The organism is Micromonospora yongxingensis (genome assembly GCF_052601155.1).
In genome coordinates, this window is the sequence record NZ_JBQXEO010000036.1 from 1 (window position 1) to 57,671 (window position 57,671).

Consider the following 57,671-nt stretch of genomic DNA (forward strand, 5'->3'; position numbering starts at 1 on the left):
TCGAACGCCACCGTCACGGGCTGGCCGTCCACGCTGCCGGTGGCCTTCACCGTCGCGACCCCGGCCGGCACCGACTCGGCGCGCGTGGTGAACGCCTGGTACGCGGACTTGCCGGGGGCGACGCTGGACACCGTGCGCGACCCGTACGGCGTGATCAGCTCGATGCTGAGCGGCACGTCGTCGGCGTTGCGCGCGTTGACCGAGACGTAGGCGCGGGTGCCGACACACTGCGTGCGCGCCTGCACCTCGACGTCCCACGTCGGGGTCTCCGGCGGGTCACCCACGATGAGAGTCAGCGTGGTCCGCGTGGCACCGGCCTGGCTGACGTAGTCGGGCAGGATCAGATTGCCGATGATGGTGTAGCGACCGGGGGTGTCGACGATGTCCTCGTCGAACTCCCAGTCGACGCCGATGGCCTGGTTGTCCCGGGACCCGTCGTTGTAGGAGACCTCCACCTTGTCCGGCAGGTGCGGCAGCTCCCCCACGTCGACCGACCGCTCGAACGTCTCGGCGCCCTGGATCGAGATGCCGCCCGGCGCCGTTTCGGGGCGCACGTAGACACGGGCCTCGGCGATGAGGCCGTACGCGTCGTTCGTGCCGTAGACCACGAACGGCTCGACGTTGGTCTCCGCGACCATCGCCGGCGTGATCTCCTGCCAATTGAACGCGACGCCGCCGCGGGCGCCGCTGGCGTAGACCGCGTCGAGCGTGCCCGGCAGGGCGGGCACCTCGCCCACGGTGGTCCGGATGAGCACGGGCGAGCGCACCGAGTCGACGGTCTCGCCGTTGGCACGCCAGCGCAGCACGCCGGTGCCCGCGCCGCTGCCCATGAGGCCCCAGATGCGGATGCGCAGATAGCTGGTCGTGACCGGTTGGAAGTCGAAGTGGTTGTAGGTGTTGGTGGCGAGCCCGTTCGCGTACGTCGAGTCCCCGGTGAGGGTGACCGGCGTCCAGGTGGTGCCGTCCGCGGAGCTCTCGATCGCGTACGTCGTGCCCGTGGGCCGGCGGGTGCCGCCGTTGTCGTCGTACCAGTAGATGTCGGTCGAGGACAGGCGTACCGGCGCCGTCCACCGGTACTGGATCCACGCCGCCCGCTCCGGGCTGGTGCCGTTCTGCGGCTGGCCCCAGTTGCCCCAGCCGTTTCCGGCCCCCGGGTTCGAGCTGGTCGGGGTGGTGCTCTCCTTGACCCGCTGGTGGTTCTCCCACGACGCGGTGCCGCTGGTGCTGATCGTCGCCGAGGAGCCGAACTCCGCGACCACCTCCCGTTTGGCGAGCGTCACCGCCACGGTCGCCTCGGACCGCTTCTCGCCGTCGCTGGCGAAGAGCCGGAACACGTAGTCACCCTCGACCGTGCCGGTCACCCGCGTGGTCAGTGCCTTCGGGTCGGAGAAGATGACGCCGGCTCCGGACGGGGCCGAGACGGTCTCCCAGCCGTACGTCAGCTCGCTGTCGTAGGGGATGCCGTCGTCGGATGCCGTGCCGACGAGTCGGGTGGACAGGTTGCCGTCCGCCGCGCCGTCGCGCGCGGCGGTGACCACGGGCGCCTGGTTGGACACGTCCGGTACGTCACGCCCAGAGTCGAACACCTGGATCTCTGAGATCGCCGTGTAGAAGGTCGGGTTGTTCGTGAACGCGATGCGCAGCTTGTTCGAGGTGACGGTGTGGAACAGCGCCTCGTTGAACTTCGCCGTCGGGACGGTCGGGTTCTTGAACTGGCCCGGTACCTCCTTCCAGCCGCCGTTACCGTCGGGCACCTGCACCCACCAGCGCGCGGGTTCGCGGTAGCCACCGGCCTGGCGGTCGCTGACCGCGTACACCTTCACGTTGTCGAAGGATCTGGCCGACCCGAGGTCGAGCTCGATGTAGCCGTTCTTGTCGGTGGTCCCGTAGTTGCCCCAGTACGGCTCGTTGGCGGTGACGCCGTCGGTCACGGCCGCGAGCGACACCGGCCGCTCGGTCTCCTTGATGGCGCCGGGTGTGTGGTTCATCGAGGTGGTGCTCCAGCCGGGCGTGTGGAACTGCCGCCACGGCGTCGGCCGCACGCCCTGCTGGGTGTACGACGAGCTGAGGTTGGCGCCTGCCGCCAGGTTCGGCGCATCCTCGGTGAGGTCGATGCCGGCCGTCTTCAGGTACTCGACGACGCGGGTGTCCTCGATCGGGGTGTCGACCGCGCTCGGCATGTTGGCACCGGTCGTCGCGGTGAACGTGACGGTCAGGCCGTCCTCGGCCTGGACCTGGTTGGTACGCGGGTCGTAGGTGAGCTTGCCGAGCTTGTCGGTGCTCACCTTCTTCTCACCGTTGAGGAACAGGCTGTAGCCGGCGCCCAGGCCGTAGTTGCTGCCGTCGGGGTCCCAGACGATGGTGACGTCCTGACCGTGGTAGCGCAGGTTGTTGGCCATGAAGTGGTCGTAGCCGAACTGGATCGGCGACAGCTCGATCTTGTCGTCGGAGCGCGGCTGGAGGCCGGCCATGTCCTCGACGAAGATGTAGTTCATGTTGCCGAGCATCACGTGGTTCGGGTTGTTGCGGTTGTAGGTCTTCGCGGTCGGGTCCCAGTTGGAGTAGTACTCCGCCTGGTTCGGGGCGCGCAGGTCCGCGTTCGGGTAGATGCTCCAGGCCATCCAGTCCAGCAGCCGCTTGGCGTACGCCGGGGTGATGTACTTCTGCTCCGGGTCGTAGTGGCGCAACGCCGAGCGGACACCGCGGTACTGCACGGTGAAGTTGATGTTGGAGAAGTTGTTGGAGCCGCCGATCCCGTAGGCCGTCCGGTCGTACTGGTTGGCGGTGTAGAACGGGAAGATCGGGAAGTTGTCGCCGTAGGTCAGGAACCGGAACCCGTCGACGTAGTTCTGCCACTGGTCGAACGGGATGAGGTTCTCGGCGTAGACGTCGTAGAGATTGGACTCCCGGGCCGGGATCAGGTCGCGGGCCGACGCGGGCAGCGGGTTGGGCCGGCCGTTGGCGGTGGCCGCGCTGGTGGCGCCGTGCGACGTGCCGGCGAGGAACATCCGCATGTCGGGGCTCCACAGCCGATCGAGGATCGCCGCGCGGATGTCGTTGGCGCCGCCGGCCATCTCGTCGACCTTGCCCTGGTCGGCGCCGGCGATCTGGTAGAGCTGGCGGGCGGCGTCGAACGCGCCCCACACGTACGCCGACTCGGGGCGCTCGATGGTGCGCGCGCCGGGTGCGCCGGCGTTGGCCTTCGGGTAGCCGAAGGTGATCGCGTCGGCGTCGTTGCCCGGCATGTAGTTGGTGTCGTAGGCGATGAGCTTGTCGTCGTTGCCGTCGTAGTGCTCCAGCTGGCCGACGCCGTCGCCCTCGAAGTAGCGGGCGAACTTCCGGGCGATCTCCCTGCCGCCGCCGTGCACGTTGTAGGCCTCGAGCCCGGCGGTGCCGAGGTACTGCGAGTAGTGGTTGTTCCAGCTCGTGTGCCCAGGGCTGTCCAGAAACGCCGAGGAGCCCGACAGCTCGCCGATGTTGAGGACCTGGCCGTACGGCAGGTAGGGCGTGCGCAGCCACTTGGTGTCCTGCAGGTGCATCGGCTGGGTCAGCGCGACGGCGTTCTGGTAGAGGTTCACCCCCTCGATCGTCGTGGGGTACTGGTAGACGTGACCGGGTGCGTTGGCGTCGAGCGTGTTGTACCGCTCGCCCCACCAGCGGTAGACGATGGCCTTCTCCAAGGCGGGGTCGGGCACGTCGATGTAGGGCACGTCCTGCGCCCAACGGCGGTTGAACGCGGTGATGCCGGTCCGCACGGCCGTGGCCGGCGACATCGCGGCGTACTCCTGGTAGCTCTGCACCGTCTTCGGCAGCGTCGCCGAGGAGACGGCGCCGACCACCGACAGCGACACCGTGCCGCCGGCCGGCACGGTGATCTCGCGGTCGAGGTTGGCTCCGGTACGACTGAAGCCGGCACCGGTGAGGTCGACCCTGACCGAGTCCCACGCGGTGTCGACGAGCCCGTTGTTGGAGCCGCTGGTGATGGTGCGCGTGCCGGTCAGCGTGGCCGCGCCCGGCCCGGCCTGGGTCGCCAGCGGTGAGGCGGCGCGGACGGTGAAGGTGGCCGGCGCGTCGCCGGGGTTGCCGAAGTCGATGGCGGTGACGGCGACGTTGTCCTCGGTGATGAACTTGGTCTGGTCGGCGGTGACGCCGGTGGTCCCGATCGTGTACCGGGTCTTCGCGTGGCTCGGCGCGTTGAAGCGGTTGGCGTTGACCTCGGTGACGGTCTGCCCGGGCACCGTGACGGTGTACAGGTTGCCGAGGTTGTTGGGGCCACCGACGTACGCGCTGCCGGCGAAGCCCATGCTGGTGAAGTTGTTGTTGCTCGCGCCGCGCATGTAGAGGGAGCGGCCCCGGGTCATCAGCACCGCCGACCCGAGCGTTCCCGGGACCCCCAGCACCCGGTCGAGGTAGTAGTCCGTGCCGCCGGCGGCCAGATCCTTTTCGAAGATCGACTGGTGCATGTTCCCCGCGGTGAACGGCACACCGGGCTTGAGCTGGTTGGCGACGTCGCCGACGTTGCTGTACGCCGGGTCGCCGATCTCCATGGCATGGTTCTGCCCGTTGGTGTAGACGCCGACGTCACCCTCGTTGCCCGGCAGGATCGGGCTGGCGGCGTTGGCCGGGGACGGTACGCCGACCGCCCCTCCCACCACCAGCGCAGCCAGGGCGGCCCAGAGGGGCACCCTCCTCACTCGTCTATGGATCATGTCGTTCCTCCTTGTCGTCGGTGCGGCTGAACGGGTGAGGCGGGTGTAGAAGTTAGCGCTAACATCAGAGAGCCTCTCGGCCTGTGACATGTGGTCAGCGCACTGTCGGGAGCCAGACGCGCATGGTCGAGGGCCCTCGGTTGGCCCAGTCGTGGTACGCCACCAGCGCCACCTCGTCGAGGCCCTCGCCGACCGTCGGCGCCGACTCGACCGCGTCGGTCCGGTAGGGCCAGTCGTGGTCTCGCGGGTGGACGCGCCGGCAGCGCACGGTGACCCGGCCATTCACGAGGCGGGGCGGTCGGCTGGTGTCGACGCGGAGCTCGTCGACCGTCTCGACGCCGGGCACGTCCACCGACTCCAGGGCGAGCACGACGGGGCCGCGCTCCACCGCGACGCAGCCACGGACCGCGTCGATGCGCGCGTCCGGGTGGGTGAACCGCGGCGCCATCGGCAGGGACAGGACGACCTCGTCGCCGCGGCGCCACGTCCGGCGCTCGGTGACGAAACCCGGCCCGACCGGCCGGGTGTCTCCGGCGATGGTCAACGTCGCACCCTCGGCCGCCCAGCCGGGCACCCGCACCGTCAGCGACCAGGGCTGGTCGTCGTCGCTCTCGATCCGTACCCGGATCTGCCCGCCGTGCGGGTAGTCGGTCGCCACGCTCACACGAAGGTCACGCCCGTCTGCGAGCCGGTGCTCGATGGTCCCCGGCAGGTACTGGTGCAGCTGGACACCCTCGTCGTCGGACGTCGCGACGTACGCCGTCAGGCTGGCCAGGGTGCGGGCGACGTTCGTCGGGCAGCAGGAGACCTCGAACCACGGCGCCCGCAGGGAGGCCGCCGCGCGCAGGCTGGGCCGGTCGGCGTCGGGGAGGGTGCCCAGCTCGCGGCGGTGCAGAGTGTTCGTGTAGAAGAAACTCCGCCCGTCGGCCGACGGCGAGGTCGACACCACGTTGAACAGCGTCCGCTCGATGAGGTCGGCGTAGCGGGCGTCACCGTCGGCGAGCAGCAGCCGCCACGCGAGCATCACCGAGCCGACCCCGGCGCAGGTCTCCGAGTACGCGCGGTCGGGCGGCAGCACCCAGTCCTCGCCGAACGCCTCGTCCTGGTGCCGGGAGCCCTGCCCGCCGGTGACGTACGTGCGCCGGGCCACCCCGTTGCTCCACTGGTTGCGCACCGCGTCCAGCAGGCTGGTGTCCTTCAGGTCGACGGCGACGTCGGCGGCGCCGGCGGCGAGGTAGTTCGCCCGTACCGCGTGCCCCCGCAGGACCGTCGCCTCCCGGACGGGAAGCTCGTCCTGGAAGTACTCCCGGCCGAACTCCACATCGCTGAGCCGGCCGTGGCCCCGGCGGTCGACGAAGAGAGCCGCCTGGCTCAGGTAGCGGTCATCACCGGTGACCCGGGCGAACTCCACCAGCGCGGTCTCGATCCCCGGGTGTCCACAGAGGCCGTCGATACCGTCCGGGCCGAACGTCTCGCACACGTTGTCGGCGGCACGGCGGGCGACCTCGAACAGGCCGTCGTCCGCGCCCGGACGGGTTCGGGCGCGGGCGACCGCGGCCTGGAGGAGATGACCGACGCAGTAGAGCTCGTGACCCCATTCGAGGTCGGACCAGCGGGGGGCCTGCCCCGGGCGGCCGAATCTCGTGTTGAGGTAGCCGTCGGCCTCCTGCGCCGCAGCCACCCGCCGCACGACGGTGCGGAACCTCGACTCGAGTTCCGCATCACCGGTCCGGCCGATCTCCCACGCCATCGCCTCGAGGAACTTGTAGATCTCCGAGTCGGAGAACTCGCGACCACGGCGATCGCGCAACAGGTCGCCCCGCACAGCGAGGTCGAAGTTGCCGATCCAGCCTTCGCGCTCGATCCAGTGCTCGATGTGCGGGAGAGTCGCGACGCCGTTGATCGATTGACGCTCGGCCCAGAATCCCCCCGTGATCCGGACCTGGTCCAGCCCGAGCGGCCGGAGCCGGCCACGGATCGGCAGGACGGGGGCGGCCGCAGGTACGGTGCCGCTCATGGTCATCCTTTCATCGCGCCGGACATGAAGCCGCGCACGTAGTGTCGTTGGAGCAGCAGGAACAGAACGATGCACGGAAGGGCGAGCACGACGACGCCCGCTTCGGTCGCCCCGTAGTCGACGACACCCTGGACCTGGCCCCGCAGATTGGACACAGCGAGCGGGAGGGTCATGCGCTCGGTGTCGTTGATGAGGATCAGCGGCGCCATGAAGTCGTTCCACGCGGTGAGGAACGCGAACAGCCCCACGGTGATGAGGCCCGGCTTCACCGCGGGCAACAGCACCCGCCACAACGCGCTGAACGTCGAGCAGCCGTCGACCATCGCGGCCTCGTCCAACTCGCGTGGCACCGCCTCGAAGGAGATGCGCATCAGGAAGGTCGAGAAGGGGAGCTGGAACATCGTCAGCACCAGCGCGACGCCGACGAGGGAGTTCTGCAGCCCCACCTGGTTGAGCAGCACGTAGAGCGGGATCAGCAGCGTCGCGTACGGGACCATCAGGATGGCGAGCGTGACCAGGAACAGGATGTTCTTGCCGGGGAAGCGGAACCGGGCGAACGCGTAACCACCGAGGAGGGAGATCAGCAGCGTCAGCGCGACCGCGAGCAGGGCGACGAACGCCGTGTTGGCGAGGTAGCGCCAGATGCCGGCCTGGTAGTTCGCCAGCGTCTCGTAGTTGCCGAAGCCCCAGCCGTCCACCTGGTTCGTGCCGGCCCGCGGGCCGACCGAGGCGACCGCCGTCCAGAGCAGCGGAGCCAGGAAGATCAGCCCGACCGATCCGGAGAACACCCAGTACGGTGTGCGCAGCGCGATGCCGCCGATGGTGACGCCCCTGGGTCTGTTGCGGCGCGTTGGCCCCTCGACGGATGGCGGGGCCCCGCCGTCAGCGATGTGGGAACGGGATACGGCGACCATCGGCGTCAGCTCTCCTCGGACCGGAAGGCGCGCAGTTGCAGCGCGTTGATGAGGACCAGGGCCAGCAGCACGATGAGGGAGAGCGCCGCCGCCACACCGAGGTCGTTCTGACCCTGGAACGCCACCATGTAGATGAGCTGGACGACGGTGATCGTGCTGTTGTCCGGACCGCCCTTCGTCAGGATGTAGAACTGCTCGAAGGCGAGCAGCGAACCGGTCACGCAGAGCACGGTCGTCAGCGCCAGGGTCGGACGCAGCAGCGGCAGAGTGATCTTCCGGAAGGTCTGCCACCGGCTGGCGCCGTCCGCGCGGGCGGCCTCGTACACGTCCGCCGGTATGCCCTGGAGGCCGACCAGCATGAGCACCATGTAGAAGCCGGCGTAGCGCCACACGATGAGGAACGTCGTCGAGATGAGCGCCGCGGTCGGTGAACCGAGGAAGGTGATGCCGAGCCGATCCAGCACGGGCGCCAGGGGGCTCGCGTACGGCGAGTAGAGCACGTAGAACAGCAGGGACGCCGACGCCAGACCGAGGGCACTGGGAATCAGGAACGACGCGCGGAGCAGGTTGTTCCACCGGCTCGACTCCTGCACGAGCAGGGCGAGCCCCAGGCCGAGGGCCAGGAGCAGCACGGTCGCGAGCACGGTGTACTTGACGGTGAACACCACCGAGTCGGTGAAGAACCGGTGGTTGACCGCCTTCACGAAGTTGTCGGGAGCGTTGATCCCCTGGTTGCCGGTGAGCAGCGGCCATCTCGACACCGACATCCTGATGACGAGCAGCAGCGGTACGGCGAAGAGCGCCACGACGAACACCGCGGTCGGTGTCGCGTAGAGCCAGCCCAGCAGGGCCTGACGGCCGCGTGGCCGGGCACGGCCCCGCGTCGCCGCGCTGGGCGGGCGAGACGGTGCGGTGACTCTCATGGGAACCCTCTCGATCGGTCGGCGACGGGCGGTCGTTGACGTCTGCGGGTCGTTCCGCCGGGGTGTGTGCCGGGAAGCCGTGGGTCGGCACACACCCGCGGTGGGCCCTACTGCTTGAGCACTGCGGTGATCTCGCCGTTGTCCTTCTGCAGGTCGCCGCTGCCGTTCAGCACGCGGTTGCGAACGAGGGTCAACCACGGGCTGTTCGGCGCGTTGAACGCCTGCTGGAAGTTCAGCGCGACGGGGGTGTCGCCCTTGCCGGCCGCCTCGTTGATGGTGACCAGCCGCGGGTCCTCGGCGGCGTACTTGTTGTTCGCGAGGTCGGCGCGGGACACCACGTCCTTGTTCTTCGCCAGCACCCCGACCTGGGCGTCCTCGGACATCATCCAGCTCAGGAAGTTCCAGGCCTGAGCCGCCTTCTTCGAGTCCTTCGACACGCCGAGGCCGTCCCCGCCGACGAAGGTGGACCCACCGCCGGTGGGGCCGGGGATCGGGGCCACGCCGACGTCGAACGGGGTCGAGGAGAGCAGCGTCGCCGGGTAGAGCATCAGACCGACCTTGCCCTCGGTGAACGGGGCGGTCCAGGTCGGGCCCGTCTCACCGGCCGAGGCCGGCAGCACGGCTCCGGACTTCCACAGGTCGTTCCAGGTGCTGTAGACCTTCTGGGCGGTGTCGTCGGCGAGCTTGGACTCCTTGCCGTCCTCGCTCAGCACCTCTCCGCCAGCGGCCCAGATGGAGGGGAACCAGGTGAAGACCAGACACCCGCCGCAGTTCAGGCCGGCCGCCGTGCCGTAGACGCCGTCCTTCTTCGACGCCTGGACCGCCTTGGCGGCGGCGGCGTACTCCTCGAGCGTCGCCGGGGCCTTCTCCGGGTCCAGCCCGGCCTCCTTGAACAACTGCTTGTTCCAGAACAGCATCGACAGGTCCAGCACGAAGGGCAGGACGTGCTTCTTGCCGTCCACGGTGCCGGCCGAGAGGTGCCCCTTGTTGATGGAGTCCTTGAAGCTGAGGCCGTCGATGTTGGCGCTGAGGTCCTGGAAGAGACCCTGCTGCACCCAGTTCGGCACGTAGACGATGTCGGCGGCGAAAAGATCAGGAAGACCGTCCGAGCCCGCTGCCGCGCCGACCTTCGCCACGTAGTCGTCGTTGGGAACGACGGTCAGCTTGACCTTGTTCTTGTGGCCGGCGTTGTACGCGTCGACGAGGAGCTTCGCCTGCTTCTCTAGCGGCGCGCGGGTCCACAGGGTGAGTTCGCTGCCGTCGTCCACGCCGTTGGGGCCGGCCTCGGCCGCACTGGTGCCGCCGTCGTCGCTGCTGCACGCGGCCGCGCCCACGGTCAGCGCGGCCACGAGAACTCCGGCTAACGAACGGAGGGCAGTCCGCCTGCCCAGGGTCTTCCTCATGATTCCTCCCACGGGGTTCATCGTTCGGAGGGAACCGCTGGGCGGCCCCCGCAAGACGAGATGTGATCTCCGGATTGCTGCTGCATGCGGACGGCTGGGGTGGCGACGTCGCCGCCAACCGCGTGCCGGGTCGAATCCGCCCGTGACGTGGGTGCTGCTCGCGCCGCCGCGACGGGCGATGCCTGCCATGTCGTCATCGCCTCTCCGCCTCTCGCCGGTCTCGGCATGCGGCTCGTGCGGCACATCGTCACCGTCGTGGCCGAGGTGGTGCGCATCACGTTCCGCCGCTAGGGTGTCCCACGAAAACGGTTTCGGCAAGATGTCGCGCGGGTAAAAACCCGAACCTGCTTCGGCCGCCTCGCGCTCTTTCGCCTGAACCTGTCTGCGCACTACGCTGGCCGAAACCGCAGGGATGGCGGGCGATTGCCGTTGCCCTGAAATGTTGCGAAAGGCTTTCGGGTGGGACGGCGACGATCGCAGTCAGTGACGCTGAGTGATGTGGCGGGCCACGCCGGCGTCTCCGTGGCCACGGCGTCCAAAGCGCTCAACGGTCGGGCCGAAGTCGCGCCGTCCACCAGGGAACGGGTGCTGCGCGCCGCCGCCGAACTCTCCTTCCAGCCCAACGCCCTGGCCGCCGGGCTGATCTCGGGACGCACCCGCACGGTGGGACTGCTGACCGACGAACTCGGCGGCAGGTTCGCCATGTCCATCCTGCTCGGTGCGGAGAACGCCCTGGGCAACGGGCAGATGTCTGTGTTGCTCTGCGACGCCCGGGGCGACGCCATCCGCCGTCAGCACTACATCCGCACCCTGCTGGCACGCCAGGTCGACGGATTCATCGTGGTTGGAGACAGCAACGAGGTGAGCCCCTCGTTGACCCAGCAGATCCCGGTTCCGGTGGTCTACGCCTACGCCGAGTCGACGGACCCGCGCGACCTGTCGATCGTCGCCGACGACGAGGGCGGTGCCCGACTCGCCGCCGAACACCTGGTGTCGCACGGCCGACGCCGAATCGGACACATCACCGGGCCGGACAGCTACCGTGCTGCCCGGGACCGGGCCGCCGGTCTGCGAACGGTGCTCGCCGAGGCGGGCCTGTCTCCGGCCGGCGATCCGCTGTTCGGCGAGTGGTCCCAGCGGTGGGGCCGGCACGCGGCACGGCTGCTGCTGGCGGCCAGGCCGGACGTGGACGCGATCTTCTGTGGCAACGACCAGGTGGCCGCCGGGGTCGCCGACACGCTGCGCGACCTCGGCCGCCGGATCCCGGACGACGTGGCGATCGTCGGCTACGACAACTGGGAGTTCTTCGCCGAGGACTGCCGGCCGCCGCTGACCACAGTGGATCTCAATCTCGAGCAGCTCGGCGCAACCGCGGTGCAGCACCTCATCGCGGCGCTGGACGGCAACGCCGGCGTTGGTGTCATCCGCCAACAGGGCCGCCTGGTGGTACGCGAGTCCACCGGACCGGCACTGCCCGGCCGCTGAAACGGCCGGGACCGCCGGGCCGGCGATGCGGAGATCCGTCGGGTCAGGCGCTGTGTCTCAGACCGGATCGCGTCAGTTCCGCAGCCGGCCGGTCACGATCGCGCGGTGCCACCGCACTGCGCCGGATGACCAACTCGGGCACGAGCACGTCCCGCCGGCGCAGCGGCCCGTGCGCGGGCCGGTCGAGCTGCGCCAACAACAGCCGTAGGCTGCGCCGGCCCAGCTCGGCGAAGTCCTGCCGCACCGACGTCAGTGGCGGCAGGAAATGGGCACCGTCGGAGGTGCCGTCGAAGCCCACCACGCTGACGTCGTCCGGCACCCGGCGGCCCGCCTCGTGCAGCGCCCGCAGCACGCCGAGGGCGAGTTGATCGCTCGCGCAGAAGATGGCGGTGACGGACGGATCGCGGGCCAGGCACGCACCCTGCTCGTATCCCGTGGCGGCACTCCAGTCACCGGGCAGCACCGCAGGCACCGGCGCACCGGCGGCCCGGAGCGCGTCGCGCCAGCCGTCGACCCGCTCAGCCGCCTCCGGCCAGTCATCCGGGCCGGCGACGTGGTGAACGGTGGTGTGCCCCAATTCGAGCAGGTGGCGGGTGGCGAGCCGCGCGCCTTCGACGTTGTCGATCTGGGCGCTCGGAACCGCCGGACTGCAGCCGCCGCCCGCGGTCACCGAGGCCAGGCCGGAGGACGCCTCGGCGAACGCGTTGGCCATCGTGGGCTTGGGCGCGATGGCGATGATTCCTTCGACCGAATGCCGGCGCAGCCAGTCGACCGCGTCGAGCACCGACCGGTGGTCCAGGTCGCGCACGCTGGCGACGCTGACGAAGTAGCCCGCGGCGCGGGCCGCGCCCTCGATCGCGTACAGCATCGAGGTCGGCCCGTAGAGCGGGCTCTCGTAGCCGATGACGCCGAGCGTGCCGGATCGGCGGGTGACCAGCGCCCGGGCCGCCGGATTTCGTTGGTAGTTCAGCCTGCTCATCGCGTCCAGGACCCGTTGCCGGGTCCGGTCAGCGACGTGCGGGTGCCCGTTGATGACGCGGGAAACCGTCTGCGAGGACACTTTTGCCAACTCCGCGACGTCGCGCATGATCGATCGGTCGGGATGTCTGGTCGCCCCTTCGGCTTCGTCGCGCCGTGCCGGGGTGGACGGGGGTGTTCGCCCGTCACGTCCGTCGTCTTCGATCACCCTGCATCCCCTCGTCAGGAGGTCGCGACGTGTGCCGCCGGCGACAGGTGGTCCTTTCGTGCACCTCGACCAGGCCCGGCCGCTTGGTCTCTGACAATGATTGCCGAAAACGGTTTCGGCAATGGCTGTCAGGAGATTTGCAGCAAATGGTCGGTACGGCACGCACCCGGTTTCGGCACCGGCACTACCATGGACACACCGTCTCCGTGATCGACAGCGCAGTACGGGATTGACGTCCCGGCAGCGGCCGGCGGGCCTGTCGCTGCCGGGACGCGGATCCTCAGCCGGTGACGACACGGGCTTCGGCCGCGTGATCGGCCACGTTCCAGTCCCGGCCGAAGCGTTGAATCTGGCGGAGCGGGACACTGGGCCTCCCCGGATCGGTGGGTCAACCACGGGGTTGCCGGGGAGGACTATGCGGACTTCATGTTGACGAGGCGAGCCCAGCACCGGCCCTGACCATCACCGCCTTCATGCTCTGGATCCAACGGACAATGACGCTTCGGTGTGAAGGAACCACGCTGTCGGCAGACGTCGGCCACGGTCGCTGACCTGCGCGCCGCGTCGGGCGGCGTCCGTCTTCGTAGTACGTCGTCGGCCGCTTGGCTGTACGGGTGGCTGTACAGCCAGGCTCAAGTGTCCAGATGCGCTCGCATCAACGTCTCGAAGCCCGGCGGCACCTGGAGCCGCTACGCCGTCCCCGGCGGGTAGCTGATCTCGGCGAGATCTTCAACGAGGTCCTCCATCGTCACGTGAGGATTCAGGCGCCGTACCAGGTCCTCGGTGAGCGGGCGCAGCGCGAGGACTTCACTGACAGCCTCGATGTTCACGCTGGTCTCGTAGTAGTCCTCGGCGAAGCGTTGGTACCCCATAGGCGTGGGGTCGACCAGCACCTCGAACAGTCCGTCCGCACCGTCGGGGTCGTCGCCACCGGGAAAGTCGATGTCGCCAGCCTGCCACCGGTCGTCGTCGACCTGGCGCCACAGGCACACCGTCGCGGACAACATGCCCTTGTAGCCGAACGCCGGCTCGTTCACATGCGCGGAGAACACCTCCGGCACGGTGTCGACCAACCCCGGCCACAGCTCGTCGTTGCGAGCCGGGCTCATCGGCGACTCGTGGTCGAGCCCTCTGATGAACGCGCCGGGTGGCGAGAACACGATCGAGTAGGCGTCACCCGAGCCGTTCCGCATGGACGCCATCTCCTCGCCGGGCCCCCCATCGCGAGTCGAAGGAGTAGTAGCGGAACTCCCAATCCGGGCTCATGATCGCGTCCAACATCGCCAACGCCCGGCATCGGTCGCGAAGCGTTGCGATGTCCGGCAGGGCTTGAGCTACAGCATGAGCGGTCACGGCCACATCCAACCCAACGCGCGTATGGCGGCCTGAAACGGACTAGACAAGGGGACTGCCAGTTTGGAAGAACTGCTCAACTGGTCGTGCTGCCCGAAACTCGTACACCCGGGGGGCCTACCTGTTTGCCTCTCGCGCCCGCTCGTGCCCGATGGGTGCCATGTCACTACTCGCCACGATGGCCCGTAAGTCCAGGCGTCACCTGGCTTGGAACCGGCCAGTCAGGCGATACGCGGTGTGCATTTCCAGGACAACTCGGGTCTGTGCTTGCAGCGGGCCGGGTGGCGTTGCGGGGTCAGCGAAAACCACTTCGAGCACCTCGGTGCTTTCCGGCTCGATCACGCCCGACCATCGTCGCGCTTGGAAGCACATGGCGAAGCAGTGCATCCGGTCCCCGTTGGGATAGGTGATGACGTGAGCATCCGGCTCAGACAGGCAACCGAAGGCGACGAGATCGGAGCTGTCGACTATGAGTCCGGTCTCCTCTCGAACCTCGTCGATCGCGGTACCGACGAAGCTTCCTCCTGGCTCGGCGGCCCCTGCCGGTATCTCCCACAAACCAGAATCACGACGTCGCTGGAACAAGACGTGCCCAGCCGCGTCGAGGAGAACGACCTGCGCTCCGGGCATGAGCAGCAGTCGAGACCCGACCAACTGTCGAAGTTGCCAGGTGTAGGAACCGACATAACCCATCCGGTGATCAAACCAGAAGCGTGGCGTTGCCGCGCTAACCACGGAGCGGCGGATTGACCCCCGGCAACCAACACTGCCCGCTGACCTGCCGCTACATGCCCGCCGATCGGGCAGACGGTCCACTGACGTCTATGAACGTCCCCCGCCATGCAGCCCGAGAGTCACCCACGGCCCGGCGGCCACCTGCTGGATGCTGCGCAGCCGCTACAGTCGGCTTCCATGGCCGAACGCGTGTCTGTCGACGACCTGGGAATCTGGGTCGTGCACCGACGGGACTACGGGACTTCCCTGGGTGGAAGTAGCCAGCGTCGCCGTGTACGCCTCACTGCTACCTCCTGACGATCAGCACATCGTATGGATGGATGCCACGCATGTCTCGGGTGAGTTCGTGGAGATCAATAACATGACCGAGGGGTTCAACGAAGCCGTGGCCGCTGTCATCTCCCGGTCGGGTCGTGACCCCCTGGACCTGTCCCGCTTGCAGGCGTCGGAGCCCCCTGTCGAGATCTACTGCGCGGAGCTATAGGAAAATCGCGATGCGGACCGCCAGTTGGTGCCGAGCATCCGCCTGGAAATCGGATTGATACATCCTTGGTAGCCGCACTGCCTAGCAGAAGCGCGCGGTGCGTTCACCGTGCGGCCTTCAGGGATGCCGTTATAGGCCGGTGTTGACCGCTGGATCGGGTGCGTGCCGGGCACGCCAACCCCTGATCCCCGCTGACGGCCCAGGAGATCTACGATCGCGGTTCCCGGCACTGTTGGAGAGGTGGCGGCTATGGGCTTCTGGGATGTCGGTCCGTCCGGCAACGACGACGGCTGACTTCGCCGGTGACCTGGATGAGGCGACGGTGGAAGCACGCATCGAGCTGGCCGGCAGCGTGCTAGAACGGGTCGCCGGCGCCACTGACCTCGACATCTTCGACGCCCCTCGGGCCGTCGCCGCTGCCGCCCTGGCCGCTGCCCAATGCCCTGGCGGCGAGCCGATCGACTCCAGCTCCAGGTCCGCGCACGCCGATGCCGCCGCGCCCAGGCCGGCTGCCGGCCCAGTTCCCCACTCATCGGCCTGTCGTTCTGCGGCGACCCCCGGGCTCCCCGCTCTCCGCGCCAGCCGCCGGGCGTTCGGCGTGACGGCCGCAGAGCGACAGCGGCAGCGGCCGGCGCGCGCCCAGGCGGCGGCGCGTGCGGCCCGTCTCGGGCCGCCTTGATAGACGTACAGAAAGTTCTCACCACTCGGGCCGGCAGCCGGCTCACGGTGGGGTCCGCGCCGACTGCGGTTCGAGGCCGGACGTCGAGGTGTGACTCCGCCGCCAGCCCGGGCGACCGTTTATCGGATCCTGCGCCGCAACAACCTCGTCCCTGCGGTGCCGCGCAAGCGCCGGCGGGAGGACTACCGGCGGTGGGAACGCCCAGAACCGATGGAGCTGTGGCAGATGGACATCGTCGGTGGTGCCATGCTGGCCGACGGCACGGAGGCGAAGGTCGTCACCGGCTTGGACGACCACTCCCGCTACTGCGTGATCGCCGCCGTGGTCCGTCGGGCCACCGGCCGGGCCGTGTGCGTCGCATTCGCCGCTGCCCTGACCCGGTTCGGGATGCCCGGGGAGGTGCTGACAGACAACGGCAAGCAGTTCACCGGCCGGTTCACCAAGCCCCGACCGGGTGAGGTGTTGTTCGAGCGGATCTGCCGGGAGAACGGCATCGTGGCCCGCAACACCAAACCCCGCTCGCCGACTACCACCGGGAAGGTGGAACGCTTCCACCAGAGCTTGCAGGGCGAATGTCTGGACGGGCAGGTGTTCGCCACCGTCGAGCAGGCCCAAGCCGCGGTGGACGTGTTCGTCGCCGAATACAACTACGACCGGCCGCATCAGGGCATCGACGATGCCTTCCCCGCCGACCGGTTCCACCGACTGACCCCAGGGCGGGACCGGTCCGGAGCAGAGGCACTGCCGCTGCGCCTGCCATCCGGGTTGCTGCCCACCGCACCACCGGCTCCGAGAACGCCACCCGTCGTCGAAGTCGACGTCGCTTCGCTGACCGTGTCAACCAGCCGTTCCCAGCCGGTGCAACTCGTCCGCGTCGTGCCACCCTCAGGCAACCTGACGGTCGCCCAGCAGCAGGTGTGGCTCGGCCCCGCCCTCGCCGGCACCCCGGTCACGATCTGGGTCGACACCGACCGGCTGCACGTCCTGACCGCCGACGGCGCCCGCATCAAGTCCAGCGCATCCAGGCTGTCCCAACGCGACCTGGCCCGGCTCCTGGCCGACGGCGGCACTCCCGCCGGCCCGCCCCCACTGCCGCAGCCCGAGCCGCAGAGCACCGCCGTCGAGGTCGACCGGGTCGTCAACGCCTGCGGCGGCATCAGCATCGCCGGGAGGCAGATCAGCGTCGGCATGCCCCTCGCAGGCCAGCGGGTCCGGATCCGCCTCGACGGCATCCTCCTGCAGGTCATCGACGAGGCCGGGCAGCTGCGCCGCACCCTGCGCTGCCCACTACCGCCCACCGCCTGCGGCCGCATCCGCGACGCCCGACCCGCCTCCCCGATCCCACCCCCAGCCGCCGCGCCCGCCGTCGAACGGGTCGTGTCGGTCACCGGCAGCATCCAAGTCGCCGGGCAGCGCATCCAAGTCGGCGTCGTGCACGCCCGCAAACTCGTCACGGTCGCCCTCGACGAGCACGTCGTCACGGTCTACGACGCCGACACCCCAATCAAGGCGGTGCCCCGCCGCAGCACCACCGACCTAAACCGCACCAAGGCCAAACACCAGATCACCATTCCGGGTCAGGCTCAGGGACGTCATCAACAGTCCTGACCCGGCAGTTGTCCTTGCCCATCAGGTTGACCGCAGGCCGAGCGCGCTGTGTTCAATGAGGCCGGCTGGAAGATCTGTGCGTCCGGACGCCTGCGATGTCAGAGCAACCAGCTCGGCGCGCAGGTCCACGGCCGGCTCACCAAGCACGATCCCGCTGAGCACAAGCTCGAGCATCACCCGGTCGTATTGATCCGAGCTGCGCCGGTAACGCGACGGATCGGACTCCACCGCCGCCGCTGAGATGCGCCAGCCACCGCCGACCACGGGCGAGAATGACGCTTCGAAGATTCCATGGCCGGTCCAGCTGCGATGCAGGAACGCGACCTCGTCCTCAACGAACACGTTCCACTTCTCATCCATGCCGCGAGCCTCGTAACCGAGCTTGATCCGTTCCCACTGCTCGTCGGACCAGATTCGGGTCGGGAGCACCGCCACGGACATCGGCGCCACTATCGGCGAGACACGGTTCATGGACGACCGGGTCACCGGCGAAGGTTCGATCATCAGCAGATCCTACGAGCGCCCCCGCCGATCACGACCAAGACAACCGGCTCCCAGCACTCGACACCCGTACCATCGGCCCTGAACACCAGGACACAACCAGCAATCGATCTCGGCCTGGTGTCAAGCGTCCTGCGACGCCGTTCCGTCAACCATCATGCGAGACCAGGCACGGGCCGGCTGTCGGTGTCGTACTCCGCTTGACGCGCTACTTCAGTTGATGGGTTACACGGGCCTTGAGCGTGCCGGGTACAGACCGTGACGCTGGTTGTCCACGACGGCCGGTGTGCCAGTCATCCGCTTCTGCCGAAGAGCGGATGCCCAGGCCTCTACTGACAGCGTTCGAAAGTCGCTGCGATAACCTCCGCAGCTTCGCGGGTCTGTGTCGAGTGCGCCAAGAGCGCCTGAGCCGTCAAGACCAAGACATGGTCCGAGTCGTACGGGATCGTCCAGTGCCCCTGCCACCACGGCTCTTCGTTGTGTTCATAGCCCAACTCGATCAATCTGGAGCCGTCGTCGGCCACGCGCTGATCCAGAACTCTCTGCCCAGCGGCGACAAGGGCGCGGGGATCTACTAGTCGTTCCTTCGCTATCGGGCCTTGAGGGAAGATGACCGCCTCGCCCCGTCCGTGCAGGTAGAACGGTGTGCCATCGCCTTGATCCTGGGGTGACTCAACGGTGAACTGAGTGGGCCAGCGCAGACGGAAGGTAGACGTCTCGACGAACCAGCAGGGATGGTTCGGCCCAACTGCGACGTCCACGACGTCTCCACCGCCGGTGAGTTGATGGGGCTTGATTACCACCTGCGCGGGACCGGAGGGAGTCCAGCGAGTGACCCGTACGGCGTCCGAGTCGGCCTGGTGTCGCTCGAACATGTACGGCCAGTGCGGTGTCAGCGCTATTCCGTAGCCGGCCAGCCGGGCGAGGACATGTCCCACGGTCTCGCAGCGTAGCTGATCATCGTGCGAGCGCTGCCCGCCGCCATCAGGTGCACGCTTCTGCCGCTGACCGCGCGCGTTCGGCGCCGCCCTGTCGTGCTGATGCCCGGATGTCGATCGGCTGCCGTGCCGCGGTCCCTTTCCGGCGAAGGAAGAAGCTGTCCCAACCGCATACGCGAGGTGACGTCCGGCCCAGATAGATGCCAGCCGACGGGCTGACCGGCGGCAGCGGTGCCGTCAAGCCATTGCGGGGAGGATGACCCGTTCCAGCACCGTGAGCGGGGTCCGCCACTGGTCGGGGTCGTCGTAGTTGCCGGCGGTGACGGCTACGGTGAGGTCCAGGTCGGGCAGGACGAACAGGCGCTGGCCGCCGTTGCCCATGCCGGCCACCAGCCGATGGCCCTCGATGGATTCGATGTACCACTGGTAGCCGTACTGCGCGCCCCAGCTGGTCTGCAGGCGTGGCTGGAGCATCGTGCGGATCCAGTCGGTGGGGACGATTCGCTGACCGTTCCAGGTTCCCTCGGCCAGCAGCAGCTCGCCGATCCCGGCCAGGTCGCGGGGCGCGAGTCGCAGCCCGGACGCGGCGGAGGCCACTCCGTCCGCGCCGGTCATCCACTCGAAGCTGCGGATGCCCAGTGGCGCGAACAGCACGGACTGCGCGTACTGCGGCAGCGACTGCCCGGTGCCGTCGGCGATCAGTCGGGCGAGCAGAGCCGTGGCACCGCCGCAGTAGGTCCATCGGGTGCCGGGCGGCTCGAGGATCGGCCGCTCCAGGATGTACCGGTACCGGTCCGGCGCCAGCTCCATCGCGATCTCGGCGTTGGCCGCGCTGTTGTACGGGAGATCCTCGCGCCATTCCACACCCAACGACATTGTCAGCGCGTGCTCGACGGTGAGCCGGGCACGCTGAGGGTCGACCGCCAGGTCGGGGTACTGCGGGAACAGCCGCAGGAGCGGCTCCGCCGGCGGCGGGACCAGTCCTTCGCCGAGCGCAATGCCGTACAACAGCACGGTCACGCTCTTGGTGACGGACCGGATGTCGTGCAGCGTCTCGGGCCCGAACTCGACGACGCCCAGCGAGTCGCCCCAGGCGAAGTCCTCGCCGGCTCTGTAGTACTCCAGCAAGGTTTGACCACCGCGAACCGCCGCGACGGCGTGCAGACCGCCGACCTGGCCAGCTTGGAGTATTTCGTCGAGACGGTCACGCAACTGCGTCGTCATTGGCACTCCAAGGGGGCGATGTCGGCCGACGGAACAGCATGCTCGTTATACCGGGATTTCTCTGTTGGAGCGGCCCGGGTGGGCGGGCCCAGCCCCGCCCGCCGCAGCCAGAATTCGTTGTGAGAGACGGCCACCTCCTGGCGCAGAGCCTCGACGTTGACGTCCAGAACCCGTGCCGGCCCATTTTGCGTACCAGACCTTTAATGAGGTCGCTGTAGATGGGTGCGCGGGGTGGCGCCGAGCACAAGCAGCACAACCCGCCACGCCCAGCGCGAGCTGCCGGCGCGGATCCGCATCTGCCGCTAACCGCGCGTCTTGACCCGCGTCGGGGATCGCATGCTCCAGCGATAGGCGGCACCCCAGTTACGCGCTGTGACAGCCCGACCCGGGGAGAGCCGGCCGACTGTCACGCTCCAAGTGAAGCCGATGTGTGACGGATCAAGTGGAAGCCCGACACAGGCCGGCTGTCGGGCTGCTGCGGGCCTCGACCCGCGCGACTGGGCTCCCCGCGAACTGCGGCACAGCTTCGTGTCCAAGACGACCCGCGAGGCCCTGCGGAGGCTCGGCGAAAGCCTCGATCAATGAGCCGTTGCTGTACTTCACTGCCGTACAAGATCAGAAATGGCCATCCGGGAGATCCCGAATGGCCTCTGACCTGCGTCGGGACGGCCGGATTCGAACCGACGACCCCTTGACCCCCAGGACGCTTCGCCACACGTCCACGCACGTCACGCACGCCATCTTCAAAATCAGGCCGTGCGGTCGACGTCGGGCCGCGCGCCATCGCGCAGGCCGTGTGGTCCCTACTTGGTCCCCGGGACGCTGACACGCTCGATGACCGCAGCGCGCGGTTTAGGAAGTGTGGTTACGGGCGGAGATCGCTCGGCAATGATCTGGCCTGACCTGCGCCGTCATGCTGGCAGCCACCTCCAGAAGCTGACCGCCGTTGACCCTCGACGCCCATCCGATCGGGCACGCAAGGGGCACGGGCCAGTTGGGGCGCCGGTAGGTTGCCGTTGGCGAAAATCTATCCGCCCTAGCCGTCGGGTTGGTAGCCGGGCGGTGCGATCCGCCCACCAGTTCTTCAGAGGAGTGCACTCATGATGGACTTGGTCGAGACACTGTTGCGTCTGGCGAAGTCAGATGACTTCGCGGAGCGGGCGCGGGCCGGCACCGAGCTGAGCCGGTTCGCTGGATCCGACAACATCGACGAGGTGCTCCAAGAGCTCCTGCTAGATGACGACAACACCTCTCCCGTTCAGGAAACAGCGGAAGCCTTGATCAAGCGTGGTGACAGAGCAGCGCTCCGTCCATTCGCCGCAGCCTGGCAACGAGCTAACTCAGCGCAGGACAACACCCACCTAACAGAGGTCGCTGACTACCTCTACGGCGCCACCAGCTACGGCCTTTGGCTTGACTCGACTGAACCTCAGCGCACCGGCCTCCAAACGGTGCTTGCGACACTGCTCGATGACCAAGACGAGTCGGTCCGCAAGGGTGCCGGCAGCCTGCTCAGCACGCTCCCCGGTGCTTGCTAGGGCTCGATGCAGCGGATCTGCGGGACTGGCCGCCGGGTGCGGCGGAGCCCCGAGGTCTTCATGGTCCGGGTCGCCTACCAACGTGGCCGGCCAGCCCGGCCGATGCCGGCCGGAGGTCGCCAGCAGGCCGGGGTAGGCCAGCGCGGCCCGCTTCGCGGGCCGCCTTGATCCAGAGAACGAACAATTCGGCAAATGACCCGGGTAGCCACTGAAACTTGACCAACGGTCAAGCAGCGCCAAACCAGCTCCAACTTGACTGATCTTGGTCCCCAAAACGGCGAAAGGGCCGACCCGATTTCCGGACCAGCCCTCTGACCTGCGTCGGGACGGCCGGATTCGAACCGACGACCCCTTGACCCCCAGTCAAGTGCGCTACCAAGCTGCGCCACGTCCCGCCCTCGCGTGGTCTCCCCCGCGACAGCCGGTACAGCTTAGCGCAGCAGCCCCCCGTCGTCCGCACAGGCCCCACCCGGGTCGCTCCACGGCCGAACCACCGCACAACCCATAAGGCGTCCTAGGAGGATAGGGAGAAGATTGGGTGCGAAAATGCCGGATGGGCGGGTGCCCATCCGGCATTTCCGAGCAGACAGATCAGCCGTGTGCCTTGCCTCGGCCGCCGGGGCCGAGCTTCTTGCGGGGGCGGACCGAGATCTCGATCGGGCTGCCCTCGTACCCGAACTCCTCACGGAGCTTGCGCTCGACGAAGCGCTGGTAGCCGGCGTCGAGCGGGCCGGTGGTGAAGAGCACGAACCGCGGCGGCGCCACTCCGGCCTGGGTGGCGAACAGGATCCGCGGCGCGCGTCCACCGCGCACGGGGTGCGGGGTGGCCTGCACCAGCGCGGTGAGCCACTGGTTGAGGTGCGCGGTCGGCACCCGCGTCTCCCAGCTGGCCAACGCCTTGTTCAGGGCCGGGGCCAGCTTGTCCACCGCGCGGCCGGTCATCGCCGACAGGTTCAGCCGGATGGCCCAGGGGATGCGGCGCAGTTCGCGCTCGATCTCCTTGTCCAGGTAGTACCGGCGGTCGGCGTCGACCAGGTCCCACTTGTTGAACGCGATGACCAGCGCCCGGCCGGTCTCGGTCACCATCGACAGGATCCGCTGGTCCTGCTCGCTGATGGGTTCGCTGGAGTCCAGCAGCACCACGGCCACCTCGGCGGCCTCGATGGCCGCCGCCGTGCGGAGGCTGGCGTAGTACTCGGTGCCGCTGGCCTGACCAACCCGCTTGCGCAGCCCGGCCGTGTCCACCAGTTGCCAGGTCTGACCGCCGATCTCGACCAGGCTGTCCACCGGGTCGACGGTGGTGCCGGCGACCGCGTCGACGACGGCGCGCTCCTCGCCGGAGAACCGGTTGAGCAGGCTGGACTTGCCGACGTTCGGCCGGCCGACCAGCGCGACCCGGCGCGGCCCGCGCGGCCGGTTCTCGACGATCGCCGGCGCCTCCGGCAGCGCGGCGAGGATGGCGTCCAGCAGGTCGCCGGAGCCTCGCCCGTGCAGCGCGGAGACGGGGAACGGCTCGCCGAGGCCGAGCGACCAGAGCGAGGTGGCCTCCATCTCGATGGAGGTGTTGTCGGCCTTGTTCGCCACCAGGATCACCGGCTTGGCGCTGCGCCGCAGCATCTTCACGGCGGCCTCGTCCACGTCGGTGGAGCCCACCATCGCGTCGACGACGAAGAGCACCACGTCGGCGGTGACGACCGCGGTCTCGGCCTGCGCCGCGATGGCGGCGGCGCGGTCCTTCGCGTCCGGTTCCCACCCGCCGGTGTCCACCACGGTGAACGCCCGGCCGTTCCACTGCGCGTCGTACGGCACCCGGTCCCGGGTCACGCCGGGGATGTCCTCGACGACCGCCTGCCGGCGGCCGATGATCCGGTTGACCAGCGTGGACTTACCCACATTGGGGCGGCCGACCACGGCCACCACCGGCTGCGGGCCGGACGGATCCTCGGAGTCGATGTCGGGCTCGCGCAGCTCGACCCATCCGTCACTGTCGGTCATGCCACTCCCAGATCGGATCAGCAGTTCGCGAAGCGGACGGCGACACGTCGCCGTTCCCGCTCCGGAGCTGAGAAGCACGACCGCGTCCGTCGCCGCCGTGCCGGTACACTTGATCCGTCAATGCTACTGTCCGCATTCGCGAACGCCCGAGGTCCCTGCCAAGCTCACGTCGGCGACGCCACGTAGGCTTTTCAACGGGTGACCTCTACTCATCTTCCCACCGGCCGGTGGGAGACCGGACGGATGGCAATGAACGGGATTCTGGCGGTAGTCGGGCTGGCGGGCACCGGGAAGTCGACGGTCGTCGCCATGGTGCAGAAGGCGACCGGTGCTCCCGTCGTCTACTTCGGCGGCGTGATCGTGGGTGAGGTGCGACGCCGTGGTCTCCCCGTCAACGAACAGACCGAACGCACCGTCCGGGAAGAAGTGCGCCGCCTGCACGGTATGAGCGCTGTCGCCCAGCTCGCCGCCGACGACATCGGCAAGCAGCTGACCGAGCAGCCGCTGGTCATCATCGACGGCCTGTACAGCTACGCCGAGTACGAGTACCTGACCGAGCGTTTCCCGGACACGCTGCGCACCCTGGCCGTGCACGCCCCGCGTGAGATGCGCGAGGAGCGACTGGGCAAGCGTGCCCACCGGCCGCTGACGCCTGAGGAGATCACCTCGCGTGACCTCCGCGAGATCAGCACCCTGGACAAGGCCACGCCGATCGTGCTGGCCGACTGGCACGTCGTCAACGACGACAGCGTCGACGTCCTCGCCGAGCGCCTGGACCGGGTGGGCCTCACCGACGTGCGCATGTCCCGCTGACCGTCGCCGACAACCAGCGCGCCGCGTGGTGTGATGGGCCGGTGGAAACGGGACTCCGGTGACGCGACACCCCCGGGGTCCGGCACTCGTGGTGGCGGTCGAGGGCCTGGAGGGCGCCGGCAAGACCACGGTGGTGCAGCGGTGCGCCGCGATGCTGTCGGCCCGGTCGGTGTCCGCCACGGTGGTGCCGGAGTTCACCAGCTCACCGCTCGGCAGCTACCTGATGACCCGGCTCTCCACCGACCGCTTCCTGCGTGACCCGGCCAACGTCCCGTCGGCGTGGACGCAGGTGTTCTCCGTCGTGGCCGACCTCGCGTACGCGGTCGAGTACGCGGTGCCGGCGGCGGCCCGTACCCACACGGTCGTGCTCAAGGACCGGTGGCACGAGAGCGTGGTGGCGTGCCAGCACGTCGCGCTGGCCGACGAGTACGGGCTGGACGACCGGGTGGCCTGCGGGATGATCGACGGTGTCGTGCGCACCCTCCCCGACCCGGCGGACGTCAGGATCTGGCTGCACGCACCGGAGGCGGTACGCGTTGACCGGTTGCGGGCACGGGCCGACTACGACCCCGAGGACCTGCCCGTGCTGCGGCGGCGGGAGCGGGCGTACCAGCAGTTGCTGAGTGACCCGCGGCGGCGCGGCGGGTTCGTCTTCGTGGATTCGTCGCGGCCGGTCGGCGAGGTCGTGGACGCGGTGCTGGAGACGATCATGACGGCACTCGACGGCCCGTCGCGTTAGAGGACCAGCTTGGGCGCGGCCAGCCCCACCTCGCGGTACGCGAACCACCGTTGCAGCACCCGCTTGACGTCGGTGCTGCACTGCGACGCGGCCAGGCCGGCCAGCCCCACCCAGCGGATGCTCACGTGCTCGGTGCTCAGCACGGGGACGGCCGTGGGTTCGACATCGACCGCGAAGTTGAACTGTCGGGCGAGCCGACCGTCGGAGTCGACGTAGTCGAAGATGGCGAAGATCTCGGAGGCGGCGCGGACGCGCAGGCCGGTCTCCTCGAAGACCTCCCGGGACAGGGCGTCGAGCAGGGTCTCCCCCGGCTCCACCTCGCCACCGACGATCTCCTCGAAGCCACCCATGAAGTCGTCGGGACGCCGCTTGGCCAGCAGCACCTCCGTGTCGCCGTCCACCAGGCGAGGGACGACGGCCCCGACCACGAAGCGCTCGATCTGGTCGGCGGCGGCCGCGGCCACGGCGGCGGAGACGGAGACGGAGACGGGATGCCGGGCCGGATCGGCGTCCGCCATGTCGAGTTCGTCCAGGGCGCGCGCCAGACACGCACCCAGTGCCCGGAAGCGCTCGGCGGTGCCCGGGTCCTCCCCCACGGGCACCGGGACCCGCACCACCGCGGACTGGAGGTGTTCCGCCACGGGGACCGGCCGCCGCAGGCTGACGCCCGGCTTGTCGGTGACCGGGGATCGGGGGTGCTGGAAGAGGTGCCAGTGGGAGAGGCTGCCGAAGGTGCCCGCGCCGGTCAGCTCCTGGTAGCCGGCCTCCCGCACGTACGCGACCAGCCGCCGCACGTCGGCCGGCGGTCGGTGCACCACCAGGGGCAGCGCGTAGTAGGAGCACTGGACCTCGGGCGACGGCGGCAGCAGCGGCGAGATCGCGTCCACCGGCCCGAGCGCCTCCAGGAACCGCTCGACGTGGCGCTGCTTGGCGACCAGCCAGCGTGGCAGCCGGTCGAGGTAGACGGCGGCCATGGCGACGCCCAGTGGGTGGGCGCGGTACTTCAGGCCCAGGCCGGTGTCGGCGTACCGGTGCAGGGGATGGTCCTGCGGTATTTCGTTGATCGACCGACGGTTGAAGTGCCCCAGCAGGTTGGCCCGGACGTAGATCTCCTGGTCGTCGGTGCAGAGCACACCACCCTCGCCGGCGGACACGATCTTGTTGCCCTGCAGGCTCCAGGCCGCCACGTCGGCCAGGCCACCGACGGGTTCTCCGGCCACGGACGCGCCATGGGCGTGCGAGCAGTCCTCGACCAGCGCGATCCCGTGCCGGTCACAGAACTCCCGGTACAGGCGGACCGGCTGCGGATAGCCCCACATGTGGGTGATGACCATCGCCCGGGTCCGCGGGGTGACCAGCCGTTCCGCGAGGTCGAGGTCCAGGAGGCCGGCGACGGTCGAGTCGACCAGCACGGGAACGGCCCCGAGTTGGAACAGCGGCAGAGCGGTGGCGAAGAAGGTGTACGCGGGGCAGAGCACCTCGTCGCCGGGCCCGATCTCCAGGGCGTAGTACGCGCTGTGCAGTGCCGCCGTTCCCGACGAGGTGAGCAGGGCGTACCGGGAGCCGGGCAGACGCCGGAACCGTTCCTCGAAGTCCTTGAGGACGCCGGACCGGTCGTAGATGGACACCGACTCGTCGAGCTGGCGCAGCACGGCCGCCCGGACCTCGTCGTCGATCGGCGGCCAGGCCTCCGGCCCGGTGGGCGTCGGCTCAGGCGTTTCGGGAGACACCAGGTTCGTCCTCTCTCACCAGTTGCCCCGCCGCGTCCGTGCGGTACGCGTCAGCGATCGCGGCCATCACCCGCAGCCCGTGGCGGTTCTCCCACCTGGCCCGGCGGCGCGAGGCCAGGTCGGCCACCGCGCTGCCGATGGTGTGGGAGGCCGCCGAGACGGGGTCGTAGGAGAACCGCCAGCTCCGGCTGGCACCGCCGGGCAGCCGCATCTGCAGGTACGACAACCCGGCCCGGATCACGGCGCCGTTGCCCACGAAGATGTACCGCTCATCCGCCACCTCGGCCAGCCTGGAGATCTCCATGGTTCCCCGGCTCCCGTCGCGGTGCACGCAACCGAGCCGGACCTGCTCGTCGACCAGGTAGCCCGGGCGGCGCGCGATGTCGGTGACCGTGAGCAGAGTCGGCCTGCCGAGCAGCCGCAGGACCAGATCCAGGCAGTGGTAGCCCATGTCGGAGATCACGCCGTCGCCGGCCATCTCCGGGTCGTTGCGCCAGGTCTGCCGGTACGACGCCGACGGCCGCCAGTATCGGGCCCGGTAGCGGACCGCGGGGCCGAGCCAGGGCAGCAGGCGGGCGAGCAACCGGAAGACCGGCAGGAACGGTCGGTCGACCAGGGGGTGCAGCAGGTCAGCGGCGTCCCGGTACAGCCGGCGAGCGTGCGACAGGTCGCGGGCGTACGGCTTCTCCTTCAGGACCGGGCAGCCGAGCTGGGTGAGGTGGCGGGTGGTCCGCTCGTGCGCGCCGTGCGGCACGGCGACCAGGGCGAAGTCGTACCGTTCGGCCACGGCCGGGAGGCCGGGCAGGAAGCGGGCCTCCGGCGTGACCCAGCCGGCCGCCTGCGCGGCCCGGAACGCGTCGAGCCGTTGCGGCGACGTGTCCACCACGTCCACCACCCCGATGCCGCACCGGGCCAGCGCGGGCAGCAGGACCCGCTGCGACCGGTCTCCGAGACCGACCAGCAGGCAGCCCCGCCTCGGGTTCGGCTCGCCGACCCGGCGGAAGGCCGACCGGCCGCGAACACTCACGCGGGTCGGGCGTCGTTCCACAAGGCGTCGACCTCGTCGCCGAACTGGCGATACCACCGGCCGTCCGCGGCGGTGACCCGGAGCCAGGGCTTGTCGTAGTTCTCCAGGCGGTACGTGTAGTACTTGAGGCAGATCAGGCCGTTGTCGGTGCGGTAGTCCGCCGCCACCACCCCGAAGGGGAACGGCGCGGGCGAGAAGCGGACCTCCGCCCGGGCCTGCGGAATGGCCATGAGCTGACGGAAGTCCGCCGCGCCGTCATTGATCAACCCGCGCTGCCGATCCTTCAGGAAGGGCCGCTTGGACCGCATCACCGCGTAGTCGACCGCCGGCCCGTCCGGGTCGTACAGCATGACCCGCAGTTCCTTGCCGGCCTTCACGAAGGCCGTCAGGTGTGACTCGTAGTTGCTGAAGGTCCGGGCCAGGTCCACACCCGCGAGCACCACCACCGAGCTGCCCGCGAGGAGCGCGGGCAGCTCGTAGGGAGGCTCCTGTTGAAACCGCGCCCCGGCCGCCGCCCTGCGCAGGTCGGCGACCATGTCGGTGAGCTCGAACCGCAATCCCAGCAGCGCGAGACCCAGCGCACCGATTCCGGTCACCGTGAGGGCGGTGATCAGCTTGTCGTCCGCCCAACCGAACAGTGACGCCAACACGGCGCCCAGGCTCACCAGCAGCACCACGGCCAGCTCGACGTGCTGCCCGCGGCGGAACGCGCCCACCATCCGGCGGAATCTCACCGCCGCGCCTGTCTCGTCGCTCGCATTCGCGAAACTCTATCCGGCCTCCGCTGGGCGCGGAACCGCCGGAACTGACAGCAAGAAAGGACGATCGGGACGGCGACCCGGTCGAATCCGGCTCCGGACGACGACGGTCGGTGGGCGCCCGCCGACGGTCAGTCGCCGACCGCGTTGAACAGGGCGGCGACCTCGGCGTTGGTCAACCGCCGGATCCGCCCGGTGCGCAGGTCACCGAGCCGGATGGGCCCGATCGAGGTACGCACCAGCCGGGTGACCGGGTGTCCGACCTCGGCCAGCAACCGCCGGACGATGTGTTTGCGCCCCTCGTGCAGGCTCAGCTCCACCTGGGCGCTCTTGCCCAGGGTGTCGACCACCTTGAACGAGTCGACCTTGACCGGCCCGTCCTCCAGCTCGACGCCGGCCAGCAGCCGCTTGCCCAGGTTGCGCGGGATCGGCCCGACCACCTCGGCGAGGTACGTCTTCAGCACCTCGTACGAGGGGTGCATGAGCTTGTGCGCGAGGGTGCCGTCGTTGGTGAGCAGCAGCAGGCCCTCGCTGTCCGCGTCGAGCCGCCCGACGTGGTAGACGCGCTGCTCCACCCGGTTGCCGATGAACTCGGCCAGCTCGTTGCGGCCCTTGTCGTCCGCCATGGTGGTGACCACCCCACGCGGCTTGTTCATCGCCACGTAGACCAGGCGGGTGTCGACCTGGAGGCGCTCGCCGTCCACGTGGATCACGGCGGTGGCCGGGTCGACCTTGTCGCCGAGCTTGGCCACCCGGCCGTCCACGGTGACCCGGCGGCGGAAGATCAGGTCCTCGCAGGCACGCCGGGAACCCACGCCGGCGGCGGCGAGCACCTTCTGCAGGCGCTCGGCACCCTCGTAGACGGGGGCGTCGGGTTTGGGGGAACGGTTATCGGGTCGCATCAGCAAGCTCTTCTACGTCGTCGGGCAGGAAGGGTGCGAGGGGCGGCAGCTCGTCGACGGTGTTCAGCCCGAGCTTCTCCAGGAAAAGCGTGGTGGTCCGGTAGAGGAACGCCCCGCTGTCCGTTTCGGTGCCGCACTCCTCGACAAGGCCGCGCGTAACCAGCGTACGGATGACCCCATCGCAGTTCACACCCCGGATGGCCGAGATGCGCGAACGGGTTACCGGCTGCTTGTAGGCGACCACGGCGAGGGTCTCCAACGCCGCCTGGGTCAGCCGTACGGACTGCCCGTCCAACACGAACCGTTCGACATAGGTCGCGTATTCCGGCCGGGTGTACAGCCGCCAGCCGCCAGCGGCCCTGCGCAGCTCGAACCCGTGCCCGGCGGCCGTGTAGCCGGCGGCGATCTCGTCGAGCATCGGCCCGACCCGCTCGGCCTGCTGCTCCAGCACCTGGGCCAGGACCAGCTCGCTCACCGGCTCGTCGACCACCAGCAGGATCGCCTCCAGCGCTCCGCGCAGCTCGGCGTCGGAGAGCACCGGCGCGGGCTCCGGCTCGACCGGCGCCCTCCGCCGCCCCACAGCCTGCCGACGGGGTACGTCTGCGACCCCGCCCTCCCCCGCACCCTCCGCGCCCGGCTCGACGGCACCCGGCTCGCCCTCAGCCGACTCGCCCGCGCCCGGCTCGCCCGCGCCCGCGCCCGGCTCGCCCGCGCCCGCGCCCGGCTCGCCCGCGCCCGGCTCGCTCGGCTCGCCCGCGATCTTGGCAGAATCCGGCCCCCCGTCGGCTCCGGGAGCGGTTTCGACGACCTCGGAGGCGGTGGGGGCGGGTGGGCGGGGGCGTTCCCACGGCGGAACCCAGGCGGCGGCCTGATCGGCCAGGGAGTCCCGGCGTTCCTCGTCACTCATCCCGCTCACCCTCCGTCGTTTCCGTCCCGTCCGGTCGCTCGGCCGGTCCTGCCGACACTGCCTCCGGCTCGGGCACAGCCTCCGGCCCAGGCGCCGATTCCGGCTCGGCCGGGGTGCCGGCGTACTCGTCGACGTGCAGTTCGGTGTCGCCGTCGGCCGGGCCGGTCCAGCGCACGGTCAGCTCCTCCAGGGCCTGCTCCTGCACGAAGGCCACCAGGCCCTCCCGGTAGAGCTCCAGCAGCGCGAGGAAGCGGGCGACCACCTCCAGGGTGGCTTCGCAGTCGGCGCAGAGCAGCGAGAAGGTCGCCGTGCCGGCGCGGCGCAGCCGGGCGGTGAGGATCGCCGCGTGCTCCCGGACGCTGACCCGGACCATGTGCACGTGGGCGATGGAGACCTCCGGCACCGGCTTCGGGGTCATCGCCTTCACGGCCAGTTTCAGCAGTCGCTGCGGGCCGATGCCGAGCACCAGGTCGGGCAGCGCCTCGGCGTACCGGGGCTCCAGGCTCACCGCCCGCGGGTAGCGCCGACCGCCGACCGCCTCCAGCTCGGCGATGTGCGCCGCCGCCTCCTTGTACGCCTTGTACTGCAGCAGCCGGGCGAAGAGCAGGTCCCGCGCCTCCAGCAGGGCGAGGTCCGCCTCGTCCTCCACCTCGGCGGCGGGCAGCAGCCGGGCCGCCTTCAGGTCGAGCAGGGTGGCGGCGATCAGGAGGAACTCGCTGGCCTCGTCCAGGTCCCACTTGTCGCCCATGGCGCGGATGTAGGCGATGAACTCGTCGGTGACCTTGTGCAGGGCCACCTCGGTGACGTCGAGCTTGTGCTTGCCGATCAGTTGCAGCAGCAGGTCGAACGGGCCGGTGAAGTTCGCCAGCCGGACGGTGAAGCCGGACGTCTCGGGAGCCTCGGGGGCGGGCAGCACGCCGTCGACCTCGGCGGCCAGCTCGGCGGCGACCGCCGGGGCGGTGGCCTCGTGCGGCCCGGCCGGCGGGTCGAGGGGTGGCGCGGTCACCGGACGACCGTAGTGCACGAGGCGGACACCGGGTGTTCCGGCTACCGCTCCGACTGGGCGGCGATCACCTCGCGGGCCAGCTGACGGTAGTTGCGCGCCCCGGAGGACGCCGGGTCCATCGTGGTGATCGGGGCACCGGCCACGGTGGACTCGGGGAACTTCACCGTCTTGGTGATGACCGTCTGGTAGACCTTGTCGCCGAACGCCTCCACCACCCGCTGGAGCACCTGACGGCAGTGCGTGGTGCGGCTGTCGTACATGGTGGCGAGGATGCCCTCGAGCTCCAGGTCGAAGTTGAGGCGCTCGCGCACCTTGTCGATGGTGTCCAGCAGCAGCGCCACACCCCGCAGGCTGAAGAACTCGCACTCGAGCGGGATGAGCACACCGTGCGCGACGGTCAGCGCGTTGATCGCCAGCAGGCCGAGTGAGGGCTGGCAGTCGATCAGGATGTAGTCGTACTCCTTGCGGACCGAGCGCAGCACCCGGGCCAGGGCCATCTCCCGGGCCACCTCGTTGACGAGCTGGATCTCGGCGGCGGAGAGGTCGATGTTGGCCGGCAGCAGGTGCAGGCCCGCCACGTCGGTCTTGATGAGGACGTCCTCGGCGGTCACGTCGTCCTGCATGAGCAGGTTGTAGACGGACAGGTCGAGGTTGTGCGGGTTGACCCCCAGGCCCACCGAGAGCGCGCCCTGCGGGTCGAAGTCGACCAGCAGCACCTTGCGGCCGTACTCGGCCAGCGCCGCGCCCAGGTTGATGGTGGTGGTGGTCTTGCCGACGCCGCCCTTCTGGTTGGCCATCGCGATGATGCGCGCCGGACCGTGCCGGTCGGTGGGCATCGGCTCGGGAATGGGCTTGCGCATCGTGTAGGCCGCCGGATCCGCCGGACCCAGGTCCGCGCCGAGCGTGGCCTGCTGCTCGCGGAGCTCCGACGTCCAGGTCTCGGCACGGTCACCGTTGCCAGCCATGTCCTCGTTGCCCCCTCCCGACGACCCACCCGGCGTCGGAGCCGTCCGACGTCCTTCGCGGCGCCGCTGCGCACCCCGGTCTTCTCGCCCCAGGAGGTCCGCGCCGATGCCGACTGTACGCCACCGACCAGCAGGGGGTTCGGCACCGGCCCGGCGTGTCGGGGCCGACCGCGACGAGGGCTCAGCCGCGGGCGCGTGGGTGGGCGGTGGCGTACACCTCGCGCAACCGCTCGACGGTCACCAGCGTGTAGACCTGGGTGGTGGTCACCGAGGCGTGACCGAGCAGTTCCTGGACCACCCGCACGTCGGCGCCGCCGTCCAGCAGGTGGGTGGCGTACGAGTGGCGCAGGGTGTGCGGGGAGACCGCGGCCGGCCCGTCGACCGGCAGCCCGGCCCGGGCGGCGCCGCGACGCAGGATGGCCCAGGCGCCCTGCCGGGTCAGCGCGCCGCCGCGCGCGTTGAGGAAGACCGCCGGGGTGCCCCGGCCGGCGGCGGCCAGCCCGGGTCGGGCCCGGACCAGGTAGGCGCGCACCGCCTCGACGGCGTACCCGCCGATCGGCACCAGCCGCACCCGGCCGCCCTTGCCGCGCAGCAGCACGGTGCCCTCGTCGGTGTCGAGGTCGTCCACGGCGGCGCCGACCGCCTCGGAGATCCGCGCGCCGGTGCCGTACAGGAACTCCAGCAGCGCCCGGTCGCGCAGCGCGAGCGGCGCGCCCTCGCCGGTCGCGGTGACCGGGCCGGCGGTCTCCAGCAGCCGGACCACGTCGTCGACCGGCAGCGCCCGGGGCAGCCGGCGCGGCGGGGTGGGTGGGCGGACCTCGCGGCTCGGGTCGGCGCCGGACAGCCCTTCGCGCAGCGCGAAACGGTGCAGGCCGCGCACCGCGCTGGCCGCGCGGGCGGCGGAGGAGACCGCCAGCGGGGGGTGCGTGTCGTCGCCGGCGCGCAGCCGGGCCAGGTGCGACTCGACGACGCCGGCACCGACCGACGCGAGGTCGGCGACGCCGGCATCGGCGAGGGTCGCGAGGTACCGCTCCAGATCCCGGCGGTACGAGGCGAGGGTGTTCGCGGACAGGCCCCGCTCGACCGTGAGGTGGTCGAGGTAGCCGCGCACGGCACGGCGCAGGGCCGGCGCGGGCTGTACGTCCGCGCCGGCCGGGGCCGGGATGCCGGTCAGGCCGCCACCGCTCAGGCCAGCGCGTCGGCCAGCGGGAGCACGCCCATGCCGTGCGCCTCGGCGACCGGGCCGTAGGTGACCTGGCCGTCGTGGGTGTTCAGGCCCAGCGCCAGCGCCGGGTCGCGACGCAGCGCCTCGCGCCAGCCGTGGTTGGCCAGCTCCAGCGCGTACGGCAGGGTGACGTTGGTCAGCGCGTAGGTGCTGGTGTTCGGCACGGCGCCGGGCATGTTCGCCACGCAGTAGAAGATCGACTCGTGGACCTTGTAGACCGGGTCGGCGTGCGTGGTCGGCCGCGAGTCCTCGAAGCAGCCGCCCTGGTCGATGGCGATGTCGACGAGCACGCTGCCCGGCTTCATGCGGGAGACCAGCTCGTTGGAGATCAGGGTCGGCGCCTTGGCACCGGGCACCAGTACGGCGCCGATGACCAGGTCGGCGTCGAGCACCGCCCGCTCAATCTCGTACGCGTTGGACGCGACGGTCTGCAGGTGGCCGCGGTAGATGGCGTCGGCCTGGCGCAGCCGGGCGACGTTCTTGTCCAGCAGCAGCACCTCCGACTGGAGGCCCAGCGCGATGGCGGCGGCGTTCATGCCGGAGACGCCCGCGCCGATGACCACGGTCTTGGCCGCGTACACGCCGGAGACGCCGCCGGGCAGCACGCCGCGCCCACCGCCGGTACGCATCATGTAGAAGGCGCCCACCTGCGGGGCGAGCCGGCCGGCGACCTCGGACATCGGGGCGAGCAGCGGCAGCGACCGGTCGGGCAGCTCGACGGTCTCGTACGCGATGGCGGTGACCTTGCGGTCGATCAGCGCGTCGGTGCAGACCTTCGAGGCGGCCAGGTGCAGGTAGGTGAAGAGCACCTGCCCCTCGCGCATCCGGTGGTACTCCTCGGCGATCGGCTCCTTGACCTTGAGCACCAGCTCGGCGGTCTCCCACACCTCGTCGGCGGTGGCCAGGATCTTGGCGCCCGCCGCGGCGAACTCCTCGTCACTGATGCTGGAGCCGACACCGGCGCCGGATTCGACGAAGACCTGGTGACCACCGCGGGTGAACTCGTTGACGCCCGCCGGCGTGATCGCCACGCGGTACTCGTGGTTCTTGACCTCGCGTGGGATTCCGACCTTCACGATGCAGACACCTCTCTTCGGGGCTGCTCTCCCCCGACTGCTCGGTGCCGCGACGGCCCCATTGCCACCGCGGTCCACCGGTCCCGCCGGCGGCAGTCTAGGCGCGCCCGGCGCCGCCGCGAGCCAGCACAGTGCCATCCGGTGCCCGGCTGTCCTGACGGAGTGTCAGGGCTGTCGACCGGGCCGGCAGTGGGAGGCAACCTCAGCCGACAGGACATTGTTCGCCCATTATCGTCCCATCTGGCGGGTACCGGTGCGGACAGCGGGCGAGTGGATCACTAGTGTGTCGGCCCATGACCACTCCTCCTTACCAGCCGGGGTACGCCCCGGGTTACTCCGACAAGAGCAAGGTCGTCGCGGGCATCCTCGGCATCCTGCTCGGCACCTTCGGCGCCGGTCGGTTCTACACCGGACACACCAAGATCGCTGTGCTCCAGCTCGTGGTGAGCATCGTGACGTGCGGTGTCGGCGCGCTCTGGGGCGTCATCGACGGCATCCTCATCCTGGTGAACGGCGGCACGGACGCGCAGGGTCGACCGCTGCGCGACTGATCCACCCGGACCAACGGCGAAGGGGCCCCGCGGCTGACCGCGGGGCCCCTTCTCTCGTACCCCCGTGCCGGCTGGACCGGCGGCGACTCTCAGCGTGGCAGCGGCGCGTCCGCCCGGCGCAGCGCCGACCAGCCGGTGTCCCGGGCGCGGGCGGCGGCCAGCAGCCCGGCCACCGCGGAGGCGTTGGTGATCTCCCCGGCCAGGACCATGGCGACCGCCTCGTCCAGGTCGACGCGGACGACCTGGAGGTCGGCCTCCTCGTCGTGGCGTTCGTGGCGCTCGCCGGCCGGCACGTCGGCCAGGTCGCGGGCCAGGTAGACCCGGACCAGCTCGTTGGTGAACCCGGGCGAGCTGTGCAGGTCGACCAGCACGTCGATGCGGCCGGCGGTGAGATCGGCCTCCTCGGCCAGCTCCCGCAACGCGGCGGCCGGCAACTCCTCACCGGAGACGTCCATCAACCCGGCCGGCAGCTCCCACAGGTGCCGCCCGACGGGGTGCCGGTACTGCCGGATCAGCACCACCTGGCCGGCGTCGTCGAGCGCCACCACCGCCACCGCCCCGACGTGCCGGACGAGGTCACGGCGGGCCGTCCCGCCGCCCGGCATGGTCACCTCCTCGGTGACCACGTCGAAGATCCGGCCCCGGTAGCGCTCCTCGCTGGAACGCACCTCGTAGCGATGCTCGACCGCACTCACGACGCGGACGCCGCCTTCGTCGCGGCGCCGTTGCGGGCGGCCCTGCGCGTCGACGGGGCCTCCGTGGCCGCGTCCAGGTCGACCGGCAACTGGTCGGCCTGCGAGTACGCCACGGCGGCCTTGACGAACGACGCGAACAGCGGGTGCGGGCGGGTGGGGCGGCTTTTCAGCTCCGGGTGCGCCTGGGTGGCCACGAAGAACGGGTGCAGATCCCGGTCCAGCTCGATGAACTCCACCAGCCGGCCGTCCGGCGAGGTGCCGGAGATGTGCAGGCCGGCCTTGGTCAGCGCGTCCCGGTAGGCGTTGTTGACCTCGTAGCGGTGGCGGTGCCGCTCGCTGATGTCGGTGCTGCCGTACGCCTCGGCGACGATCGAGCCCTCGGTCAGCGTCGCCGGGTACGCCCCGAGCCGCATGGTGCCGCCCAGGTCGCCCTTGCCGGCGACGATGTCCTCCTGGTCGGCCATCGTGGCGATGACCGGGTGCGCGGCCCGCTCGTCGAACTCCAGGGAGTTGGCGCCGTCCAGGCCGGCCAGGTGGCGGGCCACGTCGATGGTCATGCACTGCAGGCCCAGGCAGAGGCCGAGCAGGGGGATGCCGTTCTCCCGGGCGTACCGCGCGGTGCCGATCTTGCCCTCGATGCCGCGCACCCCGAACCCGCCCGGGATGAGGATGCCGTCCACGCCGGCCAGGGCCGCCGCGGCACCGGCCGGGGTGACGCACTCGTCGCTGGGCACCCAGCGCAGCTGCACCCGGGCGCGGTGGCCGAAGCCGGCCGCCCGGATCGCCTCACTCACCGACAGGTACGCGTCGGGCAGGTCGACGTACTTGCCGACCACCGCGACGGTGACCGTGTGCCGGGGCCGGTGCACCCGCTCCAGCAGGTCGTCCCAGCTGGTCCAGTCCACGTCCCGGAAGGAGAGCCCGAGCCGGCGCACCACGTACGCGTCCAGGCCCTCGCGGTGCAGGACCTTCGGGATGTCGTAGATGCTCGGCGCGTCCGGCGCGGCGACGACCGCCTCGGCGTCGACGTCGCAGTAGAGCGACAGCTTCTCCTTGAGCTTCTCCGGGATCTCCCGGTCGCAGCGCAGCACGATGGCGTCGGGCTGGATACCGATGTTGCGCAGCTGCGCCACCGAGTGCTGGGTGGGCTTGGTCTTCAGCTCACCGGACGGCGCCAGGTAGGGCACCAGCGAGACGTGCAGGTAGAAGCAGTTGTCGCGGCCCAGGTCGTGGCGGACCTGACGGATCGCCTCCAGGAACGGCAGCGACTCGATGTCGCCGACCGTGCCGCCGACCTCCGTGATCACCACGTCGGGAACGTGACCGTCGTCGTCCGGGTCGCCCATGGAGAGGATCCGCGACTTGATCTCGTTGGTGATGTGCGGGATGACCTGGACGGTGTCGCCCAGGTATTCGCCGCGCCGCTCCTTGGCGATCACGTCGGAGTAGATCTGGCCGGTGGTGACATTCGCCTTACCGGACAACGCCCGGTCCAGGAACCGCTCGTAGTGCCCGACGTCGAGGTCGGTCTCGGCGCCGTCCTCGGTGACGAAGACCTCGCCGTGCTGGAACGGGTTCATCGTTCCGGGGTCGACGTTGAGGTAGGGGTCGAGCTTCTGCATCACGACGCGCAGCCCGCGCGCGGTCAGAAGGTTTCCGAGGCTGGAGGCGGTGAGGCCCTTACCCAGCGAGGAGGCGACGCCCCCGGTGACGAAAATGTGCCTGGTCGTCCGTGCTGATGGGGCCAAGGCCTGCTCCCGTGTCGTCTGTCGCGGTCATGCAGACCGCCGTGCTTGATCAGCAAAGTGATCACGCGATCCACGGGATTCCACGGTAACACCTCTCGTGAGGGTCGTCGCAGGCCGCACCCCCGGTGCGACACCAACGGGCCAGCACGACGACGCCCGGCGCTCAGGGCGCGGAAACCTCGGTCGATGCCCGGGTGACCTGACGGGGCAGTCCCGCCACGGCGTCCGGCGTCGGCCCGCCCGGGGTCGGCTCCGCCGATCCGTCGGCGGCCGGACCGCCGGGCGTCCGGTCGGCGGGAGCGCCGGGCGCCGGCACCGACCGGCCGGCCGGCGGCCCGCTGATCGGGCGGGGATGCCCCGCGCCCAGGGGTCCACCACCGCCGGTCGGGCCGTCGCCACCACCGGCCGGACCGGCCCCGCCGGAGCCGTCGTCGGCGCCGTCGTCCCGGGAGCGCCCCCCGGCCGGGCGGGTGCGGTCGGCGGCGTGCCCGAGCACCCGCAGTGAGGCCAGCGCCGCCATCGGCACCACCAGCGCGGCGGCGGTGCCGGCGACGTCCAGCGCCGCACCGTCGAGCACGCCACCGAGCACCGCGGCGACCGCGGTGCCGGCCAGTGCGGCCCGGACGGCCGGGTAGATGCCGAACAGCCGCATCAGCCCGCCCCACGGCTGCAACAGGGCGAACCACACCAGCAGCCCGCCGACCAGGGCCAGCACCGTCAGCGGGCTGTTCACCAACGTCTCGAAGTTCTCGGTGCTGGAGCGGTGCACGGTGAACCCGCCGGTGCCGTCACCGACGGCGGACAGGAAGCGACCCAGGCTGCCCCGTTCCGCAGCCGGACGCCGCAGGTCCACCACGGCGAAGCCGATGCCGACCGCCAGGGCCGCCATGGTGGCCCAGGCCAGTCGGCTGATCGTCAACCAGCCGCCGGCGCTGATCACCGCGGCCACACTCAGCCCCGCCGTGAGCGCGATCGCGCCGACCGGGTCGGCCCCCAGGTACGGGCTGCCGACCACCACCACGGCCAGCCCACCCACGGCCACCATCACCGCCGGCCGCCAGCCACGGTGCACCCGCTGGGCGAGCCAGCCGCCGCTCAACAGCGCGCCGGCCAGGAACACCCCCAGCCCGACCGTGCTCAGGCCCGCGTACCGGCCACCCTGCAACGCCGAGTAGCCCACCACGCCGTTGAGCTGCAGACGCGCCCCGGTGAGCACGTCCAGCCCGACGACGAGGGTCGTGAGGCCGGCCACCGCGCCCAACGGGCCGAGGGTGTTGCCGTACCCGGGGGCGAACCGGACCGCCGCGGTGCCCGCCGCGACCAGCAACGCCGTGACGCCGGCGAAGATCCAACCGGGGTGCTCGCCCCGCCACCAGGGCACGGCGTCGGCGAGCAGCGCGGCCGGCACGGTCAACGCCGCCGCCACCAGCAGCAGCTCCACCACCGACACGACCCGCGCGGACACCGGCGTCGGCCCGCTCGGGCCGGCGTGCGGGCGGGCCCGACGCAGCAGCGGCAGCACCGCGAGGGCCAGCAGCACCTGCACCCCGGCGAGCAGGGTGAAGAACCCGCCGGACACCGTCCGCTGGGCGGCCGCCTCCCGGTCGGCGTCCGCCGGGGCGTTGATCGCCACCGCCAGGTCGGCGGGCCGGCCGTCGGTGCTCACCGCCGGCCGGCCCAGGAAGAGCCGCTCCGGCATCGGCCGGCCCAGTGCGGCCAGGGCGGTCGGTGCGAGGTCGACAAGTTGCAGGTAACCGTCCCGCCCGGTGCTGGCCGAGGTCAACCAACCCCGCTCCCAGCCCGGCCCGTCGGCGACCGCCACGTGCAGCCGGGACGGCTGGGCGGTGTCGGAGATCCCGGCGACCAGCACCAGCGACCTCGGCGGCCGGGCGGCCAGCACCCGGGCCAGCTGCGCGTCCGCCACGCGGGCGGCCTCGGCGCGGGCGGCCGGGTCGGTCCCGTCGACCGTGCCCAGGTCGACGACGCTCAGCACGCACGAGCCGAGCAGCGCGCGCGGATCGGCCGGCAGCGCCGAGGCGTACCGGTCGACCCGGCCGAAGGGACGTGCCGCCGCGACGGCCGCGCCCGGGCCGACCGCGACGGAGCAGCGCACCGACTCCGCCAGCGACCCGGGCATGGTGCCCCAGGGCAGCCGTTGCTGGTTGTACTGGACCACGCTCTCCTGGTCGGGCAGGTTCGCGCCGATGCCGTCCGGTTGCTCCACGGTCACGCCCGCCGCCGGGCAGCCACCGGCGGGCCGGCTGCCGTTCCACGCGGCGAAGCTGCCCGCGCCCAGGGTCAGCCAACCGTCCACCGGGCAGGTGGGCCGGTGGGCGGACCGCACCGACAGCGAACCGATCGACCCGTCCTGGGCCATCCGCCACAGCGTCGGGGTGCTCTGCGGATCCACGTCCTCCCAGCGCAGCCCGGCGATCCCGGCGAGCACCACGAAGTCGGCGGTGCGCTGCGGGGTGCCCTGTGGCGGGCGGGCGGCCAGCGCGGTGATGCCCAGCGCCACCACGAGCACGGTCAACAGGGCGGGGGCGAGTCGGCGCAGCATCACCGGTGTCCCGTCATCGGGGCGTCGGAGTCCGGGGCCGCCGGACCGGCAGGTTCGGCGGCCAACTCGGCGTAGAGGGCGGCCAGCGCGGCGACCGTGTCCGCCTCGGTGGGCCACGTCGCCGCCCGCTCCGCGCCGCGTCGACCCAGCTCGGCGCGGGCCGCCGGGTCGTCCAGCAGCGCCCGCACCGCCGCGTCGACCGCGTCCACGTCGCCGGCCGGAACCAACGTGGCGGCGTCCCCGACCAGCTCCGGCAGCCCACCGACCGCCGTGGCCACCAGGGGTACGCCGGCCCGCAGCGCCTCCTGGGCGAAGAGCTGCCGGGCCTCCCAGTCGCTGGTCACCACCGCGAGGTCGGCGCCGGCGAGCAGGTCCGCCACGTCGGTACGGTGCCCCAGCAGGGTCACCGGGGCACGGGCCGCGGACGTCCGGGCCGCCAGCGGCAGGTAGGCCGGCCCGCTTCCGGCGATCACCACGACCGGCGGTGGCGTACGCGTACGCCACCGGGCCGCGGCGTCGATCAGGACGTCGTAGCGCTTCTGCGGATGCAGCCGGCCGACCGAGACGATCAGCGGCTGATCCGGGCGGACACCGAACTCGGCCCGCACGGCAGCCGGACGTCGGCGCGGAGCGGGCAGCGTCGGCGCGGCGACGGGGGCGAGCCGGGCATCGGCCGCTCCCAGGGCGGCAGCCCGCTCCACCAGGTCCGCGGAGGCGCCGAGGGCCACCCGGGCGCCCCGGGCCACCACCCGCTCGGCGAGGCGGGACACCCCGCCCCGCAGCCCGCCCGTGAGCACCGCGTTGTGCCAGGTGACGATCAACGGTGCCGCCGGGCGAGCCAGCACGGCGACCAGCCCGGCACGCAGCCCGTGCGCGTGCACCACGTCGACCCGGGCGGCGGCGAGCGTCCGGCGCAGGGCGAGCACCGCGCGCGCGTCGGCCGGGGTCGGGCTGGCCGGGATCTCGACCGGCTGGAAGCGGGCGCCGACGCCGGTGAAGTCGAACTGCTCCTGCGTCGCCGCCGGCCCGCAGACCAGCACGTCGGCGCCGGCCGCGACGAGACCGCGGGCCACCGACCGGACGTGCTGGCCGACCCCGCCGGTGCTGGAGGCGAGCAGCAACGCGACGCTGCCCGACCACCCGGTGGGCAGAGCTGGCTCACTCCCCGCGCTCATCGGGCCACCGTCTCCTTCCCGTCGCCCCGCTCCGGTGGGACCGCACCCGGCGTCGACCCGCCACCGCGGTCCCCCGGCCCTCGCCGGCCCAGGCGCCGCAGCACCCCGGCGAGCAGTGGCCGTACGTCCCGCCGGTCGACGAACCAGACCACGGCGAGGAAGACGGCCCCGACCAGAACTCCGGACAGCATGCCCTGACCGAGTGCCGCCGCCATCGTCGGGGTGCCGCCACCCGGCGTGTCGAGCCACCGGACGACGCCGGCCCCGGCGAACGCGGCGAGCGCCCCCGCCAGCACGCCGGCCGCCCCGGCCCGGGCCGCGCCAGCCAGCGCCGCCCGCCCGGCGCCGCGACGCACCGCCACGACCAGCAGCGCCCCGAGCACCAGCATGCCCACCGAGTTCGCGACGGCCACCGCGAGCACCCGGTCGGCGGTGGGCAACAGGGCGGTCAGCGGCAGCGCCACGGCCGGAACCACCAGCCAACCGAGCGTGATCGCCACGGTCGCCGACCGGGTGTCGCCCCGGGCGTACAGCGCGCGCGACAGGACCGCGAACAGGCCGTAGCCGAGCAGGCCGGGGGCGAACCCGGTGATGGCCGCCGCGGTGGACGCGGGATTGTCCGGGTAGAAGACGGCGGCGATCGGCCCGGCGGTGCCGATCAGCGCCGCGACGCCCAGGCAGCTGAAGAGCAGCACGCCGCGCACCGTCGCGGAGAGGGTCTGTCGGTAGCCGGCCTCGTCGCCCGCGGCGGAGGCGGTGGCGAGGGTGGGATAGGAGGCCACCGCCAGCGGCACGGCGAGGACCGCCCACGGCAGCAGGAAGATGGCCTGGGCCAGGTTGAACACCTGCGGGGAGCCGGTGGGGCCGCCGGAGACGCGGTTCAGGATCACCAGGAGCGCGACCTGCTGCGCCGCGACCGTCACCGCGCCGGCTGTGGCGAGCCCGCCGATCCGGCCCCGCGCGTCGGCGGAGAAGGCGTACCCGAACCGGGGCCGGAGCCGGAGTCGGCGCAGCGGGATCAGCAACGACAGCGACAGCACGACCACGCCGAGGGTGGTGCCGGCGGAGAGGAGCAACTCGCCGCCGCGGCTGACCTGCGCCACGCTGGCGCCGCGTCCCGCGCCGGCGCCGAAGGCCAGGTAGACGACGACCACGGTCAGGCTCGACAGCAGCGGAGCGATCACCGGCCAGGCGAAGCGGCGGTGCGCCTGGAGTACGCCGGTGAGCACGATGCCGATTCCGTAGAGGGGCAACTGCGGGGCGAACACCCGCAGCATCCGGGCACCCGCGGCGAGTTCCGCCGCCGAGCGTCCCTCGCTGATCAGCGAGATGATCGGGTCGGCGAACAGGCCGACGAGCACGGCGAGGGGCACCAGCAGGCTCACCGTCCAGGTGAGCAGGGCGCCGGTGGTGGCCGCCACCGCCCGCCGGTCGCCGGCCGCGACCGCGCCGGCCAGCAGCGGTACGACCAGGCTGGCCAGAGCGCCACCGGCGACGATCTCGAAGACGATGTTCGGCACTGTGTTCGCGATGACGTACATGCCGCCGAGGTCGCTCTGCTGCACCACCCAGGTGAACACGGCGGTACGGCCGAAGCCGGCGAGCCGGCTGAACACGGTGAGGACGGCGATGAGCGCGGCTGCCCCGGCCAGCCGGCCGGCGCCGGCGAGGGGTGCCGGTCTGGTCACGTCAGTCGGCGCGCCGGCCCAGTGCGTCAAGCTCCCGCAGGCCCGGGGTCTGCTGGATCACCGCCGTGAAGCTGACCTTCTCGCTGGCGGCCGTGAGACCGGCGAGCACGGCGAGCAGCCCCGCCCGGCCGAGCGGGCCGGTCCGGGCGGCGAGCGCGACGCCGAGCAGCGCGCCGAGCGCGTTCGCGCCGCTGTCGCCGACCATCACCTCCTCGCCCAGGTCGTCGCGGAGCAGGCCCGCGGCGGCGCCCACGGCACCGGCGGCGATACCGCCGTGCGGGCCGCCGGTCAGTGGCGCGCCGAGCAGCAGCCCGGACTTGAGGGCGCGGCCGGGCCGCAGGTCGAGCAGGTTGAGCAGGTTGGCGGTGCCGGCGATCACCCCGGCGCCGAGCAGCACGTCCACGCCGCGACCGAACGCGCGGTGGCGCTGGCGGCGCGGGTGCGCGGCGACCCGGGGGTCGGCGGCGAGCAGCGCGGCGGCGCCCAGCCCGGCGGCGCCCACCCCGACGACCTTGACCAGCCCGGCGGTGACCCGGCCCTCACGCAGGGCGGCGAGGTGGCCGGCGAAGCCCTTCGCCGCCTTCTGCTCCGGCCGGCCGCCGACCACGTCGTCGTACAGCCCGACACCGCCGGCGCCGAGGCCGGCGACCAGGGCGGCACCACCGGAGGCGGCGCTGGTGGCGCCGAACGCGCCGGCGGCGGCCGCACCGGCGGCGAGCGCCGGCCCGGCGGCCAGGGTCACCGTCCGGCCGCGGAAGTTGGTGCGCTCCAGCGCGGGCCCGGCCGGGGCGCTGCGCACCTCGCGCAGGGCGTAGCGGGCCGCGGCGGCTCCGGCGCCGGCGATGAGCAGCCGGCCCAGGGCGCTCACGCCGCCGCCTCGTCGGTTTCGGACACGGGTGTACGTCGTTCGCTCACTGGGGCAGTCTAGGCAGCAGCGAGGCGGCATTGTCGCCGACGCCGTACTGACCGGCCTTCTTCTCGGTGAGCTGCTGCACCAGGGCGAGGGTGGTGACCAGCTGACCCTGCACCGTGTTGGCGTTGTCGACGGTGGAGATGGTCTGGGACAGCACCGGGTCACCACGGACCACGGCCACCACGTTGCCGCCGGCCGAGCCGTTGCCGCCGACCACGATCGAACCGGTGCGGTCGAACTGCTCGGCGATCTTGACGACCGACTCGTCGCGCTTCGCGGAGTCCTTGTCGACGTACGGCTGACCGCTGACCACCACGACGGCCTCGGCCGACCCGGTGACCTTGTTGTCGTCGGTGGTCAGGTAGCCGGCGTTGTTGTACGCGGCGAGCACCGCCCGCCGGTCGGCGTCGCTGACCGGCGCGGTGCCCTGCGCCCGGTCCAGCAGGACACTGGCGAGCAGGGCGCTGGAGGTCTCCACGCCGTGCCCGTTGCCCGGCAGGCCGGTGGTCTGCGCGGTCGGGCGGGCGGCGGTGACGGCCAGCTCCAGCAGGTTGGTGTTGTTGTCCGGGTTGATGAACTTGTCCTGCAGGTCGACCCGGCCGGTGAGGGTGGCCCCGGCGAGCTGGAGCTTCTTGAGCACGCCCTCGGTGTGGTCACGGCCGTTGGGCAGGCTCAGCACCAGCACCCGGCGCCCGGTGAGGGTGCCCGGCAGGACGACCTGGGACATCTCCTCGGCGAACTCCTCCTCCAGCCCGAGCTGCTTCTCCATGTTGTTGACCGTCTGGCGCCACTGCTGGTTGTCCTTGCGCAGCCCGGTGACCTGCTCCTTGAGGGAGTCGGCGACGGGGCCGTTGAGCGCAGCCGTTCCGACGACCAGGCCGATCGCCAGGGCCAGGAAGACGGCGGTGAGGGACACCACGTGGTAGCGGAAGTTGATCACGCTTGCAGCCTCTTGATCCGTCGGAAACTAGAAGAGCCGGTACAGCTGGAACACGAAATTGTCCCACCATTCGGCGACCACGCCCAGGTACGCCTTCCCGACGGTGGACACGGCCACCGCGGAGGCCATCGCGGAGATCGCCGAGAGCACCAGCAGCAGCAGTGACGAACCGGAGATGCTCTGCCGGTAGAGCCGGCTCACGCCCTTGGCGTCGACGAGCTTGCCGCCGACCTTCAGCCGGGTCAGGAACGTCGAGGCCATCCCGCCCCGACCCTTGTCCAGGAACTCGACCAGCGTGGCGTGGGTGCCGACCGCGACCAGCAGCGAGGCGCCCTTCTCGTCGGCCAGCAGCATGGCCAGGTCCTCGCTGGTCGCCGCCGCCGGGAAGGTCACCGCCGGGACGCCGAGGCCGTTGACCCGGGGCAGGCCGGGGGCCCGCCCGTCCGGGTAGGCGTGCACGATCACCTCGGCGCCGCACCGCAGCACGTCGTCGCTGACCGAATCCATGTCGCCGATGATCATGTCGGGGGTGTACCCGGCCTCGACCAGCGCGTCGGCGCCGCCGTCGACGCCGATCAGCACGGGCTTGAACTCCCGGATGTACGGGCGCAGCACGTCCAGGTCGGCCTTGTAGTCGTAGCCTCGCACCACGATCAGGCAGTGCCGGCCCTGCATCTGGGTCTCGATGTCCGGCACGCCCACGCCGTCGAGCAGCAGGTCGCGCTCCTGGCGCAGGTAGTCCATCGTGTTGGCGGCGAACGCCTCCAACTGGACCGAGAGCCCCTCCCGGGCGTCGGCCATCGCCTTGGCGACCGACTCGGCGTCCTGCAGGCTGCCGTGCGCCACCGGCTCGTCACCGGCGAAGACCGTGTTGCCCTCGATGCGGACCTGGTCGCCCTCGCGGATCTGCTCGAAGACGCCCTCGCCGAGGTCGTCCAGGAGCGGGATGCCGGCGGCGATCAACACCTCGGGGCCGAGGTTGGGGTACCGGCCGGAGACCGACGGCTTGGCGTTGAGCACCGCCGCGACACCGACGGCGACCAACGAGTCGGCCGCGACCCGGTCGAGATCGACGTGGTCGATGACCGCGATGTCACCCGGACGCAGCCGGCCGACCAGGCGTTTTGTCCGGCGATCGAGGCGCGCGGTGCCGAGGACTCTGCCCGGCTCCGTGCTCCGGTTCCGGCGCAACGTGGGTAGACGCATCGTGACCATCCTGGCATGTGGGGCAGGCTTTTCTGTCGCGACATGCCTGAGCAGGGCCGCCTACCCAGGGAAGCACACGTCGGCACAGGCCGGTGTGCTTGCCGTCACAATACGCGGCGTCACGGGCGCCTTTCCTTCGCCGCCACGGCCAGAAGCTCCTCGGCGTGGGCGATACCCAGATCGGAGTCCGGTAAACCAGCGAGCATCCGCGCCAGCTCCCGGGCCCGTTCGGTGTCCTCCACCACGCGCACCCCGCTGGTGGTCACCGCGCCACCGGTGTCCTTCGCCACCACCAGGTGGCGATCGGCGAAGGCGGCCACCTGCGGCAGGTGGGTGACGACCAACACCTGGTGGCTGCGGGCCAACCGGGCCAGCCGCCGGCCGATCTCCACCGCCGCCTGACCGCCGACGCCCGCGTCGACCTCGTCGAAGACCAGCGTGGGCGGGCCACCCGAGCCGGCGAAGACCACCTCGATGGCCAGCATCACCCGGGACAGCTCACCGCCGGAGGCACCCCGCTGCAACGGCAGCGACGGCGCGCCCGGGTGGGCCAGCAACCGCAGCTCCACCTCGTCGCCGCCGTCCGGGGCGACACCCACCTCGACGCCGTTGACCGGCAGCGCCGGCTCCGACCGACCGACCGGGCGGGGCAGCACCGCCACCTCGATCCGGGCGTGCGGCATGGCCAGCCCGGCCAGCTCGACGGTGACCTGGTCGGCGAAGCGGACGGCCGCCTCCTGCCGCGACGACGACACCCGGCCGGCCAGGTCGGCCACCTCGACGGCCAGCCGCTGACCCTCCCGCTCCAACTCGTCGAGCAGGTCGTCGGAGGTGTCCAGGTCGGACAGTCGGGTGCGGGCCCGCTCGGCCCACGCGATCACACCGTCGACGTCGTCGGCGTACTTGCGGGTCAGCCCGCGCAGCGCGGCCCGCCGTTCGTAGAGGTGCTGCAACCGGGCCGGGTCCGCGTCGAGCGTCGCCAGGTACGTCGACAGCTCGGCGGAGACGTCGGTGACCAGGGTGGCCGCCTCCTCCAGCCGGGCCGCCAGCTCGCCCAACGCCGGGTCGGTGCCGGCCTGCGCCTCCAGCGTGCGCCGCGCGGTGCCGAGCAGCGCCGCCGCGTCCGGCGTCTCGTCGGTCACCTCCGCGCCACCGGCCACGCACTGCTGGGCCAGTTGCGCGGCCGTCCGCAGCCCCTCGGCGTGCTCCAGCCGCTGCGCCTCGGCCTTCAGGTCGTCATCCTCGCCGGGCTGCGGATCGACCCGGGTGATCTCGTCGAGGCCGAGCCGCAACAGGTCGGCCTCCTGGTTGCGCTCGCGGGCGTTGCGCCGCCGGTCGGCCAGGTCGTCGACCACCCGCCGCCACCCGGTGTACGCCTCACGCAGCGCGTCGAGCAGCTTCTCGTGCGCCGGGCCGGCGAAGCGGTCCAGCGCGGCCCGCTGCTCGGCCGGGCGCAACAGCCGCAGCTGGTCGGACTGGCCGTGCACGGCCACCGCGTGCTCGCCGACCTCACCGAGCATCGACACGGGCATGCTCCGGCCACCGAGATGGGCGCGGGACCGGCCCTCCACCGTCACCGTGCGGCTCAGCAGCAGCGAGCCGTCGTCGTCGGGCTCGCCGCCGGCGTCGGTGATCCGCGCGTGCACCGTGTCCGCGACGCGACCTTCGAGGCGCAGCCGCCCCTCCACCACGGCGCGGCCGGGTTGGGCGCGAACCCGCCCGGCGTCCGCCCGGCCGCCGAAGAGCAGGCCGAGGCCGGTGACGACCATCGTCTTGCCCGCACCGGTCTCGCCGGTGATGACGTTCATGCCGCCGGTCAACGGCAGCGTGGTGTCCTCGATGACGCCCAGTCCGGTGATGCGCAGCTCTTCCAGCACAGCAACCGACAGTAGACGCGAGGGCCGACAGTTGACCAGCCGACCGGGCCGCGGTACGCCCGCCACCTGGCCGACGTACAGTTCTGCCCCGTGTTGGACGTGATCGGCCTGAGCCCGGCTGAGGAGGAGCTCTACCGCTGCCTGCTCCAGCTCACCACGGCCCGGATCGACGAGCTGGTCCGCCGGCTGCACCGCCCGCGCGAGCAGGTCGTGGCCCAGGTCGAAGCCCTACGGATCAAGGGCCTGGTGCAGCCCACCGACGCCGACCCGGACGCTCCCCTGCGCCCGACGGCCCCGGACGTCGCCCTCGGTGCGACGCTGCTGCGCCGCCAGGAGGACCTGGAGGCCGCGCGGCGGCGGGTCACCCAACTGGCCGAGGAGTACCGGTCCGGGCTGCGCCGGCACCACGTCGACCACCTGGTCGAGGTGATCACCGGTGCCCGGGTGCTCCGGGACCGGTTGCGCGATCTGCAGAATGCGGCGCGTACCGAGGTGCTCTGGTTCTGCCGGGCTAACCCCCTCGCGATGGCCGGCCCGGAGAACGTCGAGGAGTTCGACGCGCTGGCGCGCGGGGTGAGCTACCGGGCCATCTACGAGCGGGACCTGCTGCTGGAGCCGGGCGCGCTGGCCGACCTGGCCAAGGGCGTCGGCGCCGGTGAGCAGGCGCGTGTCCTGGACCGGCTGCCGGTCCGGCTGGCCATCGTGGACGCTCGCACCGCGATCTGCCCGCTGGTGCCCGACCGCGACGGCGGCGAGCCGAGCGCCGCCGTGATCGGCCGCAGTCAACTGCTCGACGCGCTGCTCGCCCTGTTCGAGAGCCACTGGCGGGTGGCCACCCGGCTGCGGCTGGAGGACCCGCTCGCGGTACCGGTGGCCGAGGGCCGGCGGCCCGACCCGGACGACCGCCCCGGCGACGGCTACCAGCCGGACGCCGACGAGGCGCGGCTGCTGTCGCTGTTCGTGGCCGGCGTACCGGACAAGTCCATCGCCTCCCAGCTCGGGGTGAGCCGGCGGACCGTGCAGCGACGGCTCGCCGAGCTGATGGCCGCCGCCGGCGTGGACACCCGGCCCGGGCTGGCCTTCCAGGTCGCCCGGCGGGGCTGGATCTGAGTCGGAGCCGTTCGGGGCGGGACGGCCCACGGCCGCCCCGCCCCGCTCAGGTCAGCGCAGGCCGTACGCGTCGAGCACGGTCTGGTCGACGGTGTTGCCGGCCCGGTCGCGGGCGTGCACCCGCAGCGACACCGTGCCGTGCCCGGCGGGCACCTCGGCGGTGAACCGGGTCCCCGAGCCGCGCACCGGCGTCGACCGCCAGGTCTTCCCGCCGTCGAACGACACCTCGACCGTCAGGCTGGTGCCGGTGGGCGCCGGTACGCCGGCGGGCTGCCGCAGCGTCAGCCCCAACCCGTGCGGCCGACGGCCGGCCACCTCACCGCGCAGGTCCGCCGGGACCTGGTAGTCCACCTGCAGCAGTGACAGCGGCCGGGCCGCGTCCCCGGTCGGGCGGGCCGAGGTGAACTGCCAGGCCGTGTCGGTACGGGTGGCGTAGCGCCACTCCTCCGAGGACCGCTGCGTGGTCAGGTCGAGCCGGTAGCGGGCCGATTCCGCCGTGGTGGGCACGGGTGCCCAACCGCCGGAGAGGTCGGCGATCTGCTTCCCGTCGCGGCTGAGCCGGGCCTGCACGGTGTCCGGCTCCTCGCTGCCGCCGGCGGGGGCGTAGTGACCGTCGGCGTCGACGTACTCGGCCACCCGGAGGTTCAGGGTGTCACCGGTGCGACTGGGCACCGGCGCACCGGCAGCCGCCGGTACGGCCGGCCGGATCACCGGGGCGTGCCAGGTCTCGGTGTCCCGGTCGTCGGCGGCGTACCGCCGGGGCTGCTGGGTCAGACCACCGGTCAGCTTCCCCCAACCCGAGAACATGATCTTGTGCAGCACCCGGTGCTGCCACCAGCCGTCCCCGGAGCTGACGAACTCCTGCCGCGTCGTGCCGGTACGCACCAGCCGCTGGTCGTCGTTCCAGGAGGTCTCCTGCCACGGACGCCAGCCGAACCGCTGCTCGGTGGCCCACTCCGAACCACCGACGTCGCCGTAGTGGGCGGTCACCTCGGCGGTGTTCTTCGCGGTGACGGTGTGCAGGATCCGCTCCGGCACCCGGCCCTTCGAGACCTGCCACACGTCGTACAGGTAGGGGCTGTCCACGGTCAGCGTCAGGTCCAGCGTCGCCCGACCGGTGCGTGCCGCGGCGATCAACCGCTGCCCGTCGTCGTACGCCACGGCCAGGGCGGGCACGGGCAGCCGGTCACCCTGTGGTGTCCAGACCGTCCACGCGCTCTGGTCCGCCGGCCGGACGATGAGCACCGTCTTCGCACCGGCAGCCGCGGCCGCCGCGATCTGCTCGTCCTCCGAGACGTCCGGGCTGGTGGTGAGCAACGCCGCGGCGCCGCGCACCCGGGCCAGCTCGGCGGGGGTACCGGTGCCGGCCCAGACCAGCGGCAGCTTCTGCCGGCCGGTCGGTGCCGGCGAGTAGCCGAGCAGGTTGATGTCGAGCGGACCGGAGACCCCGCTGATCTTCGCGTCCACCATCGGTGCGACCAGTTGCCAGCGCGAGGAGAACTCGAACTCACCGCGGCGCACCTGCCGCGTCGGGGTGACGTTGACCTGCTGGATGGTGCTGAAGGTCATCACGCCGTGGTCGACCTGCCGGCCGTTGCCGAAGATCCGGTGCTCGTAGAAGCTGATCGTCGCCCGCTGTTCGGTCGGCTTCGGCGTCTCGATCCGCACCGGAGTGCCCTTACGCGGGTCCACCATCACGGTCATGTCCCGGTCGACCACCAGCTCCGGGTCGGTGACCAGGGTGATCTGCTCGTCCAGCGGGGCGCCGTGCTCGACCAGCGCCTGGAGCAGGTAGGGGCCCTCCTCGACCTGGACCTGCGTCTCGCCGGCGCTCCAGCCGAGGAAGTCGGATTCGGGCTGCTCGCCGAAGAGGGTGAGCACCGGCGACAACCCCGGCTGGCCCTTCATGTCCAGCACCTTCATGGTGACCGTGTGCAGCGGGCCGCTGAGGGTCAGCGCGACGGCGGTCCGCACCGCGACGCCGTCCGCGCCGGTGGCCACCAGCCATCCGCTGTGCACGCCGCGGTCCAGCTTCGCCGGGTCGGCGCGCAGCGGCACGGCGACGCTACCGCCGGCCGGCACGGTGACCTCGCCGCCGGCACCGGTGACCGCGTCGGTCTCGGCCGCGCCGCTGTCCAGGTTGCGCAGCTCCAGGGCCAGCCGCAGGGTCCGCGGGGTCCCGGTGGTGTTGGTGTACGTCACGGTCCTCTCGGCCGCCGCACCACCGGTGCTCAGCCGGCCGAAGTCGGCGGTGGCGCTGCCGTACACCCGCTGGCCGAGCGCCCGGGCCACGTCGACCCGTCCACCGCCCTGCTCGAACACCGTCAGCTCCGGGTTCGCCTTCGTGGTGCTGACCAGCGCGTCCTTGAGCTTCCCGGCGACCCAGTCGGGGTGCTCCTGGGCGAGGATCGCGGCCGCGCCGGCCACGTGCGGGGTAGCCATCGAGGTGCCGGACGCCGTCGTGTAGGCGTCGCCCACCGGCGTACCCATGGTGGTGCCGGCGGCCCGGGCGGCGATGATGCCGACGCCCGGCGCGGTGATCTCCGGCTTCAGGCCGTTGTCACCGAGGCGCGGTCCGCGGCTGGAGAACTCCGCCAGGTTGTCGTTGCGGTCGACCGCGCCGACGGTGAGGGCCGCGGCGGCGGCACCCGGCGTGCCGACGGTACGCGCTGCGCCCTCGTTGCCGGCGGCGATCACGAAGAGTGCCCCGGTCTCGGCGGTCAGGTCGTTGACGGCCTGGCTCATCGGGTCGGTGCCGTCGGTCGCGGAACCGCCGAGGCTCATGCTGACCACCTTGGCGCCGGAGTGGGCGGCCCACTCCATGCCGGCGATGATAGAGGAGTCGTAGCCGGAGCCGCCGTCGTCGAGCACCTTGCCGACCAGCAGTTGCGCGCCGGGAGCGACCCCCTTGCGGAGCCCGTCGGAGGCGGCGCCGCTGCCGGCGATGGTGGCCGCCACGTGCGTGCCGTGGCCGTGCCCGTCCCGTGCGCTGCCGCTGCCGGAGAAGTCCTGCGCCTCGGCGATCCGGCCAGCCAGGTCGGGGTGGGTGGCGTCGACGCCGGTGTCGAGCACCGCCACCTTCACGCCGTTGCCGTCGCGGCCGGCCGCCCAGGCCGTCGGAGCGCCGATCTGCGGCACGCTGTGCTCCAGCGCCGGACGGACCTTCCCGTCCAGCCAGATCCGGGCGACGCCGGCGCCGAGCCGGGCGGGCGACCCGGCGGCGGTACGCGCCTGCGGCGCGCCACGCAGCGTCGTCCAGAAGCCACCGAGGTCGCCCTTGCCGACCCGCACCGCCGCGCCGTTGATGCTCTCCAGCGGACGGGCGTCGGTGGCGCCGGCGAGCGGCCGGACACGGCCGGCGGCCGGCTCCTGGTAGCGGACGATCAGCGGCAGCGTGCTCTGCGCGGCGTCGCCGTACCCGTCGGCGGCCAGCTCCTGCACGTCGAACAGGTTGGGGTCGAGCACGCCGGAGGAGAGGTACGGCACGACGTCGCTGGGCAGCACCCGCAGGCCGCCGTCGACCTCGAGGGTGTGGAAGGTGATCCGCTCGCGGCCGGGGGCGGGGCGGACGGTGGCGGCGACCCGGCCGGGCGCGGCCTGGGCGAGGTCGACCTGGTCGCCGGTGATCAGGGTGATGTGAACGGGCGCGGTGCCGGGTGCGGGCGTGGCCGGGTTCGGGCCAGTGGGCCGGGCCGGTGGGTCGGCGGACGCCGGTGCGGCGAGTCCGACGACCAACGCGCCGACCGCGCCGGCGGTGAGCCAGCGTGGGGGCCTGTGCATGGGTTGGGCTCCTCTACTCCAGGGGACCGGTCTCAGGGAGATCGACCGATCGGAGTCTGCGACGGAGCGCCTCGGGTGGTCACTAGCTGCGGCACGCCGCACCGGCGACATGTCGCCAGGTGGACATCGGGCGGCGGGTGCGGGGCCGCCGGATGTCCGGCGGGTTTCCGCCGGACAAACCGGGCTTCTTCGGTCCCGTCAGGGGGTGCCGGGCGGCGGTCAGCGACGAGAGCCGCGCCAGCCGTGCACCGGGAGCCCGAACTTGGCGACCAGCCGGTCGGTGAACGGGCGGGCCCGCAGCCGGACGATGCGCACCGGCAGGGCGCCCCGACGGACCGTGACCCGGGCACCGGGCGGCAGGTCGTAGACCCGCCGGCCGTCGCAGCAGAGCACGGCGAGGGTGGTGAACGGGTCGACCGTGATCACGAACGTGGACGTCGGGGCGGTGACCAGCGGGCGGCTGAACAACGCGTGCGCGCTGATCGGCACCAGCAGCAGGGCCTCCACCTCCGGCCAGACGACGGGCCCGCCGCCGGAGAACGCGTACGCCGTGGAGCCGGTGGGGGTGGCGCAGACCACGCCGTCACAGCCGTAGCGGGACAGCGGCCGGCCGTCCACGTCGACGAGGAGTTCGAGCATCTGCGCCCGCTCGCCCTTCTCGACGCTGATCTCGTTGAGCGCCCAGGACTCGATGGTGGGGCCACCGTCGAACTCGGCCGTGACGTCCAGGGTGAGCCGCTCGTCCACCGTGTAGTTGCGCCCGACGACGTCGCGGACGGCGGTGTCGAGGTCGTCGATCTCGGCTTCGGCCAGGAAGCCCACCTTGCCGAGGTTGATGCCGAGCAGCGGCGCCTTCGCCGGCCGGGCCAGCTCGGCCGCGCGCAGGAAGGTGCCGTCCCCGCCGAGCGCGAAGACGATCTCGGCGCCCTCGGCGGCCTCCGGGCCGACCACCGGCACGACGCCGGGCAGGTCGAGGTCGTCGGCCTCCTCGGCGACCACCCGGACCTCGAAACCCGCGGCGATCAGATCGGCGGCGACCGCCCGGGCGTGCTCGGTGCTGCGCCGACGGCCGGTGTGGGTCACCAGCAACGCCGTGCGGCTCATCGGACCGACCGCCCGTCGACGAGCGGACGACGCTCCGCCGTCACCGCCGCGCCGGTGCGGCCGCGTGTCCCGCGGGCCGTGCCGAAACGCTCGCTGCGCGCGTTCACCCTGCGACCTCCTCCGCCGCCCCGGCCGGCACGTCACCGGCCGTTGTCGGGCCGTCCGGCCCGGCCTCCACCACGGCCCGCACCCGCTCCGGGTCGGCCGCTGGTGCGCCCCGGCGCAACCATACGAAGAACTCCACGTTGCCGCTCGGCCCGGGCAGCGGGCTGGCCGCCACGTCGGCCAGGCCGAGGCCGAGCTGCGCCGCCGCGGCGGCCACGTCGAGCACCGCCTCGGCGCGCAGCGCCGGGTCGCGGACCACACCGCCGGCCCCGACGCGTTCCTTGCCCACCTCGAACTGCGGCTTCACCATCAACGCCAGATCGCCGTCGTCACGGGTGCAGCCGGCCAGCGCCGGCAGCACCAGCCGCAGCGAGATGAACGACAGGTCGGCCACCGTGAGGTCGACCTGGCCGCCGATCGCCTCAGGATCGAGCGTACGGACATTGGTGCGTTCCAGGACCCGGACCCGCTCGTCGGTGCGCAGCGGCCAGGCGAGCTGCCCGTAGCCGACATCCACGGCCACCACCTCGGCGGCGCCGCCGCGCAACAGCACGTCCGTGAAGCCACCGGTCGACGCACCGGCGTCCAGGCAACGCCGGCCGGTCACGCTCAGCCCACCGCCGGCGAACACGGCCAGCGCACCGGCGAGCTTGTGCCCGCCCCGGGAGACGTACTCCTCGGTGGGGTCGGCGCCGGTGACCAGCAACGGATCGGCGGGGTCGACCATCGCGGCGGCCTTGCGCGCGCGCACCCCGCGCAGCTGGACCCGCCCAGCCTCCACCAGCGCGGCGGCCTGCTCGCGGGAGCGGGCCAGGCCGCGGCGGACGAGTTCGGCGTCCAGCCGGTTGCGACGTGCCATGGGTGGTTGTTCTCCGGTCTGCTCAGGCCTGGTCGTCCCGCTCAGGTCTGGTCGATGGTGGCGAGGGTTTCCCGCAGCGTCTCGTAGGCCGCCTCGTACTGCGCGATCTGGTCGGCGGGGGCGAGCGTCGCCGCGTTGGCCATCGCCCGCAGGGCGGCGTCGACGGCGGGGTGCCGGGCCTCGTCGTCCCCGACCTCCGGCAGCGGACCCGGGCCGGCACCCACCGGTGGACCCGGGCGGGCGGCGAACGGGCCGGGCCGGATGCCCGGCGGCGGTCCCGGGCGGGCGCCGGACGGCGGGCCCGGGCGGACGTCGCCGTTCACCGGAGGCTCCGGCCGGTCAGCGCGGCGCTCACGGGGTGCCGTCCGGATGCTGCTCGCCGACCGCCTTCTTGGCCGGCATGTCAGCCGGGGTCGGCGTCTCGTCGGTGGTCCGGCTGAGCGTCGCCGGCGGCTTCTTCATGACGGCCTTCTTGGCGACGGCTTTCTTGGCGACCGCCTTCTTCGCCACGGCCTTCTTCGCGACGGCCTTCTTGGCCACCGGCGCGGAGACCGGGGCGCCCGCCTCTCCGTCCGACGGCACCAGACCGGCGTCGGGCTGCGCGGCGCGAAGCTGGTCGGGCTCCGGGGCGGGACCGGTGGACGGGCTGGGGGCCGGCTCGGCGGCCCGCGCCTCGCGCAGCTGCCGTTCCAGGTCGCGCACCCGTCGGGTCAGCTCGGCCACCTCGTCGGCGGTTGCCAGGCCGACCGCGCCGAGAGCCCGGTCGACCTCGAAGCGGACCAGCTTGGTCAGCGCCTCCCGGTTGGCGGCGCCGGTGGTGAGCAGCTCCTCACCGAGAGCCTGCAGTTGGGCGGCGGTCGCGCCGCCCGAGCCGACGAGGCGGCGGGCCACGTCCTGGGCCTTCTTCCGGGGCGCCTCCGCCAGGCCCATGGCCAGTTCGAGGTAGGCGCGCCACGCGTCCTGCATGCCTGAATCCTTCCGCGGGGCGGGGTGTGCAGGTGTCACGCTACCGGGCACCCCGGACTGCCCTGTGCGGTACGGTGCCGAGGACGGTGTGGTGATCAGCGAGGGGGAGACGTGGCCAGCGTGGACGAGTGCCGGCAGGCATTGCAGGAGCTGGCCGCCCGGCTGGACCGCAACGCCGAGACGGTACGCGAGCGGATCGACCTGGACCGGACGCTGGCCTGCCGCATCACGGACCTGGACACCGCGTTCCACGGCCGGATCACCGGCGGTCGCCTGGTCGAGCTGACCGACGGCGACGACCCCAAGGCCAAGATCGCGCTGAGCACGTCCAGCGACGACCTGCTCGCCCTGGTGCGCGGCGACCTGGACGTCACCGGCGCGGTGGCCTCCCGCCGCGTGTCGATCAAGGCCAACCCGTTCGATCTGCTGAAACTGCGCAAGCTGCTCTGACGAGCGTCGCCGCTCGGCCAGCCGAGCGGGAGGTCACGCGCCCGTGGGCAGGCCGAAACTCTCCAACGCGTGGTCCGCGTCCGGGCCGGTCGGGCGGATTTTCGGCGAAGCCGAGGCCGACCAGGCCGCCCCGCAGAGCGCGGCCAACGCGTCCAGCGGCCGGCCCGCACCGCCCAGCTCCAGCGTGCCGTCGCGCTGCGTCACCGTCCAGCCGCCGGCGTCCGCCGGGCCGGGGACCCGCACCGCCGCCGCCGGGTCGAAGAGACCCGCCAAGTCCCGCGAGACGTACGTGGGTCGGCGCTTCGGCTCGGCGGCCAGCAGATCGGGTACGCCACTGACTCCGGTGAGCACGAGCAGGCTGTCCAACCCGGCGCGCCGGGCACCCTCGATGTCGGTGTCCAGCCGGTCGCCGACGACCAGCGTCCGGCCGCCGTCGCTGCGCCGTGCGGCGGTCTCGAACAGCGCCGACTCCGGCTTGCCGACCACCACGTCCGGATCCCGCTCCAACGCGGTCCGCAACGCAGCCACCAGCGAACCGTTGCCCGGCAGCGGTCCCCGCCCACTGGGCAGGGTCCGGTCCGTGTTGGTGGCGATCCAGAGCGCGCCGGCCCGCACCGCGACCGACGCCTCGGCCAGGTCCGCCCAGCCGACCTGCGGACCGTAGCCCTGCACCACCGCGGCCGGCTTCTCGTCCGCCCGGGAAACCGGGGTCAGCCCGACCGCGCGCACCTCGGCGCGCAGCGCCTCGGCACCGACCACGAGCACCGGCGCTCCCGCCGGCAGCCGGTCCCGCAGCAGTTCCGCCGAGGCCGCGGCGGAGGTGAGCACCTCCTCCGGCCGGGCCGGCACACCCATCCCGGTCAGCAGGTCGGCGACGTCACTCGACCGGCGGGACGCGTTGTTGGTGGCGTACGCCACCGCCCGCCCCTCGGCGTGCAGCCGGGCCACCGCCTCGACGGCGCCGGGGATCGGCCGGTCGATCAGGTAGATCACCCCGTCCAGGTCGAAGACCACCAGGGTGTACCCGTCGATCAGCCGATCCCCCGCGTCCGCGCTCACCGCTGCGTCGACCCCGACTCGTCGCCCCGGGCCGGAGCGGTCTCG

At 71.6% G+C, this 57,671-nt stretch carries 44 protein-coding genes, 1 tRNA gene and 2 pseudogenes; 10 read left to right on the forward strand and 37 right to left on the reverse strand.

Translation table 11 applies throughout. The annotated features are described in order from the left end of the window. The 5 genes from ACTWLT_RS29370 to ACTWLT_RS29390 form a co-directional block, all read right to left on the reverse strand. The coding region (locus ACTWLT_RS29370) for an Ig-like domain-containing protein (protein WP_445321164.1) at positions 1–4,694 on the reverse strand (4,694 nt) is incomplete at its 3' end. A 109-nt stretch (positions 4,695–4,803) separates the two neighbouring features. Next, positions 4,804–6,726, reverse strand: a complete 1,923-nt coding sequence (locus ACTWLT_RS29375) for a glycoside hydrolase family 127 protein (RefSeq protein WP_445321165.1) — start codon at positions 6,724–6,726, stop codon at positions 4,804–4,806. A 2-nt stretch (positions 6,727–6,728) separates the two neighbouring features. Then, positions 6,729–7,640, reverse strand: coding sequence for a carbohydrate ABC transporter permease (locus tag ACTWLT_RS29380; protein ID WP_252417682.1), 912 nt, complete (start codon positions 7,638–7,640; stop codon positions 6,729–6,731). Between the two features lie 5 nt (positions 7,641–7,645). Further along, positions 7,646–8,563, reverse strand: a complete 918-nt coding sequence (locus ACTWLT_RS29385) for a carbohydrate ABC transporter permease (protein ID WP_252417683.1) — start codon at positions 8,561–8,563, stop codon at positions 7,646–7,648. A 107-nt stretch (positions 8,564–8,670) separates the two neighbouring features. Beyond that, on the reverse strand, positions 8,671–9,912 hold the full coding sequence (locus ACTWLT_RS29390) for an ABC transporter substrate-binding protein (RefSeq protein ID WP_445321166.1): 1,242 nt from the start codon (positions 9,910–9,912) through the stop codon (positions 8,671–8,673). Positions 9,913–10,065: 153 nt separating this feature from the next. Between ACTWLT_RS29390 and ACTWLT_RS29395 the strand changes: the two genes are divergently transcribed. Together ACTWLT_RS29395 and ACTWLT_RS29400 are read left to right on the forward strand one after the other, a co-directional pair. After that, complete coding sequence (locus ACTWLT_RS29395; protein WP_445321167.1) at positions 10,066–10,257, forward strand: hypothetical protein; 192 nt, start codon at positions 10,066–10,068, stop codon at positions 10,255–10,257. A 168-nt stretch (positions 10,258–10,425) separates the two neighbouring features. Beyond that, positions 10,426–11,451 (forward strand): LacI family DNA-binding transcriptional regulator, encoded by a 1,026-nt coding sequence (locus ACTWLT_RS29400; protein WP_445321168.1) that lies wholly within the window; start codon positions 10,426–10,428, stop codon positions 11,449–11,451. 43 nt (positions 11,452–11,494) lie between these two features. Here ACTWLT_RS29400 and ACTWLT_RS29405 read toward each other — a convergent pair whose 3' ends face one another. The 3 genes and pseudogenes from ACTWLT_RS29405 to ACTWLT_RS29415 all read right to left on the reverse strand — a co-directional run bounded on the left by ACTWLT_RS29405 (position 11,495) and on the right by ACTWLT_RS29415 (position 14,683). Further along, on the reverse strand, positions 11,495–12,538 hold the full coding sequence (locus ACTWLT_RS29405; RefSeq protein WP_445321169.1) for a LacI family DNA-binding transcriptional regulator: 1,044 nt from the start codon (positions 12,536–12,538) through the stop codon (positions 11,495–11,497). A 788-nt stretch (positions 12,539–13,326) separates the two neighbouring features. Next, positions 13,327–13,918: pseudogene (locus tag ACTWLT_RS29410) on the reverse strand (hypothetical protein). A 270-nt stretch (positions 13,919–14,188) separates the two neighbouring features. Beyond that, positions 14,189–14,683, reverse strand: a complete 495-nt coding sequence (locus ACTWLT_RS29415) for an NUDIX domain-containing protein (protein ID WP_445321170.1) — start codon at positions 14,681–14,683, stop codon at positions 14,189–14,191. Between the two features lie 788 nt (positions 14,684–15,471). Here ACTWLT_RS29415 and ACTWLT_RS29420 point away from each other — a divergent pair. Continuing rightward, a complete protein-coding gene (locus ACTWLT_RS29420; RefSeq protein ID WP_445321171.1) occupies positions 15,472–15,888 on the forward strand; it encodes a DUF4259 domain-containing protein in 417 nt (138 codons plus the stop codon). Positions 15,889–15,933: 45 nt separating this feature from the next. After that, positions 15,934–17,496, forward strand: a pseudogene (locus ACTWLT_RS29425) (DDE-type integrase/transposase/recombinase); the annotation flags it as partial. A gap of 21 nt (positions 17,497–17,517) precedes the next feature. Here the strand turns inward: ACTWLT_RS29425 and ACTWLT_RS29430 are convergent. The 3 genes from ACTWLT_RS29430 to ACTWLT_RS29440 all read right to left on the reverse strand — a co-directional run bounded on the left by ACTWLT_RS29430 (position 17,518) and on the right by ACTWLT_RS29440 (position 20,159). Continuing rightward, positions 17,518–18,000 carry a hypothetical protein gene (locus ACTWLT_RS29430; RefSeq protein WP_445321172.1) on the reverse strand — a complete coding sequence of 161 codons (483 nt, stop codon included), beginning with the start codon at positions 17,998–18,000 and terminating at the stop codon, positions 17,518–17,520. Positions 18,001–18,326: 326 nt separating this feature from the next. Then, complete coding sequence (locus ACTWLT_RS29435; RefSeq protein WP_445321173.1) at positions 18,327–18,935, reverse strand: hypothetical protein; 609 nt, start codon at positions 18,933–18,935, stop codon at positions 18,327–18,329. Positions 18,936–19,172: 237 nt separating this feature from the next. Then, positions 19,173–20,159 (reverse strand): serine hydrolase domain-containing protein, encoded by a 987-nt coding sequence (locus ACTWLT_RS29440; protein ID WP_445321174.1) that lies wholly within the window; start codon positions 20,157–20,159, stop codon positions 19,173–19,175. Positions 20,160–21,259: 1,100 nt separating this feature from the next. Here ACTWLT_RS29440 and ACTWLT_RS29445 point away from each other — a divergent pair. Further along, complete coding sequence (locus ACTWLT_RS29445) at positions 21,260–21,697, forward strand: hypothetical protein (protein WP_445321175.1); 438 nt, start codon at positions 21,260–21,262, stop codon at positions 21,695–21,697. Between the two features lie 321 nt (positions 21,698–22,018). On the opposite strand, the gene ACTWLT_RS29450 is transcribed toward ACTWLT_RS29445, so the two are convergent. Beyond that, positions 22,019–22,092 (reverse strand) — tRNA-Pro (locus tag ACTWLT_RS29450). A gap of 196 nt (positions 22,093–22,288) precedes the next feature. After that, positions 22,289–23,692 (reverse strand): ribosome biogenesis GTPase Der, encoded by a 1,404-nt coding sequence (gene der / locus ACTWLT_RS29455; RefSeq protein ID WP_252417692.1) that lies wholly within the window; start codon positions 23,690–23,692, stop codon positions 22,289–22,291. Positions 23,693–23,941: 249 nt separating this feature from the next. On the opposite strand from der, the gene ACTWLT_RS29460 reads away from it, so the two are divergent. Next, a complete protein-coding gene (locus ACTWLT_RS29460) occupies positions 23,942–24,505 on the forward strand; it encodes an AAA family ATPase (protein ID WP_445321176.1) in 564 nt (187 codons plus the stop codon). A gap of 58 nt (positions 24,506–24,563) precedes the next feature. Then, positions 24,564–25,244, forward strand: a complete 681-nt coding sequence (locus ACTWLT_RS29465) for a dTMP kinase (protein WP_445321177.1) — start codon at positions 24,564–24,566, stop codon at positions 25,242–25,244. Here ACTWLT_RS29465 and ACTWLT_RS29470 read toward each other — a convergent pair. The 9 genes from ACTWLT_RS29470 to ald form a co-directional block, all read right to left on the reverse strand. Beyond that, positions 25,241–26,974, reverse strand: a complete 1,734-nt coding sequence (locus ACTWLT_RS29470) for a DegT/DnrJ/EryC1/StrS family aminotransferase (RefSeq protein ID WP_445321178.1) — start codon at positions 26,972–26,974, stop codon at positions 25,241–25,243. The two genes, ACTWLT_RS29465 and ACTWLT_RS29470, sit on opposite strands and share 4 nt — an antisense overlap. Then, a complete protein-coding gene (locus ACTWLT_RS29475) occupies positions 26,955–28,001 on the reverse strand; it encodes a Gfo/Idh/MocA family protein (RefSeq protein ID WP_445321179.1) in 1,047 nt (348 codons plus the stop codon). Before ACTWLT_RS29475 ends, ACTWLT_RS29470 begins: the two co-directional genes overlap by 20 nt. Beyond that, entirely contained in the window at positions 27,998–28,720 is a 723-nt protein-coding gene (locus ACTWLT_RS29480; protein WP_445321180.1) for a hypothetical protein, read from the reverse strand. The genes ACTWLT_RS29475 and ACTWLT_RS29480 overlap by 4 nt, the downstream gene beginning before the upstream one ends. 170 nt (positions 28,721–28,890) lie before the next feature. Next, positions 28,891–29,661, reverse strand: coding sequence for a pseudouridine synthase (locus ACTWLT_RS29485; protein ID WP_252417698.1), 771 nt, complete (start codon positions 29,659–29,661; stop codon positions 28,891–28,893). Further along, positions 29,648–30,568 carry an SMC-Scp complex subunit ScpB gene (scpB, locus tag ACTWLT_RS29490; RefSeq protein ID WP_445321181.1) on the reverse strand — a complete coding sequence of 307 codons (921 nt, stop codon included), beginning with the start codon at positions 30,566–30,568 and terminating at the stop codon, positions 29,648–29,650. Before scpB ends, ACTWLT_RS29485 begins: the two co-directional genes overlap by 14 nt. Continuing rightward, positions 30,561–31,574: a segregation and condensation protein A gene (locus ACTWLT_RS29495; protein ID WP_445321182.1), complete on the reverse strand. Its 1,014-nt coding sequence runs from the start codon at positions 31,572–31,574 to the stop codon at positions 30,561–30,563. Before ACTWLT_RS29495 ends, scpB begins: the two co-directional genes overlap by 8 nt. A gap of 41 nt (positions 31,575–31,615) precedes the next feature. Then, complete coding sequence (locus ACTWLT_RS29500; RefSeq protein WP_088990243.1) at positions 31,616–32,539, reverse strand: ParA family protein; 924 nt, start codon at positions 32,537–32,539, stop codon at positions 31,616–31,618. A 181-nt stretch (positions 32,540–32,720) separates the two neighbouring features. Then, complete coding sequence (locus tag ACTWLT_RS29505) at positions 32,721–33,704, reverse strand: site-specific tyrosine recombinase XerD (protein WP_445321197.1); 984 nt, start codon at positions 33,702–33,704, stop codon at positions 32,721–32,723. A gap of 20 nt (positions 33,705–33,724) precedes the next feature. Continuing rightward, positions 33,725–34,840, reverse strand: a complete 1,116-nt coding sequence (gene ald, locus ACTWLT_RS29510) for an alanine dehydrogenase (RefSeq protein ID WP_445321183.1) — start codon at positions 34,838–34,840, stop codon at positions 33,725–33,727. A gap of 293 nt (positions 34,841–35,133) precedes the next feature. Between ald and ACTWLT_RS29515 the strand changes: the two genes are divergently transcribed. Then, a complete protein-coding gene (locus ACTWLT_RS29515; RefSeq protein WP_252417702.1) occupies positions 35,134–35,391 on the forward strand; it encodes a TM2 domain-containing protein in 258 nt (85 codons plus the stop codon). Positions 35,392–35,480: 89 nt separating this feature from the next. Here ACTWLT_RS29515 and ACTWLT_RS29520 read toward each other — a convergent pair whose 3' ends face one another. The 9 genes from ACTWLT_RS29520 to recN form a co-directional block, all read right to left on the reverse strand. After that, complete coding sequence (locus ACTWLT_RS29520; RefSeq protein ID WP_445321184.1) at positions 35,481–36,086, reverse strand: NUDIX domain-containing protein; 606 nt, start codon at positions 36,084–36,086, stop codon at positions 35,481–35,483. Beyond that, positions 36,083–37,834, reverse strand: a complete 1,752-nt coding sequence (gene pyrG / locus ACTWLT_RS29525; protein WP_252417704.1) for a CTP synthase — start codon at positions 37,832–37,834, stop codon at positions 36,083–36,085. The genes ACTWLT_RS29520 and pyrG overlap by 4 nt, the downstream gene beginning before the upstream one ends. Positions 37,835–37,997: 163 nt before the next feature. Further along, positions 37,998–40,394 carry a hypothetical protein gene (locus ACTWLT_RS29530; RefSeq protein WP_445321185.1) on the reverse strand — a complete coding sequence of 799 codons (2,397 nt, stop codon included), beginning with the start codon at positions 40,392–40,394 and terminating at the stop codon, positions 37,998–38,000. Beyond that, complete coding sequence (locus tag ACTWLT_RS29535) at positions 40,394–41,569, reverse strand: glycosyltransferase family 4 protein (protein WP_445321186.1); 1,176 nt, start codon at positions 41,567–41,569, stop codon at positions 40,394–40,396. Before ACTWLT_RS29535 ends, ACTWLT_RS29530 begins: the two co-directional genes overlap by 1 nt. Further along, positions 41,566–43,257 (reverse strand): murein biosynthesis integral membrane protein MurJ, encoded by a 1,692-nt coding sequence (gene murJ, locus ACTWLT_RS29540; RefSeq protein WP_445321187.1) that lies wholly within the window; start codon positions 43,255–43,257, stop codon positions 41,566–41,568. Before murJ ends, ACTWLT_RS29535 begins: the two co-directional genes overlap by 4 nt. Before the next feature lies 1 nt (position 43,258). Further along, positions 43,259–44,125 carry a hypothetical protein gene (locus ACTWLT_RS29545; protein WP_445321188.1) on the reverse strand — a complete coding sequence of 289 codons (867 nt, stop codon included), beginning with the start codon at positions 44,123–44,125 and terminating at the stop codon, positions 43,259–43,261. A gap of 43 nt (positions 44,126–44,168) precedes the next feature. Next, complete coding sequence (locus ACTWLT_RS29550) at positions 44,169–45,110, reverse strand: copper transporter (RefSeq protein WP_252417709.1); 942 nt, start codon at positions 45,108–45,110, stop codon at positions 44,169–44,171. A 27-nt stretch (positions 45,111–45,137) separates the two neighbouring features. Beyond that, positions 45,138–46,316, reverse strand: a complete 1,179-nt coding sequence (gene steA, locus ACTWLT_RS29555; RefSeq protein WP_252417710.1) for a putative cytokinetic ring protein SteA — start codon at positions 46,314–46,316, stop codon at positions 45,138–45,140. Between the two features lie 119 nt (positions 46,317–46,435). Beyond that, the gene (recN, locus tag ACTWLT_RS29560) at positions 46,436–48,193 is read right to left on the reverse strand and encodes a DNA repair protein RecN (RefSeq protein ID WP_445321189.1); all 1,758 of its coding nucleotides are present in this window, start codon (positions 48,191–48,193) and stop codon (positions 46,436–46,438) included. Between the two features lie 90 nt (positions 48,194–48,283). On the opposite strand from recN, the gene ACTWLT_RS29565 reads away from it, so the two are divergent. Next, positions 48,284–49,303 (forward strand): helix-turn-helix domain-containing protein, encoded by a 1,020-nt coding sequence (locus ACTWLT_RS29565; RefSeq protein ID WP_445321190.1) that lies wholly within the window; start codon positions 48,284–48,286, stop codon positions 49,301–49,303. A 51-nt stretch (positions 49,304–49,354) separates the two neighbouring features. Here ACTWLT_RS29565 and ACTWLT_RS29570 read toward each other — a convergent pair whose 3' ends face one another. The 5 genes from ACTWLT_RS29570 to ACTWLT_RS29590 form a co-directional block, all read right to left on the reverse strand. Beyond that, positions 49,355–53,083 (reverse strand): S8 family serine peptidase, encoded by a 3,729-nt coding sequence (locus ACTWLT_RS29570; RefSeq protein ID WP_445321191.1) that lies wholly within the window; start codon positions 53,081–53,083, stop codon positions 49,355–49,357. Positions 53,084–53,302: 219 nt separating this feature from the next. Continuing rightward, entirely contained in the window at positions 53,303–54,187 is an 885-nt protein-coding gene (locus ACTWLT_RS29575; RefSeq protein ID WP_252417714.1) for an NAD kinase, read from the reverse strand. Positions 54,188–54,290: 103 nt separating this feature from the next. After that, positions 54,291–55,151 carry a TlyA family RNA methyltransferase gene (locus ACTWLT_RS29580; protein ID WP_445321192.1) on the reverse strand — a complete coding sequence of 287 codons (861 nt, stop codon included), beginning with the start codon at positions 55,149–55,151 and terminating at the stop codon, positions 54,291–54,293. Positions 55,152–55,192: 41 nt separating this feature from the next. Beyond that, positions 55,193–55,474, reverse strand: a complete 282-nt coding sequence (locus tag ACTWLT_RS29585; RefSeq protein WP_445321193.1) for a hypothetical protein — start codon at positions 55,472–55,474, stop codon at positions 55,193–55,195. A 28-nt stretch (positions 55,475–55,502) separates the two neighbouring features. Next, positions 55,503–56,117 (reverse strand): phasin family protein, encoded by a 615-nt coding sequence (locus tag ACTWLT_RS29590; RefSeq protein WP_445321194.1) that lies wholly within the window; start codon positions 56,115–56,117, stop codon positions 55,503–55,505. Between the two features lie 111 nt (positions 56,118–56,228). Here ACTWLT_RS29590 and ACTWLT_RS29595 point away from each other — a divergent pair, with 111 nt between their 5' ends. Then, complete coding sequence (locus tag ACTWLT_RS29595; protein ID WP_445321195.1) at positions 56,229–56,567, forward strand: SCP2 sterol-binding domain-containing protein; 339 nt, start codon at positions 56,229–56,231, stop codon at positions 56,565–56,567. 33 nt (positions 56,568–56,600) lie between these two features. On the opposite strand, the gene ACTWLT_RS29600 is transcribed toward ACTWLT_RS29595, so the two are convergent. Continuing rightward, positions 56,601–57,626: an HAD-IIA family hydrolase gene (locus tag ACTWLT_RS29600; protein ID WP_445321196.1), complete on the reverse strand. Its 1,026-nt coding sequence runs from the start codon at positions 57,624–57,626 to the stop codon at positions 56,601–56,603. Positions 57,627–57,671 lie beyond the last annotated feature (45 nt).

Bases quoted from the DNA above. Each gene is read 5' to 3' on its own strand.
- ACTWLT_RS29440 (WP_445321174.1), bottom strand. From the start codon at position 20,159: ATGACGACGCAGTTGCGTGACCGTCTCGACGAAATACTCCAAGCTGGC.
- ACTWLT_RS29385 (WP_252417683.1), bottom strand. From the start codon at position 8,563: ATGAGAGTCACCGCACCGTCTCGCCCGCCCAGCGCGGCGACGCGGGGC.
- ACTWLT_RS29460 (WP_445321176.1), top strand. From the start codon at position 23,942: ATGAACGGGATTCTGGCGGTAGTCGGGCTGGCGGGCACCGGGAAGTCG.
- steA (WP_252417710.1), bottom strand. From the start codon at position 46,316: ATGCGTCTACCCACGTTGCGCCGGAACCGGAGCACGGAGCCGGGCAGA.
- ACTWLT_RS29375 (WP_445321165.1), bottom strand. From the start codon at position 6,726: ATGAGCGGCACCGTACCTGCGGCCGCCCCCGTCCTGCCGATCCGTGGC.
- ACTWLT_RS29500 (WP_088990243.1), bottom strand. From the start codon at position 32,539: ATGGCTGGCAACGGTGACCGTGCCGAGACCTGGACGTCGGAGCTCCGC.
- ACTWLT_RS29430 (WP_445321172.1), bottom strand. From the start codon at position 18,000: ATGATCGAACCTTCGCCGGTGACCCGGTCGTCCATGAACCGTGTCTCG.
- ACTWLT_RS29580 (WP_445321192.1), bottom strand. From the start codon at position 55,151: ATGGCACGTCGCAACCGGCTGGACGCCGAACTCGTCCGCCGCGGCCTG.
- scpB (WP_445321181.1), bottom strand. From the start codon at position 30,568: ATGAGTGACGAGGAACGCCGGGACTCCCTGGCCGATCAGGCCGCCGCC.
- ACTWLT_RS29575 (WP_252417714.1), bottom strand. From the start codon at position 54,187: ATGAGCCGCACGGCGTTGCTGGTGACCCACACCGGCCGTCGGCGCAGC.
- der (WP_252417692.1), bottom strand. From the start codon at position 23,692: ATGACCGACAGTGACGGATGGGTCGAGCTGCGCGAGCCCGACATCGAC.
- ACTWLT_RS29445 (WP_445321175.1), top strand. From the start codon at position 21,260: ATGATGGACTTGGTCGAGACACTGTTGCGTCTGGCGAAGTCAGATGAC.
- ACTWLT_RS29590 (WP_445321194.1), bottom strand. From the start codon at position 56,117: ATGCAGGACGCGTGGCGCGCCTACCTCGAACTGGCCATGGGCCTGGCG.
- ACTWLT_RS29405 (WP_445321169.1), bottom strand. From the start codon at position 12,538: ATGCGCGACGTCGCGGAGTTGGCAAAAGTGTCCTCGCAGACGGTTTCC.
- ACTWLT_RS29420 (WP_445321171.1), top strand. From the start codon at position 15,472: ATGTCGGTCCGTCCGGCAACGACGACGGCTGACTTCGCCGGTGACCTG.
- ACTWLT_RS29485 (WP_252417698.1), bottom strand. From the start codon at position 29,661: ATGCGACCCGATAACCGTTCCCCCAAACCCGACGCCCCCGTCTACGAG.
- ACTWLT_RS29515 (WP_252417702.1), top strand. From the start codon at position 35,134: ATGACCACTCCTCCTTACCAGCCGGGGTACGCCCCGGGTTACTCCGAC.
- ACTWLT_RS29570 (WP_445321191.1), bottom strand. From the start codon at position 53,083: ATGCACAGGCCCCCACGCTGGCTCACCGCCGGCGCGGTCGGCGCGTTG.
- ACTWLT_RS29535 (WP_445321186.1), bottom strand. From the start codon at position 41,569: ATGAGCGCGGGGAGTGAGCCAGCTCTGCCCACCGGGTGGTCGGGCAGC.
- ACTWLT_RS29480 (WP_445321180.1), bottom strand. From the start codon at position 28,720: ATGGTGGGCGCGTTCCGCCGCGGGCAGCACGTCGAGCTGGCCGTGGTG.
- ACTWLT_RS29415 (WP_445321170.1), bottom strand. From the start codon at position 14,683: ATGGGTTATGTCGGTTCCTACACCTGGCAACTTCGACAGTTGGTCGGG.
- ACTWLT_RS29530 (WP_445321185.1), bottom strand. From the start codon at position 40,394: ATGCTGCGCCGACTCGCCCCCGCCCTGTTGACCGTGCTCGTGGTGGCG.
- ACTWLT_RS29380 (WP_252417682.1), bottom strand. From the start codon at position 7,640: ATGGTCGCCGTATCCCGTTCCCACATCGCTGACGGCGGGGCCCCGCCA.